The sequence below is a fragment of the Xanthobacter albus genome, from assembly GCF_043194895.2.
Lineage (GTDB): Bacteria > Pseudomonadota > Alphaproteobacteria > Rhizobiales > Xanthobacteraceae > Xanthobacter.
This window is the reverse complement of sequence record NZ_CM195532.1, coordinates 3,121,029-3,176,414: the sequence shown is the minus strand read 5'-3', so window position 1 is coordinate 3,176,414 and position 55,386 is coordinate 3,121,029. Positions and strand designations below refer to the sequence as shown.

The window sequence follows — 55,386 nt, the reverse complement described above, 5'->3', positions numbered from 1 at the left end:
GGAGCGTTCGGAGCGCAGTCGGACGCGGGTGGTGGAGAGCGCCCTCATCCATTTCGAGGCGAACCGCTCCGATCCCGAGCGGCTGTCGCTGATCCTGCCAGGCGCGGACGCGCCCGTGGCCCCGACCCACTGGAGCTTCGGCCAACTCGCCAGCCTGATCGGCGCGCCGGCGGCCTATCTGCGGCAGCTTCCGGCCGCGCTCGCCGGCATCAACCTGCAATACGGCCTTACGTCGCATCGCGCTGAGCAGGTCAAGACCCTCGAACTCGACGGCGGCCGTGTCGAGCTGCGCGCCGTCACCGGGCCCGACTATGGCCGTATCCACGATTACGAACTGGTCGAGGCCGTGCAGCGCATCGCTGGCAACGGCACCGGCGACACCCGCTGGAAGGTTCCCGGCGTGCTCGACTGGTCGACCGGGATCTACAATCCCCGCGTCGACATCAGCAAGGACACGACGACGCTCTATGCCTCGGATCGTGACGTCTTCCTCTTCCTGGTCGACGATCTCAATCCGATCGAGGCCGGTCGGCTGCCGGACGGATCGCCCGATCTCTACTTCCGGGGCTTCTACTGTTGGAACTCCGAGGTAGGCGCCAAGACGCTCGGCATGGCCAGCTTCTATCTCCGGGCGGTCTGTCAAAATCGAAACCTCTGGGGGGTGGAGGATTTCGAAGAGATCACCATCCGCCACTCCAAATATGCCGCCAATCGGTTCGCGCACGAGGCAGCACCAGCGCTGCTGAACTTTGCCAACTCCTCGCCCATGCCCTTCGTCAACGGCATCAAGGCGGCCCGTGAGCGGATCGTGGCGCGCAACGACGAGGACCGGGCTAGCTTCTTGCGCCGGCGCGGCTTCTCCAAGGCGGAAACCGGAAAGATCATCGACGCGGTGTTGGCAGAGGAAGGCCGCCCGCCCGAGTCCGTCTTCGATTTCGTGCAGGGCATCACCGCCGTCGCCCGCGACAAGCCGCATCAGGACGCCCGCCTCGACCTGGAGGCCAAGGCGAAGAAGCTGCTCGACCGAGCTGCCTGATATCCGCAAAGCCGGAAACACGGCTTTACGTGTCTCCGGCTTTGCGCTTCCGTGTCTTGCCTATCGCCGGAACGTGGCGCTGCCCCTTCAGAGGAAGAGGGCGGCGCTTCGCTTCGTGACGGGTTTCAGTCCGAGAGAGAGGCTCTCGGCGCCCGTCGCGGAGTATATCCCGATGGCTACTGCTGTTCAGAAGATCACCCTGTCGTCCTCGTGCGACATCCCTTTCAACAAGCTCTTGCTCTCCCAGTCGAACGTCCGGCGCGTGAAGGCCGGCGTCTCGGTTGAGGAGTTGGCCGACGATATCGCCCGCCGAGGCCTCTTACAGGGCCTCAGCGTGCGCGCTGTCGTCGACCAGGCCGGCGTTGAGACCGGCATGTTCGAGATCCCGGCCGGTGGCCGGCGCTACCGGGCGCTGGAGCTGCTGGTGAAGCAGAAGCGTCTCGCCAAGACCGCGCCGGTACCGTGCATCGTTCGCGACAGCGGTATCGCCGAGGAGGACTCGCTCGCCGAGAACGTCCAGCGCGCGCCATTGCACCCTCTCGACCAGTTCCGCGCCTTCCTGGCGCTGCGCGAGAAGGGCCAGTCCGAAGAAGAGATCGCCGCCGCCTTCTTCGTCTCGGTCAACGTGGTGAAGCAGCGCCTGAAGCTGGCGTCGGTCTCGCCGGCGTTGCTCGACGTCTATGCCGAGGACGGCATGACGCTCGACCAGCTCATGGCCTTCACCGTCTCCGGCGACCATGAGCGCCAGGAGCAGGTCTTCGAGCGCCTCAAGGTCTCCTACGACAAGCAGCCCTACGTCATCCGCCGCATGCTGACCGAGGGCGCGGTCCGTGCGTCGGACAAGCGGGCGCAGTTCATCGGCCTCGACGCCTATGTGGCGGCGGGGGGCACCGTGCTGCGCGACCTGTTCCAGGGCGACGATGGTGGCTGGCTGCAGGATGTCCCGCTCGTCGACCAGATGGTGGCCAACAAGCTGAAGGCGGACGCCGAGGCGATCGCCGCCGAAGGCTGGAAGTGGATCGAGGTCGCGCCTGACTTCGCTTACGGACACGCCTTCGGCCTGCGCCAGCTTCGCGGCGAGGCCGTGCCGCTGTCGGCCGAGGAGGAAGCGAGCCGCGACGCGCTCCAGACCGAGTTCGACCGACTGTCCGAGGAATACCAGGACGCCGACGAGCTTCCGGATGAGGTGGATGAGCGACTGTCGGAGCTGGAGACGCTGATCGAGGGTTTCGACAACCGTCCCGTGGTGTTCGACGCCGCCGAGATCGCGCGTGCCGGCGCCTTCGTCAGCATCGGCGCCGACGGCCAGCTTCGCGTCGAGCGCGGCTATATCCAGCCGGAAGATGAGTTGTCGGCCGAACCCGCGGCCGAGCCGGACGAGGACGGCGACGATGAACGCGCTATGGCCGCCGGCTACGAGGGCGACGAGGCCCTCGTAATGGCCGAGCCAAACGCAGAGCCAGATGAGGACGAGGGTCTCTCGCCCATCTCCGATCGCCTCATGACCGAGCTGACCTCGCACCGGACGCTCGGCCTGCGTAACGCGCTCGGCGAGCGACCGGACGTCGCCTTCGTCGCGGCGCTGCACGTCCTGACGCTGAAGACCTTCTACCACTACGGCTCGGATAGTTGCCTCGAACTCGATCTGAAGAGCGTCAGCTTCGGGACGCAGGCGCCGGGGCTCAACGACAGCGCATCGGCCGAGGCGATCCGCGTGCGGCACGAGAGCTGGTCGAAGGCGCTCCCCAAGGAATCCGCCGATCTCTGGGACGCCCTGCAGGAATGGGACCGCGAGAGCCAGGCGGCCCTGTTCGCCCACATCGTCGGCCTCTCGGTCAACGCGGTGTACGAGCCCTGGAACCGGCGGCCCCGTGCGGCAGCCCATGCCGACCGGCTGGCCCAGGCGGTCGACCTCGACATGGCGACAGCCGGGTGGAAGCCGACCGTGGACAACTTCCTCGGCCGGGTGACGAAGGCTCGCATCCTTCAGGCGGTTTCCCAGGCGAAGGGGCAGCGCGCCGCCGATCGGATCGAACACCTCAAGAAGGGTGACATGGCGGCCGAGGCGGAGACGCTCCTGGCCGACACCGGCTGGCTGCCCGAGCCGCTCCGCACACCGGCCAGCGCCGTTGAGGCTGAAGCAGCGCCGGAATCTGCGGGCGAGGAAACCGCAGAGCAGTCCAGCGAAAAACTGCCGGAGGACGACGATGAGCCGGTCCCGCAGAATGACGACGCGGGCGAGCCGATGATTGCCGCCGAATAGCTGCCGACTGCAACGAGGCCCGTCGCCCGGACCACTCCACGAAGCAGGCTTCGGGGACCTGGGCGGCGGGCCTTTTCTTTTCGAGGACCGTCATGAGCAACACAGCACATGATCTCGCGCAGCGACTAGGCGGTGTGGACGGATTTGGCGGGGTCGAAGCGGGGGGATTCCCTTCCGGCTGTTTCGGTGATTCATAGAGGGTCGGCTTTTGGCGAGGTCGACCATGCTGACGCGGATGACGGACGAGGATTGGGCGGTGGCGCTGGATGTGTTCCACGCCTGCCGCTCGCGGCGGGGCGACAAGGGGCGAGACGACCGCAAGTTCCTCGAAGCCATGCACTATTTCACCGTGCACAACATCTCCTGGCGGGCGCTGCCGGCGGAGTTCGGGTCCTGGAACAGCGTCTGGAAACGGTTCTGGCGGCTGCGCCAGGCCGGCGTGTTCGAGCTGTTCTTCGAAACGCTGGCTTCGCTCAGCCGCACCGCGCATCTGGTTCAGATGTTCGATTCCACCGTGGTGCGTGCCCACGTCTCCGCCGCCGGGGCAAAAGGGGGCAGCAAGGCCACGCCCTCGGGCGCTCACGCGGCGGCTTCTCCACTAAGATCCACCTCAAGAGTGACTTCGAGGGCCACCCGATCGCCTTCCACCTGACCGGCGGCGAGGCCGGCGACAGCCCGCTGTTCAAGCTGCTGCTGGATCTTGGTCCCGATGTGAAGCCCCGCGCGGCGCTCGCCGACAAGGGCTATGACGCCAAGGCCAACCGGGCGCTGGCCCGAGCGCGCGGCATCGCGCCCGCCATCCCGTTCAAATCCAACGCGAAGGATCGTCCCGCCTTCTTCCCGAAGGCGCTCTACAAGGGCCGGGCCCGCATCGAGCAGTGCTTCGGAAAGCTCAAGCGTTTCAAGCGCGTCGCCCTGCGCTGCGAGAAGACAGAGCGCGGCTTCGCCGCAATCGTCGCGCTCGCCTTCTCATTCATCCTCATCAAATCCGTCCACACCGCCTAGACCGCATCGACGGTAGTAGAAGTTGCGTCAGCCGCGCTGCGCCAAACAGATTCACCTCGAACTGATAGCGCGCCTCGTCAAGGGTGATGTCCTCGACGGGGCCATAGAGGCCGAAGCCCGCATTGTTCACCAGCACGTCCACGCCGCCGACCTCGGCGAGGATCGTATCGACGGCGGCCTTGATTTCGTCTTCGTTCGACACGTCGAGGCGCAGCGGCCGCGCACCGAGCGCGGCGAGATCGTTCATCTTCTCGACGCTGCGGGCCGCCGCATAGACCTGGAACCCGTCCTTGATAAGTCGTTTGGCGATATCCTTGCCCATCCCAGAGGAGGCTCCGGTAACCAATGCCGTTTTCTTTGATTTAGCGAACATCATGACCTCTCATTGCACCTGAATAGCAATAGACCTTTAGCGAGCTCAGGCACTAGCAAGAGACGCCAATAGATTTGCATATTGCGCCACATATAGCTACCGCACCGGTCCCGCATTACCGTCTTGGGTCCGGATTACCCATCGATGCGATGAAATTCCCTGGTCTGACCGAGGAGTGAGATGCCGAGATAGCCTCTGAGCAGCATTTTCCCGTCTTTGACCTCGACCTTGCATCTATAGGTTTTCCCGGACGAGCCGTCGTAGAGGGAGCCGCCGCTCCATTCGCCATCGTCCCAATGGAGTCCCCAGATGAAGACGATGTTCTTCAAGGACCGCGAACGCAGCGTGGGATCCGGATTCTTGGCATCCTGCTTGAACGTCGTATGGTCCGCTTCCACGACCTCGTTGCCATAGAGCAGATGGGCCTGGAATTCCGATCCAGACTTGTACAAGTCGAGCTTAACGGTACCGTCGTCCGCTTCCCATTTGCCGACAATCACGTCCTGAGGCGATTGGGACGCTGCCGTGCCCTGGGGCGTTTGCGCGAAGACTGCAGGAGCCATCGATACGCCCAATATAACGAGCGAGCCGAGCAGCGCCGTGCGGCGAGATGCCTTAGAAACTTGCATGATATTGACTCTCCTGCTGACTTCGGATGCCGCCGTTTTGTGCCCGAAGGTCCGGACATCGCTCACGCGACGGCGCTCATTGTCAGGATCAAGAATGGTGGCCGGGCCTCATTGAGGCATTAGCGCTTTCCGCCAAAGCACCTGCAAAACCCGCCAATCGGCTGGTCATCCGGAAAGGGGCGAGTCAGATGGGGGTGATGGCCAAGTGTCGCCGGTACTGGAGATTGCGCTTTTGGTCCCGCTCGTCGCGGCGCCATCGTCGGATATTTCCCGGAGAATCGTGAGGCAAAATTGGCGCATTGTATTGAGCAAGTATTTTTTCTCTGACCTACGCTGCTCCCCTACGCTGCCTGAATACTTGTTGAATCGTACCATTTATTGCATTTTCTAATCATCCCCGTCGCCAATCGCGTGTCGCGATTGGCCTTTCGACGGGGACGATCGTGGCGGTTGCTCCACTCCATTCCGAGGCCTTCTCACGCGGCGCGCGCATGTTGCGCACCGCGCTTGGCCCGGCAATCGCCGCCTTCCTCGAAGACCCCTCGATCGTCGAGGTGATGCTCAACCCCGACGGCCGGCTCTGGATCGACCGGCTGTCGGGTGGGCTCGAAGACACCGGCCGGACCCTGTCCGCCGCCGATGGCGAGCGGATCGTGCGCCTAGTCGCGCACCATGTCGGCGCCGAGGTCCATGCCGAGCGCCCGCGAGTCTCGGCCGAGCTGCCCGAGACGGGGGAGCGGTTCGAGGGGCTGCTGCCTCCGGTCGTCACAGCGCCGGCCTTCGCCATCCGCAAACCCGCCGTCGCCGTCTTCACCCTCGACGACTACGTCGCCGCCGGGACCATGACCGCCGGCCAGGCCGCGGCGCTGCGTGCTGCCGTGGCATCGCGCAAGAACATCCTGGTCGCTGGCGGCACCGGCACCGGCAAGACGACGCTCACCAACGCTCTGCTGGCCGAGATCGCCGGCACGAGCGACCGCGTGGTGCTGATCGAGGACACGCGTGAGCTGCAATGCCGCGCCCCCAATCTGGTCGCGATGCGGACGAAGGACGGCGTCGCTTCGCTCTCCGACCTGGTCCGCTCTTCGCTCCGGCTGCGGCCCGATCGCATCCCGATCGGCGAAGTCCGCGGCGCCGAAGCGCTCGATCTCTTGAAGGCGTGGGGGACCGGCCATCCCGGCGGGATCGGCACCATTCACGCCGGCACGGCACTCGGCGCGATCCGCCGCCTCGAGCAACTCATCCAGGAAGCCGTCGTCACCGTCCCCAAGGCGCTGATCGCCGAGACCATCGATCTCGTCGCGGTGCTGCGCGGCCGTGGCACCGAACGCCGTCTCTCCGAACTCGCCCTCATCGCCGGGCTCGATCCCGCCACCGGCGATTACCGTGTCCAGTCCGCCGGGGCGGGCGGCGACCCCTTGCCCCTCGGAGACCCATCATGATCCGTGTTCTCGCTAGCGCCCGCCGGATGCACCGGCGCGCCCTCGACTTGGCCACCTTCGCTGCGCTCTCGCTGGCGTTCGCACCGGCAGCCTACGCCTCCGGCTCCTCGATGCCGTGGGAAACCCCGCTGAACTCGATCCTGGAGTCCGTGCAGGGTCCCGTCGCCAAGATCATCTCGGTCATCATCATCACCGTGACCGGCCTGACGCTCGCCTTCGGCGACACCTCCGGCGGCTTCCGGCGGCTGATCCAGATCGTGTTCGGCCTCTCGATCGCCTTCGCCGCGTCGAGCTTCTTCCTGTCGTTCTTCAGCTTCTCCGGCGGGGCGCTGATCTGATGGCTGCGATCGTCGATCCCGACGTGCCTGGCTTCTTCGCGCCGGTCCATCGCGCGCTCACCGACCCGATCCTGATGGGAGGAGCGCTGCGGACCGTCGCAATTGCCAACGGCACCTTGGCGGCGGCGATCGCCCTCGGCCTTCGCCTCTGGATTCCCGGCGCGCTGATCTGGGCGGTGGGCCACGCCGCCGCCGTCTGGGCGGCCAAGCGCGATCCGCAATTCGTCGACGTCGTGCGCCGGCACCTCCGCTACCCGCCGCATCTTGGCGTCTGAGGCTGCTATGCTGAACCTTACCGAATACCGCCATCGCCCCGCCGGCCTCGCCGACTTCCTGCCCTGGGCCGCTCTCGTTGAAGAGGGTGTCGTCCTCAACAAGGACGGCTCCTTCCAGCGCACGGCCCGTTTCCGTGGGCCGGACCTGGACAGCGCGACACCGGCCGAACTTGTCGGCGTCACGGCGCGGTTGAACAACGCGTTGCGTCGCCTCGGCTCGGGTTGGGCAATCTTCGTCGAGGCACAGCGGATCGCCGCGCAGACCTATCCACACTCGGCCTTTCCCGATGCCGCGTCCGCCCTGGTCGATCTCGAACGCCAGGATGCCTTCGAGGAAGCCGGCGCGCATTTCGAGAGCCGCTACTTCCTCACTTTCGTCTGGCTGCCACCGGCCGAAGACGCATCGCGTGTCGAGGCGTGGCTCTACGAGGGCCGCGCCCAGACCGGCGTCGATCCGTGGGAGCTGCTGCGCGGCTTCGTCGATCGCACGAACCGCGTCCTGCAATTGGTCGAGGGCTTCATGCCCGAGGTCGATTGGCTCGATGACGGGGACACGTTGACCTACCTCCATTCAACCATCTCGACGCGTGCGCAGCGCGTGCGCGTGCCCGAGACGCCGATGCACCTCGATGCGCTGCTCGCCGACGAACCGCTCGCCGGCGGCCTCGAGCCGCGGCTCGGTTCGCATCATTTGCGCACGCTGACCATTGTCGGATTTCCGACCGCGACCCACCCCGGAATTTTAGACGAGCTCAACCGGCTCGCTTTCCCGTACCGCTGGTCGACGCGTGCGATCCTGCTCGACAAGACCGAGGCGGTGAAGCTGCTGACCAAGATTCGGCGGCAGTGGTTCGCCAAACGCAAATCGATCGCCGCCATCGTCAAGGAGGTGATGACCAACGAGGCGTCGACGCTCGTCGATAGCGACGCCGCCAACAAGGCGGCCGACGCGGACCTGGCGCTGCAGGAACTCGGTACGGACGATGTGGGTCAGGCCTACATCACTGCGACCGTCACGGTCTGGGACGAGGATCCCGGCCTCGCTTCCGAGAAGCTCCGCCTCGTCGAGAAGGTGATCCAGGGCCGCGACTTCACCTGCATGCCGGAAGGGGTCAACGCGCTGGAGGCCTGGCTCGGATCCATCCCCGGCCACGCCTACGCGAACGTCCGTCAACCGCCGGTGTCAACGCTGAACCTCGCCCACATGATCCCGCTCTCGGCGGTCTGGGCGGGGCCGGCGCGCGATGATCATTTCCAGGCCCCACCGCTGCTGTTCGGCAAGACGGAAGGCTCGACGCCGTTTCGGCTGAGCCTACATGTCGGCGACGTCGGCCACACCCTGATCGTCGGCCCGACCGGCGCCGGCAAGTCGGTGCTGCTGTCGCTGATGGCGATGCAGTTCCGCCGCTATCGCAACAACCAGATTTTCGCCTTCGACTTCGGCGGTTCGATCCGGACGGCCGCGCTCGCCATGGGCGGGGATTGGCACGATCTCGGTGGGTCTCTCTCGGCAGGCTCCGAAAATTCGGTTTCGCTGCAGCCGCTGGCGAGGATCGACGACCAGGCCGAGCGTGCCTGGGCGGCGGAGTGGGTGACGGCGATCCTCGCCAAGGAAGGCGTCACCATCGATCCGACCGCGAAGGAGCACGTCTGGTCGGCGCTGACCTCGCTGGCGTCCTCGCCCGTGAGCGAACGCTCCATCACCGGCCTCGCCGTTCTGCTGCAATCGACGGCACTGAAGCAGGCGCTCCAGCCCTATTGCGTTGGAGGCCCCTCCGGTCGGTTGCTCGACGCCGAGAGCGAGCAGCTCGGCACAGCCACTGTGCAGGCGTTTGAGACCGAGGGGTTGATCGGCGCCGGTGCGGCGCCCGCCGTGCTGACCTATCTGTTCCATCGCATCGAGGGCCGTCTCGACGGCCGGCCGACCTTGCTCATCATCGACGAGGGCTGGCTGGTCCTCGATGACCCCGCATTCGCGCAGCAACTGCGCGAATGGCTGAAGACCCTGCGCAAGAAGAACGCCTCCGTCATCTTCGCCACGCAGTCGCTCTCCGACATCGACGGCAGCAACATCGCGCCCGCCATCGTCGAGAGCTGCCCGACCCGCATCTTCCTGCCGAATGAACGCGCGATCGAGCCGCAGATCACCGCGATCTATCGGCGCTTCGGCCTCAACGATCGCCAGATCGAGATCCTCGCGCGGGCGACGCCCAAGCGCGACTACTACTGCCAGTCGCGACGCGGCAATCGCCTGTTCGAGCTGGGGCTCGGACCTGTCGCACTGGCCTTCTGCGCGGCCTCGTCGAAGGCCGACCACGCCGCGATCGAGCGCGTCACCGCCGAGAATGGCCGCGAGGCCTTCACGCCCACCTGGCTCGCCGACCGCGAGCTTCTGTGGGCGGCCGATCTCATTCCCGACCTGACCAACCTGGAGACGTCATCATGATCAAGCTGCGCCATCTGGCGGCGAGCGCCGTCGTTCTCTCCCTGGCCGTCGCCGTACCGCCGGCCTCGGCGCAATGGATCGTCTACGACCCCACCAACTTCAGCCAGAACGTCCTGACGGCAGCGCGCGAGCTACAGCAGATCACTAACCAGATCACGATGATCAACAATCAGGCGACGAGCCTGATCAATCAGGCCCGCAATCTGGCCAACCTGCCGATGTCGACGCTGACCCAGCTTCAGTCGTCGATCGCCCAGACCCAGTCGCTGCTCAGCCAGGCGCAGAACATTTCGTTCAATGTGCAGCGCATTCAGACCGCCTATTCGACCAGCTATGGCACGGCAGCGGGCACGGGCTCGACCACGACAATGGTCGCCAATGCCCAACAGCGCTGGCAGAATTCGGTCGGCGCCTTCGAGGATAGCCTCAAGGTTCAGGCCGGCGTTGTCGGCAATATCCCGACCAATTCCAGCGCCATGACCTCGCTGGTGACGGCCAGCCAGAGCGCGACCGGCGCCTTGCAGGCCGCGCAGGCTGGCAACCAGCTCCTGGCGCTGCAATCGCAGCAGCTCTCCGACGTGGTCGCGGTGCTGTCGGCGAAGAGCCGCGCCGACGCCCTGGAGCAGGCGCGCGTGGCCTCGGCCGAGGCGCAGGGCCAGCAGAACTACAAGACCTTCTCGACGCGCAGCGGCTACCAGCCCGGCAACGTCACCATGTTCAGCGGCAACTGAGGTGGCGTGATGCTGGGACGGTCGGAGATCTTCCGCGCAGCCGCGATCGTCGCCTTGATCGCGTGCTTCATTGCGGCGCTTGTCGCGATCAATCGGCGTCCCTCGGCGCCCGCTGCCGACGAGACCTCTCCGACCACCACCGCCCCGGCATCCGATGATCTCTCGGCCGAGCTGCGTCGTTGCGGCGCGCTTGGCCCACAGGACGCCGAAGACCCGCATTGCGTGGCGGTCTGGGAGGAGAACCGCCGGCGCTTCTTCGGCAGGTCGGCGCGGCCGTTGCCGCCATCGCCCCCGGGCGCCGCCGCGCCGGCCACCCCCTCTACGGGAGACGCGCGATGAACAATGTCGGCGTCATCGACACCTTCCTCAACACCTTCACCACCTACATCGACTCTGGCTTCGGCCTGATCAAGGGCGAGGTCGGATACCTCTCCTCGACGCTGATCGTCATCGACATCACACTGGCGGGGCTGTTCTGGGCGTGGGGCGTGGACGAGGACATCCTGCAGCGCCTGGTGAAGAAGACGCTCTACATCGGCTTCTTCGCCTTCATCATCACCAACTTCAACAACCTCTCGGCGATCGTCTTCAACAGCTTTGCCGGCCTCGGTTTGAAGGCCGGTGGCTCGTCGATTTCGACGGCCGACTTCCTGCGGCCGGGCAAGCTCGCCCAGGTCGGCCTGGACGCCGGTCAGCCGCTGCTCGATGCGGCGAGTCAGATGATGGGCTTCACCAGCTTCTTCGCGAACTTCGTCCAGATCGCGGTGCTGATGGTCTCCTGGCTGCTGGTCCTGATCGCCTTCTTCATCCTGCGGTGCAGCTCTTCGTCACGCTGATCGAGTTCAAGCTGACGACGCTCGCCGGCTTCATCCTCATTCCCTTCGCGCTCTTCAACAAGACGGCGTTCCTCGCGGAGAAGGTGCTGGGAAACATCGTCGCTTCCGGCGTGAAGGTGATGGTGCTGGCCGTCATCGTCGGCATCGGCACGGGCCTCTTCTCGCAGTTCACCCAGACCTACGCCGGCGGTCAGCCGACGATCGAGCAGGCGCTCTCCGTCGTGCTCGCCGCGCTCGCTATGCTCGGCCTGGGCATCTTTGGCCCGAGCATCGCCACGGGTCTTGTCCCCGGCGCTCCTCAACTCGGCGCGGGCGCTGCCGTTGGCGCCGGCCTGGCGGTCGCCGGCACGGCCATGGCCGGCGCCGGCGCGCTGGGCTTGGCCGGGAGGGGAGCGATGGCGGCAGCCTCCGGCACGGCCGCCGCCGCCCGTGGCGGCGCGGCAATGGCAGGCGGTGCATCCTCGGCCTACAGCCTCGCCTCAGCCGGCAGGTCTGGAGCAGGCGGCGTGGCGGCGGGACTCGGCGGCGTCGGCCGTGCGGCCGCCTCCGCCGCCGCAGCGCCCATCCGCCGTGCGGCCGCGAGCGCCGCCGGCTCCATGCGCGAGAGCTTCTCCGCCGGCGCGCGGTCCAGCTTCGCCGCGACCGGCGGATCGTCGACGGCGGGAACGGTGGGCGGCGCGGAGCCCACTGGCGGTGGCAGCACGGCCGATGCCGGCTCGGGTGCGTCCGGTCAGCCTGCCTGGGCCCGCCGCATGAAGCAGAACCAGTCGATGGTCCATGGCGCGCAAACCGCCGCTCAGGTCCTCAAATCCGGCGATAGCCATGGCGGCGGCCATTCCGTCGATCTCTCGGGAGGAGAATAAAAGATGGCGCTCTTCCGCCGTCCGTCGGTCCGCTACGGCCGCACACCTGAACCGGAAACCCCTTACCAGCGCGCGGCCCAGGCCTGGGACGAACGGATCGGCTCTGCCCGGGTGCAGGCCAAGAACTGGCGGCTGATGGCCTTCGGCTCGCTGGCGCTCTCCATGGGCCTGGCTGGCGGTCTCGTCTGGCAATCGACCCATGGCAGCATCGTCCCCTGGGTGGTGCAGGTCGACAAGCTCGGCCAGGCCCAGGCCGTCGCACCCGCGACCGCGGACTACGCGCCCAGCGATCCGGAAATCGCCTGGTATCTCGCCCACTTCATCCAGATCGTCCGTTCGCTTCCGGCCGATCCGATCATCGTGCGGCAGAACTGGCTCCAGGCCTACGACTTCACCACCACCTCGGGCTCGCAGGCGCTCAACGACTACGCCCGCGCCAATGATCCGTTCGCCAAGCTCGGCAAGCAGCAGATCGCCATCGACGTCTCGAGCGTGATCCGCGCCTCACCGTCGAGCTTCCGGGTCGAATGGGTCGAGCATCGCTACGAGGACGGCGCGCTCGCCGAAACCTCGCGCTGGACCGCCATTCTCACCGTGGCGATCCAGCCGCCGACCACCGCCGACGCGCTCCGTAAGAACCCGCTCGGCATCTACGTCACCGCCATCAACTGGTCGAAGGAGCTGGGACAATGACCCCGCCGATTTCCATGGAAGCCGGCGGTCCGGCTTCACGTCTTTCAGTCTCTCAGCAGAACCCGGAAGGCGGGATTACGCCTTTCCGTAAAATCGGCATTGCGGCCTTGTTGCTCTCCGTTTCCGCTCTCGGCGGTTGCGCCCACAAGTTCATTCCGCCGGACATCAACTACGACAGCGCCGTGCCGGCGAAGCTCGCTGTCGATCCGCCCGCGCCGGTCAAGATCGTCGAGCTGCCCAAGCCCTTACCCCTACCGGGTCAATTGAAGCCGCTCAATACGGGCAAGCCCGTCCCGGAAGCGCCCGATCCCACTGCGCGCGTCAACCAGGCGAATGCGGCCGCCCGCATCCAGCCGGTTCGCAACGGCTTCATCAACGCTGTGCAGGTCTATCCCTATTCGGCGGGCGCACTTTATCAGGCCTATACGGCGCCGGACGAAATCACCGACATCGCCTTGCAGGAAGGCGAGCAGCTCGTGGGCACCGGCCCGGTCGCCGCCGGCGACACGGTGCGCTGGATCATCGGGGACACCGAAAGCGGCGCGGGCGCGACCAAGAAGGTCCACATCCTCGTCAAGCCGACGCGGCCCGACCTGGTGACGAACCTCGTCATCAACACTGATCGGCGGACCTACCTGCTGGAGCTGCGCTCGACCGAGAAGACCTACATGGCGTCGGTCTCCTGGCAGTACCCCGAAGACCAGCTCATCGCGCTGCGTCAGCAGAACGCCTCGGCCGAGGCGGCGGCGCCGATCGCCTCGGGCATCGATCTCGCCTCGATCAACTTCCGCTATGCGATCGAGGGCGACAGCCCGGCCTGGCGGCCGCTGCGCGCCTTCGACGACGGGCAGAAGGTCTTCATCGAATTCCCGTCCGGGATCCGCCAAGGCGAGATGCCTCCCCTCTTCGTCATAGGTCCGGCCGGTGGCTCCGAGCTGGTGAATTACCGTGTCCGCGGCAACTACTACATCGTCGATCGCCTGTTCGCCGCGGCCGAGCTGCGTCTGGGCGATAAGGACAGCGAACGCCGCGTCCGCATCGTCCGCACCGACGGAAGGCCGCGGTCATGACAGACGAACCGGAGGATCAACCCGCACCGACACCCGTGGTCCCGCCCGACCTGCGGCTGCGGGGCGAGCGGCCGCGCGTGACCCGCCTTTCGCGCAAGGTGCTGATCACCCTTGGCGCGGTGTCAGCGCTCGCCGTCGCCGGCGCGCTAGGCTACGCGCTCCAAACCCACAACAAGGGTCAGTCCGGCCAGGAGCTGCTCAGCACGCAGAACCGGCCGTCGGCCGAGGGCCTGGCTGGGCTGCCGAAGGATTATACCGGCTTGCCGCGGCAGGCGCCGCCGCTTGGGCCGCCGCTGCCTGGCGATCTTGGCAAGCCCATCCTGAACGCCGGCGCGGCGCCCAACACCACCGTCCCAGCGACCACGCCCGATCCGGCGGCCCAGCGCCTTGCCCAAGAGACCGAGGCGGCGCGTGTCAGCCGCCTGTTTGCGCAGACCAACCAGCAGCCCCAGCCAGTCAGCCTCGTCACCCCCTCGGCGGCGGGGACGCAGAACGGGCCATCGCCCGCGCCGCCCGTCGACGCCGGATCCGCGCAGAACATGCAGGACCGCAAGACCGCGTTCCTCAACGCCACGCCCGACAAGCGGACCGTGAGCCCCGATCGGATCGAGGCCAAGGCGTCCCCCTATGTCGTGCAGGCTGGGACAGTCATTCCGGCGGCGCTGATCACCGGCATCCGCTCCGATCTGCCTGGGCAGATCACCGCCCAGGTGACGGAGGCGGTCTATGACAGCCCCACGGGCCAGTATTTGTTGATCCCGCAGGGTGCGAAGCTGATCGGTCAGTACGATAGCTCGGTCGCCTTCGGTCAGAGCCGCATTCTCCTCGTCTGGACGCGAATCATCATGCCGGATGGCACGTCGATCGTGCTCGAGCGCCAGCCCGGCGCCGACACCGAGGGCTATGCCGGGCTTGAGGACGAGGTCGACAATCATTGGGGCATGCTGTTCAAGGCGGCGGTGCTCTCAACCCTGCTCAGCGTCGGCGCCGAGGCGGGGACCAGCCAGGATGAAAACAACCTGGTGCAGGCGATTCGCAGCGGCGCGTCTAACAGCATCAGCCAGACCGGCTCCCAGATCGTTCAGCGCCAGCTCAACATCCAGCCGACCCTGACCATTCGCCCTGGTTTCCCCGTTCGGGTGATCGTGACGCGCGACTTGGTGCTGGTGCCCTATGCCCAGGGAGGAACGCCGTGACGAAGCTAAAACTGGGGCCCCTTGTAAACGATAAGCCGGTGAAGGTCAGCATTGAGCTACCAGCTTCGGTACATCGAGACCTAGTCGCTTATGCAGAGCTTCTCGGGCGGAGTTCGGGGCAATCAGCACCCGACCCCGCCAAACTGATCATGCCGATGATTGAGCGGTTCATGGCAACTGACCGTGCGTTTTCAAAATTAAGACGGGAAGGCCTTCAGTCTGAGGCCGGGCGGACCGAGAGGTCTGGATAGCGCTGGCGCAACATTGCGATGAACGGCGTCAGCGTGGGGTTTCCATTTGACTGGCGCCAGTAAGCGGCGAAATTCAGTCGGGTTGGCCCATCGGTGTCATGCACTTCACGATAGGTGACATTGTCAAATCGAACACCCGTAGCACCTTCCAGCATTGGCAAGACCCCAAACTCAGCGCTCACCAAACTAAGAAGGCGGTCGAGGCCAGATTCTTGATGCAGGAAGCGCCCGAGGCTGCAATCGCCCAGCTTGGCTCTTAGCAATCGCTCGAGTTCCGGGCCGGTTCCGGAATGCGGGATGATGACCGTCTCTCCCGTCAGTTCGGGCCAATAAATGACTTGCTTCGCCGCGAGGGGGTGTCCGTCGTGCAGAGCCACGATCACTCGTTCGCTCCACAGAGGTAGAGCTCGATCATCCCAGCCAGAGCGGGTGGCGGTCATGACCGCTACATCGACTGTATTGATGCTAAGAGCGTACATGAGCTGACAATGATCACCATCAACAGTATGAACCTCGACCTCCGGAAATCTTCGATGATGCTCAGCGAGCGTCGCGTACATATTGCCCGTCGATAGGGATGCATAGATTCCGATGGATAGGCGACCATTCTCGCCGCGGCTGCGGGTCTGCAGTTTGCGGAGTGCTGAATCGGTTTCAGCGAGAATGCGCACCGCAGACACCAGAAACTCGCGACCCGCAACGGTCGGCCGAGTGCCTCCGTTGGAGCGTTCGAATAGTTCGACTCCGAGACGGTTTTCCATGTCTTTCAGGCATCTGCTGAGTGTCGATTGTCGAATATTCAGACGTTCTGCAGCTTGCCGGAGACTGCGATGTTGAGAGACGACCACCGCCCATCTCAGGTCACGGATCTCTACGGTCATTTGGGGGCGTTATCATGCGGGGCCAGTACTGCCACGCAAGTCCCCGGCGTATTGCAGCCGACCACGGCAATGTGTGACGGCCCTGTCGATAATTCCGCCCTGGTGTGTGGATGTATTTCCGCGACCGAACGCCTCCTCGCTCCACCAATCACCGCAGGCAAAGGACGTTCTTACGACCGAAAGATTGGTGCCTGCCATACGATGCCCTCCAGATGCAAACCTATTCCGACTGGGTTTCTAGGCTCAGAACCCAATCACCGGATTGATACGGTTGGAGTTTGGTGATTCATTCCATTGCGGGGGCGACTGAGGTGATGATGGCGTCGCTGTTCTGGTTGACTGACGAGGCATGGGCCTCGATCGAGCCGCATCTACCGCATAACCAGCCCGGAGCCAGGCGGGTGGACGATCGCCGGGTGATCTCGGGGATTTTCCACGTGCTGAAGAGTGGCTGTCGGTGGGTTGATTGCCCGGCTGCCTATGGTCCCGCCACAACGATCTACAATCGCTTCAACCGGTGGTCGCGCCGAGGGTTCTGGCTCAGGTTGCTTGACGCACTGGTGGAGGCTGGTGCGGTGACCAAAAGCACCGCGATCGATAGTACTTACGTGAAGGCGCAGCGATCAGCCTTCGGAGGAAAAGGGGGGCGCAAGCGCAAGCGATCGGTCGGTCGCGCGGCGGCCAGACCACCAAGGTCCACGCGCTCACCGATGTCATCGGCCGCCCCTACGCGCTGATCCTCACGCCGGGTAACGTCGCCGATGTGACCGCAGCGCCTGAACTGCTCGCCCGTGCCCGAGGCGCTCGCTACCTGCTGGCTGACAAAGGGTACGACGCCGATGCATTGCGCCGCTCGCTGCGTCAGGTCGGCACCGTGCCCGTCATCCCCGGCCGGGCGAGCCGAAAGCCCCGTATCCGCTACGACCACGAGCGCTATCGGGAACGCCACCTGATCGAGAACGCCTTTGGCCGACTAAAGGACTTCCGTCGCGTCGCTACCCGCTACGACAAGCTCGCCATCAACTTCCTGTCCGGCGTTGCCCTCGCCACTGCTCTGGCCTTCTGGCTCTGAACGAGTCTGGACCCTACGATCTGGGTAGCATTGGCGGCTGGCCAATCCAGTCGCGAAAAGCGCCAATCAACTTGCATAGCCCGCCAAAATAACGCTTATCGGTCGAGCCTGACGTCGGCCAGCTTGCGAAAGCCGGATGCAAGACCACAGTATCGCGGCCGGCTCGAGCCGCAGTCCAGCTCCAGAAATCACGCTCAGCCACGGCAGCGCCCTCAGCGGAGGTCGGGTTTCGGGCTGTAGACCTACTTATTTTTTGCCTCCTCTACTCCACACAACTACGACCGCTAAATATTTATTGCGCAAGGACAAATCCTCGCTCTGTCTTGTCTCTGCAATGTCAGAAGCATCCAGCAGGAGGCAGCGCGACCATGCTCGTACCAGACCGTATCGTCCGTCTGAGAACCGTTCTCGCCCGCACCGGTCTCAGCCGCTCCACCATCTACCGCAAAATCGCCGAGGGCACGTTCCCAGCCCAGCTAAAAATCAGCATGAACGGCGCTGGTTGGCACGAGTCCGATATCGATTGTTGGATCGCCAATCCCGCCGGCTGGCGGCCACCAGAGGCGACAACGGAAAGAATGAGAGCGAGCCGCTCGTAGTTCATAGATCGTCGTCCAACTCGTCGTCGTGAATCTCGGCGGCGCGCTGCTTCGCGTCGGCGATCAGCTCCTTGGCAGATTCGCCCTTCACCCAGGCATCGAGCATGTCGGCCCAGCACTGAAGCATGATCTTCCGCTCGGCCAGATAACGGTTCACGTTGTAGACAGCCGCGATCCGGTTTCGAGGCGTGTGAGCCAAGCTCATCTCGATCCAGCGATCATCGAACTTGGCTCGGTTCAGGCCTGTCGAAAACGTGCGGCGCAGGTCGTGAACGCCGAGGCTTTGAAAGTCCGGGTCATCCTCGCGGATACGCTCCACAACAGTATCGATCACGCGGTTGAGAGTAGCGTTGCTTATGGGCGTATCGCCATCGTACCTGCCAGGATGCGGGTATCGGCTAACGCCGAACATGGTGCGGAACGCCGTCAGGATGTCGAGCGCCTGATCGTTCAGCGGGACGACATGCGCCTTGCCAGCCTTCATTCGCTCGGCCGGGATCGTCCAGCGCGCGGCGGCGAAGTCGATTTCCTTCCAAGTGGCGTCGATGAACTCCGATTTTCGGACGCCGGTCAGCAGGACAAACTTCACCGCTGAGCGCAGCGTAGGCGCCGCCGCCACATGATCCAACGCCGTGAGGACCGCGCGAACTTCGGACGGCGACAGGGCGCGCTCGCGCGGCTCGAACGTGGCGATGGCGCTGGTGCGTATCGACTCGGCTGGATTGCTCACATCCAGCCCGCATCCCTGGGCGTGGCGAAACACCAGCAATACGACCTCGCGGACATGCACGGCGACGGCGGGCCCGCGCTTCTCCTTGACCTCGTCGCAGAGACGCTTAAGCCGCTGCGGCGTCACCTCCTCCAGCTTTAGCTTCGACAAGCTTCCCGCGATGGCGCGATCATAGACGGACCGGCGCATCGCCAGGGTGCTGTCGGCGAGTCTTTCGGCCCCCGACTTGGGATCGGCCTTGTGCTTGAAATAAGCTTCCGCCCAACCGCCGAAGGTGAACGCCTCGGCTAACGCGGTGCGCTTCTCCACCTTGGCCTTCGACGGCGACTCCCCCCGCTCGACCTGACGCCTGGCACGCGCCAGCAGCGTCCTCGCCTCAGCAAGCGACACATCCATTCCGTATTCCAGCGCGTCAGGAGCTCGCGTCAACGTCCGCGCCGCCTCGGCGCTATAACGGCCGATGGTCAAGACCTCCTGCCGCCCGTTCACCCGGTACTGATACCGGAACGAAATGACCCCGGTCGGCGTGACCGCGGCGTGCATCCCGTCGCGATCCGTCACCTTGTAGAGCTTGGCCCTCGGCTTGAGATTTTTCAGTTCTTTATCAGTGAGATCGCCCATAAATCTGCATCCGGTCGGGGGCGAACGGATACCAACAAAGGGTCTGTTGGTAGCGAAAGCCCGTTTCTCGACCATCCTGCGCCATACCAACATCGCTACCAACAAAGTGGCCGGGCTGGGGTGACATGCAGTGATACGGGGTGGGAAAAATAATCCTTGTCAGTCAGAGTGTTCGTGCAATTTCTGGGACGGCACGGGATGGTCTGAAACCACCCTAGTTCACTCCCACTCGATCGTTCCCGGGGGCTTGGAGGTCACGTCGTAGACGACGCGGTTCACGCCCTTCACCTCGTTGATGATGCGTGTGGCCACGCGGCCGAGGAAAGACATGTCGTAGGGATAGAAGTCCGCCGTCATGCCGTCCACGGAAGTCACGGCGCGCAGGGCGAGGACGTGGTCGTAGGTTCGTCCGTCGCCCATCACGCCCACGGTGCGCACGGGCAGGATGACCGCGAATGCCTGCCAGATGACATCGTAAAGGCCCGCGTACCGGATCTCCTCCAGGTAGATGGCGTCCGCCTTGCGCAGGATGTCGAGCTTCTCGCGGGTGATGCCGCCGGGGCAGCGGATGGCGAGGCCGGGGCCGGGGAAGGGGTGGCGGCCCACGAAGCGATCCGGCAGGCCGAGCTCGCGGCCGAGCGCGCGCACCTCGTCCTTGAACAGGTCGCGCAGCGGCTCCACCAGCTTCATGTTCATGCGCGCGGGCAGGCCGCCCACATTGTGGTGGCTCTTGATGGTGACCGAGGGGCCGCCGGCGAAGGAGACGCTCTCGATCACGTCGGGATAGAGCGTGCCCTGGGCCAGGAAGTCGGCCCCGCCCACCTTCTTCGCCTCGGCCTCGAACACGTCGATGAAGAGCTTGCCGATGATCTTGCGCTTCTGCTCGGGATCATCGACGCCGTCGAGCGCCGTGAGGAACAGATCGGAGGCATCCACGTGCACCAGCGGGATGTTGTAGTGGCCGCGGAACAGGGAAACCACCTCGTCCGCCTCGCCCTGGCGCATCAGGCCATGATCCACGAACACGCAGGTGAGCTGGTCGCCGATGGCTTCATGGATGAGCACCGCCGCGACCGAGGAATCCACGCCGCCCGAAAGGCCGCAGATGACGCGGCCCTTGCCGACCTGCTCGCGGATGCGCGCGATGGCGCGCTCGCGGAAGGCGCCCATGGTCCAGGTGCCCTGCAGGCCGGCCACCTTGCGCACGAAGTTCGCGAGAAGGCGCGCACCGTCGGGCGTGTGCACCACCTCGGGATGGAACTGCACGCCGTAATACTTGCGCGCCACGTCGGCGATGGCGGCAAAGGGAGCGTTGGGCGAGGTCGCGATCACCTCGAAGCCTTCGGGCAGGGCGGTCACGCGGTCGCCGTGGCTCATCCACACGGTGTGGCGCTCCCCGCTGTGCCACACGCCCTCGAACAGCGGCACTTCCTTTTCCACCGTCAGCTCGGCGCGGCCGAACTCACGGTGGTGCCCCGCCTCCACGGTACCGCCGAGCTGGGCGGCCATGCACTGCTCGCCGTAGCAGATGCCGAGCACCGGAACGCCGGCGGTGAACGCCTCCTGCGGCGCCTTGGGGCTCTCGCCCTCGATCACGGAGGCGGGGCCGCCGGAGAGGATGATGGCCTTCGGCTTCAGCCGGGCCACGGCTTCCGCCCCCTTCTGGAACGGCACCACCTCCGAATAGACGCCTTCCTCGCGCACGCGGCGGGCGATGAGCTGGGTCACCTGGCTGCCGAAGTCGATGATGAGGACGCTATCCTGGTCGGTGTCCTGGGAAGGGGTGGCCATGAGGCGGGGACTTTCCGTTTGAGGCGTGTGGAGGCGCTTGACGCGTTTCCTTTAGCTGGAAAGTCGCATTTGAAAAAGCCACCGCACCGCGCCCACCCGCAAGCGCGGCGCACGGCCGCCATGCGTGATCGGAAGGGGATGCACGGCGCGAGGGGGATCAGCCCGCGCGCCGCAGCACGCTCACGAAGAAGCCGTCGGTGCCGGTGCGCCGGGGCGTGAGCAGCATTCCCTCGCGGCCGAGGAGCGCGGCATCCTTGAGCGCGAGCCCGCCCGCGCCCAGCGCCAGCACGGCTTCCGCCGGCGGAATGGGGGCAAAATCCGGGTGGTTTGCCATAAGGGCACGGATCTGCGCGCCGTTCTCTTCGTCCAGCAGCGAGCAGGTGACATAGGCGAGGCGGCCGCCGGGCTTCACGTACCGGGCGGCGTCCTCCAGGATTTTCGCCTGTTCCGCCGTGCGCTGGGCGAGGGCGCCGGGGCGCACGCGCCACTTGGCGTCGGGATTACGGCGCCAGGTGCCCGTTCCGGTGCAGGGGGCATCCACCAGCACGAGATCCATGTGCCCCTCGAGGTCCGCGAGCACGTTCTCGGCGCCGCGGGGGGCGCGCACCTGCACGTTGCGCACGCCGGCGCGGGCGAGGCGCTCGTGCATGGGCTTGAGGCGGCGGATGTCGGCGTCGTGGGCGTAGATCTGACCCTTGTTGTCCATCAGGGCGGCGAATTCCAGGGTCTTGCCGCCGGCCCCGGCGCACAGGTCCAGCACCTGGGTGCCCGGCAGTGGCTGCGCGACGATGGCCACGATCTGCGAGCCCTCGTCCTGCACCTCCACCTCACCCTTGATGAAGGCGGGCTCGGCGGAAACGGGCGGCGCCTTGCCCTCGGCATCGAGGATGATGCGCAGGGCCAGCGGCGACCAGCGGCCGGGTTCGGGCTTGAGGTGGGCGAGCGCGGCGCGGGCGTCCTCGGACGTTGCCTTGAGGGTGTTGACCCTGAGGTCCAGCGGCGCCCGCATGGCCAGGGCCTGTCCCTCCGCCACCACATCCTCGCCGAGCACGTGGCGAAGGGAGGCGTGGAGCCATTGGGGGTAATCCCCGCGCACGAAGGGCGCGGCCTCGGACAGGTCCGGATTGGCGAGGCGGCTGTGCTCGTCCGCGCTGAGGGCTGCCGGCGCATAGCGCGCGCCGTCTGCCAGCCGGGCGATGGCCTCCACGTCCAGGCCGCGCATGACGGCCAGCATGCCGAGCACCAGGGCGCGCGGCTCGTCCGAGCCCATCACCGCCGCGGCGGATGCGCGCCGGCGCAGGGTGTCGTAGACGAGGCCGGCGATGGCGGCGCGGTCACCGGAGCCGGCGAAGCGATGGCCGAGACCCCAGTCCTTCAACGCCTCGGGCGCCGGGCGGCGGCGGGTGGCGATATCCGCCAGAACCTCGATGGCGGCGGCGATGCGGGCGGCGGGCGTCATGCTCCGCGCTCCGGCATGGGCCTGAGACCGCCCGCGGCGGTCTGCGCCACGAACTGGTCGAGCGCGCTGGCGAGCTTCTCGTCGATGATGTGCAGGTACTCGCTCCAGTCCTCGTAGCGGGAAAGCTCGGACTTGCCGTCGGAGATGCCGCGCAGGCCCATGATGGGCAGGTGGAAGCGCCGCGCCGCGCGCAGCACCGCGAAGGTCTCCATGTCCACCATGTCCTCGGCGATGGCGTCGTAGGCCGCGCCGGAGATGATGGCGCCGCCGGTGGACAGGGAGGCGGAAGGCACGCCCGCGATGTGGTGGGGCAGGGGCACCACCACCGGCTCCTCCACGAACGGGGTGCGGCCCTTCTCGAAACCGAGGGCCGAGGCGTCCATGTCCCGGTAGGCGACGTGGGAAACCTGGTAGACCTCCGCGTGATCGAGCCGCCGAGAGCCCGCCGAGCCGAGGGTGAACACCAGATCCGGCCGCCGGCCCAGGTGGTCGAGCCGGGCGAGCAGCCGCGCGGTCTCCACCGCCGCCTCCACCGGCCCCACGCCCGTGATGAGCGGATCGATGCGCGCCTTGAGGTGAGGACCGAACTCCTCGTTGGTCGCCATCACGAAGAGCACGCTGAGGCCACCCACGGAGAGAAGGTGGCGGGCAGGATCGTCCATCGGTTCACCTGAAACGACGCAAAGCACTCTCCTCGGCCGCCGCGATCCGTCTGTCAATCGCAGCGCGGCGCAAGACGGCGGCGCGGCGGCGAAGATCGGCATGGGCTTTCGTATCCGGCTGCCGTATTGACCTACTGCAATGACAGGCATCCGACCTTCGTAGAGCATGGCGGTACGATGATGGGCCGCAGACGACGATCTGAGTTTAAAAACCCATTTCATCCATTGGGTTAGGAAGATTTATCCCGTTCCGGCATCGCGCGGGCGCTGGCGGAGGGCAGGCGGAAGGTCCGCATTTTTCATAAAGAGGGCAGGAATCAAGTCCGGTCGCTTCGGTCACGCAAGGGCCGGCCGTTGGGGGGATATCATGGGGTTCAGGAACTGGCCGTTGACTTGGAAGGTCGTCAGTCTTCTGCTCTGCCTGGGCGCGCTCAGCCTGGGCGGCGTCTATTATGCGACGTCGAACATGCTGTGGATCGACCGCGCCTATTCGCAGCTCCTCGGCCACGAGGCGGTCGCCTCCATGCGGCTCGCCCGCGTGGGACGCTTCATCGCCAGCTATTCCAGCGCGCTGCACCAGCAGGTCGGCGCCGAGAATGCCGAAGGTGCCCGCAGCGCCGTCGTCCTGCGGGAGCAGGCGCTGAAGGGCCTGCAGGAGAATATGGGCGAGGCCACGCGGCTTCTCCCCTTGGGCAATGCAGAGCTGCAGGCCGCGAGCCGCGACTTCCGGCAGGCCACGGACGGCCCCTGCAAGGCGGCGCTCGCCCTGGCCCAGGAAGGCCGGGAGGAGGACCGGCTGAAGGCCGAGCATGCTCTGAAGACCTCCTGCGATCCGGCTCTGGAGGAGGTGGTGGCGCGGCTGGTCGAGTTCAACCGCCAGCTCGCGGAATCCGTTGTCAGCAAGCAGGAGGCCTTGTCGGCCACCTCCCGCGGCACCGCCTACCTGACGCTCTTCGGCGTGGTGGGGGCGACGCTGCTGATCCTCGCGCTCGCCGTCCTCGTTCTGCGCCTGCTGGTGGTGCGCCCGCTCCAGGGCAGCATCGGGATCATGGCGGCGCTGGGCCGCGGCGAGCTTGGCGTCTCGGTGACCGGAACCGACCGCGCCGACGAGGTGGGCGCCATCGCCAAGGCGCTCGAGGCGCTCCGCGCGGAGCTGCGGGACGCCGAGCACCTGCGCAGCGAGACCGCCGTCCACGCGCGGCATGAACGCGAGGTGCTGGCACGGCGCGAAAAGATGGCGCACGACTTCATCGGCCGGATGCAAGCCCTGGCCGCGGGCTTTGTCGAATCGTCCACCGAGGTGGCCGGCGCCGCGAGGAGCCTCTCGGCCACCGCGGAGGAAACCTCCCGCCAGGCCCAGGCCGTGGCGGCCGCGGCAGAGCAGGCGGCCGCCAACGTGCAGACCGTGGCTTCCTCCTCGGAGGAAATGGCTGCCTCGGTGCATGAGATCAACGGCCAAGTCTCCCAGTCCGCGACCGTTGCGGATACCGCTTTCGTGGAAGCGGAGGCATCGAACCGCCACATCGGCGGGCTCGCGGCTGCGGCCGGTGCCATCGGCGAGGTGGTGGACATCATCAAGACCATCGCCGCCCAGACCAACCTTCTCGCCCTCAACGCCACCATCGAGGCGGCGCGGGCGGGGGAGGCGGGCCGTGGCTTCGCCGTGGTGGCCGCAGAGGTGAAGGACCTCGCCGCCCAGACCGCCAAGGCCACCGACGAGATTGCCGCGAAAATCGCGGAAATCCAGCATGCCACCGACGGGACGGTGGCTTCCATGGCGGAGATCGTCCGCGTCATCTCCACCATCAAGGAGAACTCCGCCGCCATCGCCGGCGCGGTGGAGGAGCAGGGCGCCGCCACCACCGAGATCGCGCAGAACTGCCAGCAGGCGGCCACCGGCACCCAGCAGGTGACGCAGAACATCTCCGGTGTCGGCCAGGCGGCGGAGATGACCGGCAGCGCCTCCACCCAGCTGATGGACCTGTCCACCGGCCTTTCCAGCCGCGCGAGCGATCTCAAGAGCGCGGTGGAGGACTTCGTGAAGGATTTCGCGGCGGCCGCCTGACCGCGCGAAACTCCCGACACCCTTGAACGCCCCAGGAGCTTTGCCCGGCTCCTGGGGCGTTTGATTTTCAGGGATGGGCGTCTTCAATCAGTAAGTATTTTTCCGGCAAAATACCCACGGTTTGTTTCCATGTGAAAGTATTCGTCCGCGCATTCATGAAACTGTTAATTGAAAAACTCCTTAATAGGAGGTAGTATCGTCTACATACTGAATTGGCGTGTATCCGTCCTTGGACCTCACAAACGTGGTCGGCGGGCGGGTCATGGCGTTTTGCATTGTCCGGCACAGGGCGAATGCAGTTCCAGCGAAGCCGCGGGCTGGCGGCTGTTGGGGGAAGCTCATGTCGTTCAAGAATTGGCCTCTCGCCTGGAAGGTGGTCAGCCTCCTTTTCGTTCTCGGCGCGGTGAGCCTCGGCGGCGGCTACTACGCCACCTCCAACATGCTGTGGATCGACAGCGTCTATTCCAAGCTGCTCGGCCACGAGGCCCTGGCGGGAATGAACATCGCCCACGCGGGGCGCTACATCGCGCGCTACAGCGGGGCCGTCCACCAGCGGGCCGCCGCAGATTCCACCGAGAGCATGATGCGCACCGCGGCCCTGGTGGATCTGGCGCAGGACGGCTTCAAGAACAACATGAAGGAAGCGGCCGAGCTTCTGCCGGACCGGACCGCCGACCTGGAGCGGCTGACCGGGGATTTCCAGCGCGCCGTGAAGGGGCCCTGTGGCGATGCCATCGGCATCGCCGAGGGCTTCGATGCCGACAAGAAGGAGAGGGTCGCGGAGGCGATGAAGACCGGCTGCGATCCGGCCCTCGACGCACTGACCGACCGGCTGACCCAGTTCAACCGCACCCTCGCCAAGGAGGTCGCCGACGAGCGGGAGCAGCTTGCCGCCGCGTCCCAGGGCACGGCCTGGGTCACGCTCATCGCCATGTCCGGCGGCACGATGGTCGTCCTCGTCATCGCGATCTTCGTCGTGCGCTTCGGGGTGGTGCGCCCCATCCAGGGCTGCATCACCGTCATGGCCGCCCTCGGCCGGGGCGAGCTCGACGTGCCCGTGAGCGGAACAGAGCGGACCGAGGAGATCGGCTCCATCGCCAAGGCGCTGGAGACATTGCGCGGCCACCTGCGCATCGCCGAGCAGCTGCGCCGGGAGGCGACTGAGCGCGAGATGAGCGAACGCGAGATCCTCGCGCGCCGGGAGCAGCTCGCGCACGATTTCGTCGGCCAGATGCAGACCCTCGCCTCCGGCTTCGTGCAGTCCTCGGGCGAGCTGGAGGACGCGGCCAAGAGCCTCTCGGCCACGGCGGAGGAAACCTCCCGCCAGGCCCAGGCGGTGGCGGCGGCGGCCGAGCAGGCCTCATCCAACGTACAGACGGTGGCCACGTCCTCGGAGCAGATGGCGGCCTCGGTGCACGAGATCAACGGGCAGGTGGCGCGCTCCGCCACCGTGGCCGACAGCGCCTTCGTGGAAGCCGAAACCTCCAACCGCAGCATCGCCGGCCTCGCCTCTGCGGCTGGCGCCATCGGCGATGTCATCGACATCATCAAGACCATCGCTGCCCAGACCAATCTTCTCGCCCTGAACGCCACCATCGAGGCGGCGCGGGCGGGGGAAGCCGGCCGGGGCTTCGCCGTGGTGGCCGCGGAGGTGAAGGACCTCGCCTCCCAGACCGCCAAGGCCACCGACGAGATCTCCTCCAAGATCGCCGAGATCCAGCAGGCCACCGACGGGACGGTGGCTTCCATGGCCGAGATCGTGCGCGTCATCTCCACCATCAAGGAGAACGCGTCCGCCATCGCCGGCGCGGTGGAGGAACAGGGCGCGGCCACGGTGCAGATCGCGCAGAACTGCCAGCAGGCAGCCACCGGCACCCAGCAGGTCACGCAGAATATCTCCGGCGTCGGCCAGGCGGCGGAGATGACCGGCAGCGCCTCCACCCAGCTCATGATGCTGTCGAACGGCATCTCCGGCCAGGCCGCCGACCTGCGCCGGCTGGTGGAGGGGTTCGTGTCCGAGTTTGCCGCTGCCGCGTGAGAATAGAGCGTCAGTGGGGGCGGGATACGTCTTCGTCCCGCCGCTTCGCCGCAGGGATGGGGTGCCTCTAGCCACGGCCCGGCATCGGCGTTAGGGGAGGGCAGGCTCCGCGCCCCACAGGAGGAACAGCCATGCCGCTCTATGCGCTCGACGGTGTCGCCCCAGAGCTGCCCGCGTCCGGCAATTATTGGATCGCGCCCACGGCGGTGCTCATCGGCCGGGTGATCGTCAAGGAGGGGGCGAGCATCTGGTTCGGCGCCGTGCTGCGTGGCGACAACGAGCCCATCGTCGTCGGCGAGGGCAGCAACATCCAGGAAAACTGCGTGCTCCACACGGACCCGGGCTGCCCGCTCACCCTCGGCGCCAACGTCACCATCGGGCACAATGTGATCCTGCACGGCTGCACCATCGGCGACAACAGCCTGGTGGGCATGGGCGCGACGGTGCTGAACCGGTCTGTCATCCCCGCCTTCAGCCTCGTGGGCGCCGGTGCGCTCGTGACCGAGGGCAAGACCTTCCCCGAGCGCTCCCTGATCGTGGGCTCGCCGGCCAAGGCCGTGCGCGCTCTGGACGATGCCGCTGTCGAGGGCCTCGCCAAGAGCGCACTCAACTACCAGCGGAACGGCAAGCGCTACGCCCAGGGGCTGGTGCGGGTCGATTGACGCGTTGGCCGTGAAGGGACGGGCGCCTCAGCGCCCGCCGCCCACCACCGGCGGGGAGGGCACCAGCGTGTCACCCAGGGAAACCCACTCGGCCGCGCGCGCCTGAGACTGGCGCTTCACATACCGATAGCCGGTGTCCTTCCAGGAGAGGATCTCGTCCTCCTGGTTGTCGAGGATCAGGTCGCCACGATCGGTGATGACGGTCAGCACCGCATGGCCATCGCCCTCACGGTCCCGCACCACGGTGATGAGAAGCACGGAGCTGGGCCAGCCCAGGTTGAGCAGGGTACGGCGCTTCTCCAGCACATAGTCCTCGCAATCGCCCTTCCCGTCGTCGGGATAGGCCCAGCGCTCGGTCTCGCCATAGTGTTCGAGGTCGGTTTCCGGCTGCACGCGGGCGTTGACGCCGCGGTTCACGCGGTCGAGCTCGGCTTCCTTCTCCTCGTCCAGGTGGACGGCCACGATCTTGGGGCCGGAGTTGCCGCAGTCACGCGGATGCTCCGCGCAGAAGCGCGTGTAGCCGGCGGGGGCGCTGGTGCCACGCCCTTCGGCGAGGTGCTGGGGCGCGAACGCGGGCGAAAGATTGGCGAAGCGCTGTTCCTGAGCGCCGGCCGCGCCAAGGCTGCCGCACAGCAGGGCCATGGGGAGCAGTATCTGCAGCAGGGTCCGGGGCAAGGACTTCGACATCGCGGTCATCCGCCGTGGGTTAACAAAATGATAATGCCCCATCGCGGCCGCAATTGCCTCGTCAACCTTCTATTAACCTTAACGGCTCCATGGCGGTGAAAGCCGCCTTCCGATGGCGGGCGGAAGCAGGGGATTTTCCTTGCCGAGCGGGGCGCGCCTGCCTATGTCGAGGGCGTGTCCAATCGCACCCTCCTTCCTCCCGCGCCGGCCCGCGAGCCGGTGTTCAATCTCCCCGCCAGCGTCGTCGGCGTGGCGCTCGGGCTGATCGCGATCCACGCCGTGCGCATGCTGGTGCTGAGCCCGGCGGCGGACCTGGAGGTGCTGACTTATTTCGCCTTCATCCCCGCCCGCTACACCCTGCCGGACACCATGTTCTACCTGCCGGGGGGGCTGGGGCCGAAGGTTTGGACGGTGGTGAGCTACGCGCTGCTCCACGCCAATTGGATGCATGTGGGCGTCAACCTCATATGGTTTCTCGCCTTCGGCACGCCGGTGGCGCGGCGCTTCGGCACGCTGCGGTTCCTGCTGTTCTGCGCGGTGACGGCGGCGGCGGGCGCGGGCGCGCACTACCTCAGCTACCCGGACGGCATCGCGCCCCTGATCGGCGCCTCGGCCACCGTTTCCGGCGCCATGGCCGCCGCCATGCGCTTTGCGGTATCGCCCGGCGGCGTCCTGGCCGGCGGCTTCGGCGGGGGAGACCGGCATCCGGCGGAATCGCTCCTCGACAGCCTGCGGAACACGCAGCTGCTGATCTTCATCGCCATCTGGTTCGGGCTGAACCTGCTGTTCGGCCTCGGCGTCTCCATGCCGGGCACGGAGGGCGCCGAAGTGGCGTGGCAGGCGCACGTGGGCGGATTCCTGGCGGGCCTGCTGCTGTTCGGGCTGTTCGACCCGGTGCCGCGCACCCGCGTCCGTTGAAGGGCCCCTGACGGAATTCGGTAGCCCTATACAGCCTTACGTTGCGCACAGGCGAAACGCGCTTGCCTCCTTGGGCGATGCGAGGGATGCTTTCATCCTCAACAGGCCGGCACGGGCAAAAAGCAACCGGGCCACACCGGATCCCGGCCGGCGTCCGAAGGGAGCGAACGCCAATGACCGTGAGCAGGATTCTGCAGCAGAAGGGCGGTGACATCGTCACCATCTCCCCGGGTGCCACCCTGGGCGACGCCGTTGCGCGCCTCGCGCGGCATCACATCGGCGCCATCGTGGTGGTGGACGAGCACATGGCCGTTGAAGGCATCATCTCCGAGCGCGACGTGGTGCGCCTGCTCGGTGAGCGCGGCACCGAGGCGTTGACCGCGCCGCTGGACGGCGTGATGACGCGCGCCGTGGTGACCTGCACGGGCGACGAGACGGTGCCTGTGATCATGGAACGCATGACGCGCGGGCGTTTCCGCCATGTGCCGGTGGTGGAGGGAAGCCGCCTCGTGGGCATCATCTCCATCGGCGACGTGGTGAAGCACCGCGTGGAGGAGATGGAACGCGAGCACGCGGCTCTGCGCGACTACATCATGTCCGCTTGAGGCAGGGCTCCGGTCGGCCGCCGGGCCGGCCGGAGAGGGGATGCCCCGCGCGGGGGCATCCGTGATGGTGCGTCGGGGCTCACGCGCCGGGCTGGCGCACCACGCGCAGATAGGGCTTCACGGTCTTCCACCCTTCCGGGAACTTGGCCTTCGCCGCATCGTCCGACAGGGACGGCACGATGATGACGTCCTCGCCGGGCTTCCAGTCCACCGGCGTCGCGACCGAATGGTTGGCGGTGAGCTGGAGCGAGTCGAGGACGCGCAGGATCTCCTGGAAATTGCGCCCGGTGGACGCCGGATAGGTGATGGACAGCTTCAGCTTCTTATCCGGGCCGATGATGAACACCGAACGCACGGTGGCGCTGTCGTTCGCATTGGGGTGGATCAGGTCATAGAGCGTGGACACCTTCCGGTCCGCATCGGCGATGAGGGGGAAGTTCAGGCTCGCGCCGGTAGCGTCCTTGATGTCCTGCACCCAGGCCGGATGATTCTCGACCTTGTCCACGGAGAGGCCGATCACCTTCACGCCGCGCTTGTCGAACTCGCTCTTGAGATGGGCGACCTGCCCGAGCTCGGTGGTGCAGACGGGGGTGAAGTTCTTCGGGTGGGAGAAGAGGATGCCCCAGCTGTCGCCCAGCCAGGCGTGAAAGCTCACCGGCCCTTCCGTGGTCTCGGCGGTGAAGTCCGGAACGGTGTCTCCAAGGCGCAGACTCATGTCACACTCCAATTCACAACTGAAACAAGTTGATAATTCGATTATATAACTTATTTTATCGAATTAAATCATTTTATGCGCGTGGTTCCCTGCCGGCCGCGCGCATGGGAAAAGGAAAGGTGTTGGGCGAAGCGCGCTCACTGCCGTCGGTAGCGCATCCCGCATGGCGGCGTGTGCTGCGGCGATCCATGATCGGGCGGATCGCTCCTGTTGACCGACACCGGAGAGATGAAGGTGATGCACGGCAGCGGGGCGGAGACGGCTGCAGTGGGGCAGGGCGCGCTTTGCCGGATTGCCTGCGCGACGCTCGGTGTCGCCTCGGCGGTCATTGTACGCAAGGCCGAGCCGCTGCCGCCCGCCGTCGCCACGCTTTGGCGCCGGGCCGAGGCGGCTCAGGGCGCGCTGATCGTGGAGGATGTCCTCAAGGACGAAATGCTCGCCGGCCTTTCGTTCGGCCCCGAGGACGGAGCGCCGCGCTTCTGCGCGGCCGTTCCGCTTCATGCTGGCGCCGATACGCAAGCAGCCGCCCTTCTGCTTCTGCTCGATCCCGCGCCCCGCGTGCTCTCGGCGCAGCAGCGCCGATGGCTCGCGGACCTCGTGATGCTCGCGCAGGCGCAATTTGCGCTGGAGACCGCCGCCCGCGAGGCGACAACCGAGGCGGAGAGCTACCGCCTGCTGGCAGAAAACTCCGCGGATACCCTCGTGCGCGGAAGCCTCGACGGCATACGGCTCTATATCTCCCCCGCGGTGAGGACACTGCTGGGGTACGAGCCGGAGGAACTGGTGGGAAAGCGCGCGATGGAGCTCGTGCATCCCGATGACCGGCCCGCCTTCCAGGCCCTGATGCGGCAGATCCGCGAGGGCACCGTGGAAAACGCCAGCAGTGAGCAGCGCCAGCGGCACAAGAACGGTGCCTGGGTCTGGATCGAAGCCTTCATCCGGCTGACCCATGACAAGATCACCGGCGCGCCGGACGGCTATGTGGTGTCGGTTCGCGACATTTCCCAGCGCAAGGCGGCGGAGGCGCGCCTCGCCCACCTCGCCGCCCATGACGCGCTGACCGGGCTCGCCAATCGCAGCCTGCTCCAGCAGCGGCTGGAGGAGGAGCTGGCCCGCGCCCGGCGGGCGGAGGCGGGCTTTGCCGTGCTGTGCCTCGACCTCGATCGCTTCAAGCAGGTGAATGACACCTACGGGCACGCCGCCGGTGATGCCGTGCTGTGCGCCGCGGCAGTCCGCATCCGGCGGGAAACACGGCGTGAGGATCTGGTGGCGCGGCTCGGTGGCGATGAATTCGTCGTGGTCCTCGGGGCCTGCGCCGCGCCACTCGACGGCGCCGAACGGCTTGCCCGGCGGCTGATCGAGGCGATGGCCGAGCCCGTTTCCTTTGGCACGGGCACGGCGAGCGTCGGCGTCAGCATCGGCATCGCGGTCGCGAGCCCGGCGATGGTGGAGCGGGGGGCGGGCGCGGGAGAGCTTTTGCGTGCCGGCGACCGCGCGCTCTATGCCGCGAAGAGGCGGGGGCGCAATCGCGTGGTGGTGGCTCCGAGCGGCGGGCATGACGCCAATGCCGGGCCGCTTCCGGCACACCAGGGCGACGCCTCTGCACGGTGAACCGCCGCCGGAGGCCCGGCGGCGGGGGAGGGAGCTAAGGCCGAGGCGGCCCCCCTCAGGCGGCGCCGGCGAGCTCCCCCGCAAGGGCCTTGGCGATCAGGGCGCGGGTCTCGGGAACGCCGTAGATCTCCACGAAGGAGCCGAAGCGCGGCCCGCGCTCCAGGCCGAGCAGCACTTGGTAGAGCGTGTTGAACCACTCCACCGAGACGCCGGGCCGCTCGGGCGTGGCGCCCTTCGCCTTCAGATCCTGGTAGCGGGCGATGGGACGGGCGACATCATAGAGCGCGCTCTGGATGTCTTCCGCATTGGCGCCGGCGGGCAGGGCGGCAAGCGCCGCGTCGAGCCTCACCAGGGCCTCGCGCTCGATCTCGTCGGGCACTCGGAACACCTTGTTGGGCTTCACGAAGTCATGGAAATACTTCACCGCATAGCCCACCAGCTCCGCGAGCTTGGGATGGCTCTGCGCGGAGACGCCCGGCACATGGCGGTTCAGGAAGCCCCAGAGCACGGCCTCGTCCTCGGTATTGGAGGCCGAGGCGAGGTTGAGGAGCATGGTGAAGGAAACGGGCATGTCCAGCTGGGGCGGATTGCCGGCATGGATGTGCCACACCGGATTGCCGAACCGCAGCTTCCAGTCCTGCTGGGGGTAGCGGGCGAGGAAGTTGAAATACTCGTCCACCGCCTTCGGAATCACGTCGAAATGCAGCTTCTTGGCCGAGCGGGGCGACTGGAACATGTAGAGCGCGAGGCTCTCCGGGCTCGCATAGGTCAGCCACTCGTCGATGGTGAGGCCATTGCCCTTCGACTTGGAGATCTTCTGGCCCTTCTCGTCCAGGAAGAGCTCGTAGACGAAATGCTCCGGCGGAGTGCCACCCAGAATCGCGCAGATCCGGTCATAGATCGGCGCATTGGTCTGGTGGTCCTTGCCGAACATCTCGAAATCCACGCCGAGCGCGGCCCAGCGGGCACCGAAATCCGGCTTCCACTGCAGCTTCACATGCCCGCCGGTGACCGGAACCGTCTTGTCCTGCCCGTCCTCGTCGGTGAAGGTGAGGGTGCCGGCCTTGGCGTCCACCGCCTTCAGCGGCACGTAGAGCACGCGGCCCGAGACGGGAGAGATGGGCAGGAACGGCGAGTAGGTGGCCTGGCGCTCCTCGCCGAGGGTCGGCAGCATCACCTCCATGATGGCGTCATACTTCTCGGCGGCGTGCAGCAGGACGGGGTCGAGCTTGCCCGAGAGATAGTAGTCGGTGGCGCTGGCGAACTCGTAGTCGAAGCCGAAGGTGTCGAGGAAGCGGCGCAGCATCGCGTTGTTGTGCGCCCCGAAGCTCGGATAGTCGCCGCCGAACGGGTTCGGCACCCGAGTCAGCGGCATCTGGAGATAGGGCCTCAGCGCGGCCGGGTCCGGCACGTTGTCCGGAATTTTCCGCATGCCATCCATGTCGTCGGAAAAGCACAGGAGGCGGGTCTTCACCTTGTCCTCGGTGAGGATTCGGAAGGCGTGGCGCACCATGGTGGTGCGCGCCACCTCGCCGAAGGTGCCGATGTGGGGCAGGCCCGAGGGGCCGTAGCCGGTCTCGAACAGCACCTCATCCTTGGGTTTGCGCTTCAGCCGCTCCACCAGCTTGCGTGCCTCCTCGAACGGCCAGGCGGTGGCCGTCTCGGCGACGCGCTTCAGCTCACCGGCAAGTTCTGCCGGGACAGCAAAGGCGGACGAGGCTTCAGTCATGACAAACTCCAGAAAAGGAGCGCGATACTTAGGAAGGCGCGAAGGTTGCGTCAACGCGCACGAGGCGCGGTGCGGGCCCGCGCCAGGGGCAGCACCACATGCACCATGCCCACCACCATCGGCGGCACCGCGCACAGGGTGGTCGCCCAGACCGGCCAGCCGGCCGTGAGCGGTGAGAGGGCTGCGAGGATGAGGTTGATGAGCACATACGCCCCGGCCATCATCAGGCCGAGGAAGCGCAGATGCGACAAGGCGGGCGGGCGGATCATGGCAGGCTCCACAATACATAACGAAACGGTCCGTTTCGTTTGAGTCATGATATATACGGGCCGTTCCGTTTATCAAGGCCTGACTGTTTCGAAGGAGCAGGAATTGACGCGCCAGGCATCTCCCGAGCCCGTCCCGCATGAGGGCCACCGCCGCGCCTCCATCGGCGCGCGCCGCAATCCGGAGGCGGAGGCCGCCATTCTGGAGGCGGCGCGCGGGCTGCTGGCGGAGCGCGGCTACGCCGGCTTTTCCATAGAAGAAGTGGCGCGCCGCGCCGGTTCGGGCAAGCCCACCATCTACCGGTGGTGGCCCACGAAGGCGGATCTCTTCATCGACGTCTACAGCGCCGAAAAGAGCGCCGCGCTGGTGCCGCCGGAGACGGGAGCCCTCTGGAGCGACCTTGTGGCCTACACCCGCGCCCTGTGGGCATTCTGGCGCGACACGCCTTCGGGGAGCACCTTCCGCGCCCTCATCGCCGAGGCGCAGGGGAGCGAATCGGCGCTGATCGCGCTGCGGGACAAATTCCTGCCCGAGCGGCTCAGGGACGTGCGGCGCATGTTCGAGGCGGCCGCCGGCCGCGGCGAGATCCGCGCCGAGGCGGTGCCTCACCTCCTCACGCTCTACATCGGCTTCAACTGGGCGCACCTGCTGACGAACCGCATCGCCGACGATCCGGTGGGGATCGAGACCGTTGCCCGCATCCTAGCCGGCGCGCCTCAGTAGAAGCCGATGGGGAACCAGCGCAGGTAGAGGTCCGTGTAGACGCCCTTCTCCCAGATGCGCTGCAGGGCGTAGTCGATGGCGTGACGCAGCTTGTCGTTGCCCGCCTTAACGGCCACAGCGAAGCCCTCGCCGAAGAAGCGGCTTTCCGTGAAGGGGCCGCCGGCAAACGCGCAGCAGCCGGCCGAATCCGTGCCATTGAGCCAGAGCGAGAGGGCGATGCCGTCTCCGAACAGCAGGTCCACATCCCCGCTGCGCAGTGCCGCCTGGGCGCTCTTGAGGTCGGGATAGGGGCGGATCGCCGCCTCGTTGAAGAAGGAGCGCAGGTACGCCTCATGGGCGCTGCGCGAGACCACCGCGATTCGCTTGCTGGCGATGGTTTCGGGGAGGGTCGTGGCCGGCTCCTGCCCCTTGCGGGCGACGAACCGCGCCGGCGTGCCCAGGTAGCGTTCCGAGAAATCGAGCGCCGCCCGGTTGGCCGGGGTCGCGGCGAGCCCGGCGATGGCGGCATCCGCGCGGCCCTGCTCGAGGGTTGCAGGCAGGCTGTCGAAGGCCGCGGCCTGGATGGCGCAGACGACCTGGAGCTCCGCGCAGATGGCGCGCGCGAGGTCCACGTTGAAGCCGGAAAGCACCCCTTCCGCGCTCAGGAAGTTGAAGGGCGGGTAATCGTCGGACGTGACGATCTTCAGCTCCTTCGGCAAATCGGCGGCGTCGGGGCGTTCCAGCCGGCGCTCGGAGTTCCAGAAGTTCGGCACCACCACCGGCGACGCGATGCCCCGCGTGGGGGCATCCGGACGCGGGGATTCGGCGTGGGCCAACTCAATCTGAAGCCCCGCGCCCGCCAGGGCGAGAACCAAGGCGCACCACCGGGTGAACAACCAAAAGCTGAAGTGACTTCGTTGTGCCATGATGCACATAGTACCTTTAGGCTGTATTCCGGTCGGGCCAGGATAGCATGGTGATGGAGGCGTTGCGTGCCGGCAAGGGGGGCTCCCGCCGGCTCTCGGGTGGAGACCGCGCGAACCGCGCCTCCGGCGCCGAGGACCCCGCGGACCGGCCCCTGCCCCCCGAGCTGGCCGCTTTTACACCGATCCTGCCAGAGCCCGTGCTGCGTCGCGCCCTTTCCCGCGCGCGGGCACTGGGAGTGGGGGGCGATGAAGTGTTGCGCTGCGCCGGCCGGGTGGATGACCACGAGGCGGCCGCAGCGGTCGCGCGTCATCTCGGTCTGCCGCTGGTAGAGACCGTCGACGGCCTCGCTCCCCCCGCAGATGGGGCGCCGGGGGAGGCGGCGGGCTGGGCGCGGGCGCTGCTGCGCACCGGCGTCCACGCGGGACTCGATCATCAGGGCCGCGTGGTGTTCACCCTTGCCCCGCGCGGGCGCGCCATCACGCGGCTGGCGCGGGCCCTGCGGGTGGATCCTCGCCTGGGCGGGCGCACGCGCCTGATCGCGCCGGGCGCCTTGCGCCGGCAGGTGGCGGAGGAGGCAGGGCTGGCCATCGCCAACGATGCCGCTTTTGCTTTCCGCGATGCTTCGCCGGCGCAGTCCGCCGGAGCGCTCGACGCCGCGCGGGCGCTGTTCAGGATGGCGGCAGTCGTCGCGGGAGCTGGCGCGCTCGGCTGGCTCCTCGCACCCGGGGTCGCGTTCCTCGTGGCGCAGGCGTTTCTTTCCGTGATCTTCCTCGCCTGGATCGCGCTGCGGCTCGCCGGCTGCGGCTTCAATGCGCTGGAGGATGAGCCCGCGCCGCGGATCGAGGAGCGCCACCTGCCGGTCTACACCCTGCTGATTCCGCTCTACAAGGAAGCCGCGAGCGTGCCGCGCCTGGTGGCGGCCATGCGCGCGCTGGATTATCCGCCCGAGAAGCTCGACATCAAGCTGGTGGTGGAGGCGGACGACGCCGAGACGCGCGGCGCCATCGCCGCCCTGGGGCTGCCCGTCCACATGGAAGAGGTGGCGGTGCCCAACGTGGGGCCGCGCACCAAGCCCAAGGCGCTCAACATGGCGCTGGCCTTCGCGCGCGGCACCTATGTGGCGGTGTTCGACGCCGAGGACCAGCCGGAGCCGGACCAACTGCGGCGCGCCCTCGCGGCGTTCTGGCGCGGTGGGCCGAAGGTGGCCTGCGTCCAGGCCCGCCTGTGCGCCGACAATGGCGATGAAAGCTGGATCAGCGGACATTTCGCCGCCGAGTACGCCGGGCAGTTCGATGTGCTGCTGCCGGTCCTGAGCGCCTTGAAGCTGCCGATCCTGCTCGGCGGCACCTCGAACCATTTCCGGCGTGACATTCTGGAGCAGGCCGGCGGCTGGGACCCCTTCAACGTGACGGAAGATGCGGACCTCGGCATCCGCCTCGCACGCGTGGGCTGGCGCACGGAAGTGATCGCCGCCACCACGTTCGAGGAAGCGCCGGTGACGCTCAAGGCCTGGCTCGGCCAGCGCACGCGATGGATGAAGGGCTGGGCCCAGACCCTGCTCGTCCACGGCCGCGAGCCGCGCCGGCTATGGCGGGACCTGGGCTGGCGCAACGCCCTCGCGGTCACGGTGCTCACAGCCGGGCCGTTCGCCTCCGCCCTGCTTCATCCCTTCTGCCTGGGGCTGCTCTCGTGGCACCTCGTGCAAGGCGAGCTGGGGCAACCCAGCGCGAGCTGGGCGGAGGTGCTCACCTCCGCGCTCACCTATGTCACGCTGGCCGTGGGATACGGCGGCACGGCGCTGACCCTGCGCGTGGGCCTTGCGCGGCGGGGCGAGCGGCTAAGGGCAGGGCTGCTCTGGAGCATTCCCCTCTATTGGCTGCTGATGTCGTTCTGCGCGTGGCGCGCGCTGACGGACCTCGTGAAGCGCCCCTATCATTGGGAGAAGACGGCGCACGGCATATCCACCCGCCGCGTCCCCCTCAAGGCGCAGCCGCTCAGAGGTAGCGCCTGAGGGCCTCGGCCGCTGCCTCCGGAGCCTGCTTGGAGTTGAAGGGCGCGACGAACGCGCCGCTCTTGTCCATGAGGTACACCACCGCCGTGTGGTCCATGGTGTAGTCGCCATCGGAGAGCGGCACCTTGCGGGAATAGACGCGATATTCCTTCTTGATGGTCTCGATCTCATCCGGGCGGCCCGTGAGGCCGCGCAACTGCGGGGCGAAGCTGCCGAGGTAGGATTTCATCACCTCCGGAGTGTCGCGTTCCGGGTCCACGGTCACGAAGAAGGCCTGCACCTTGTCCGCGTCCGGGCCGAGGGCGCGGAAGATCTCGGACATCTCGTAGAGCGCGGTGGGGCACACGTCCGGGCAGTGGGTGAAGCCGAAGAAGATGAGGCTGGGCTTGCCCTTCAGCGCCGCCTCGGTCACCCGCGCGCCATTCTGGTCCACCAGGGTGAAAGGGCCGCCCACGGCCGCGGCGCTTGTCGGTGCCGGCTGGCCCGGCAGCAGGGCCGTGACCCCGGCGACAAGGATCAATGCACCGGCGACGAACGCGCCGAAGAAGGTCATCAGCTTGAGGCGGGGCGACATGGCTATACCGATGGAAAGTGCAGGACGGGGAATGAAAGCGCGCGCTCCGGCGTCACAGGCACGAACCGATCCCGGCCGAAAGGGTGTCAAAGAAGACGGTGGCGCCGTAACGCGACCACAGCAGCAGCGCGGCCGCCATCAGCGCCCCGGCCAGCGCTGCCGCCAGCCACAGCCCTGCGCGGGCGGCGCGGGCGGCGAGAGCGGCCTTCGCCCGCGATGCGGGGTGGGGAAGAGCGGTAAAGCCGAGTTCGTTCTGGCGCATGGCCGTTTCCGCGCGCGAGCGCATAAGGTCACGAGATGCTTCTAGAGTAGTCGTCCTGCGCGGGCCCGCCAAGGGGCGGTGGTGGAGCTGCGGCAGCGGGGGCGTGCAAGTATGGTTGACGCCCCTGGACACGGCCCCTAACAATAGGGGTATGCGCGTTTCCGGACCCATCCTGTCGGATTTCGCCCCTGCTGCGCGGCGAATTCCCCACCCGGTCGACAATGTCGGCCGGGTGAAATGACGCGTCGGCCGTAAGCTTGCCTGAGGCGCTGCGCGCTGGCGCGACCGTTCATGGTCCGCGACGCCACGGCGTCCCTTCAGTCCGGAAATCCCATCATGTCGTCCCCCTTTGCCGCACCTGCTGGCGCTTCGCTTCATTGCCTCCTGGTGGAAGCCGACGCCGCCCCGAACGCGCTGCTGCGCCTGCTCGAGCCCTTCGTCATCCATGATGTCCTGCCCCTGCGCCTGGAGAGCCGTGCGGACGGCGACGCGCTGCGCCTCGTCATCGCCTTTTCGGCCGAGAGCGACCTTGCCGAGCGCCTGCAGATGCGCCTGTGCGCCATGCCCGTGGTGCGCGGAGCGGCGCTCGACATTCCCGCCCCGGAGGCGATGAGCGCCGCCGCCGCCTGATCTTCTCCCGCAACCCGCCGAGCCCGCCCCATGCTCTCCGCCATCACCGACATCGCGGTCATCATCCTGCCGGTCTTCGGCATGGTGGCCATCGGCTATGGCGCGGCACGGGCGGGGCTGGTGAGCGAGAAGGCCTCCGACGGGCTGGCCGAATATGTCTTCAACCTCGCCCTTCCGGTCCTCATCTTCCGAACCCTGTCTGAGGCGAAGCTGCCGGAGGCCCAGCCCTGGGGCTACTGGTTTGCCTATTTCGCGGGGGCGTTCCTGGTGTTCGGCCTCGCCATGCTGGCCGCGCGCCGGCTGTTCGGGCGCGGCCACCAGGAGGCGGTCATCCACGGCTTCGCGGCGGGGCAGGCCAACACCGTGTTCGTGGGCGTGCCGCTCATCCTGAAGGCTTATGGGGAGGAGGGGGCGGTGCCCCTCTTCCTGCTCATCGCCATTCACCTGCCCATCATGATGGTGGCCGCCACCTTGCTGCTGGAGGGCGGCGCCGGCTTCTCGCCGGCCACCCTGAAGCGCCTGGGGCGGCAGCTCGCGCTCAATCCCATCCTGGTCGGCATCTACGCGGGCGGGATCGCCCAGCTTCTCGGCGTGCACGCCACCGGCATTCCCCGCCAGCTCGTGGACCTGCTCAGCGCCTCGGCGACGCCCTGCGCCCTGGTTTCGCTCGGCCTCTCGCTGCGCCACTATGGCATGAGCGGCGACGTGCGCCCGCCCATCCTCATCGCCTTCCTGAAGCTGGTGGTGCATCCGGGCGCGGTGTTCCTGCTCACGCTCGTGCTGCCCATGCCGCGGGTGTGGGCGGGCGTGGCGGTGCTGTTCGCTGCCATGCCCTCGGGCATCAACGGCTACCTCCTGGCACAGCGCTACGGCGTAGCGGTGACTACCACCACCAGCGCCGTCTCCCTCTCCACCGCCTGCGCGGTGGTCACCGTCGCCTTCTGGCTGCTGGTGTTGGGCGTCGGTTGAAGCCGCCATTCTCCGTCAGACCGGCAGCTCCAGGCGCCGCCGGATGTCCTCAGGGGTCGCGCCCGCGGCCCTGAGGGCGGCGAGGCTGGTGGCGTTGTTGCTCTTGGAGAGCTTGCGGCCGTTCTCATCCAGGATCAGCCGGTGATGGTGGTATACCGGCGGCGCCAGGCGCAGCAGGTGCTGCAGGAGCCGATGCACGGCCGTCGCGTGGAACAGGTCCATGCCACGGATGACATGGCTGACCTCCTGGGCCGCGTCGTCCACCACCACCGAGAGGTGGTAGGAGGTCGGCACGTCCCGCCGCGCCAGGATCACATCGCCCCAGGAGGCCGGATCCGCCGGAACGCATGTGAGCGGGCCATCCGGTACGCCCTGCGCCTCCAGCCACGACAGGGGCGCATCGAGCCCCGCAAGCGCGCGCGCCATGTCGAGCCGCAGCACGAATGGCTCGCCCGCCGCCCGCCGCGCCGCGCGTTCCCCATCGGAAATCTCGGCGCGCGGAAAGGGAAAGAGGGGGGCGCCATCGGGGTCTCGCGGGTGGGGCCGGCCGGTTTCCGCCTCCCGCGCGCGCACGGCGCGGACGATGTCGCCACGGCTCTCGAAGGCGGCATAGACAAGCCCCAGCTCCTCCAGCCGGGCGAGCGCCGCCGCATAGTCCGCGAAATGCTCCGACTGGTGGCGCGGCGGCGCATCCAGCGTGATGGACAGCCAGGACAGGTCCTCCACAATGCCGGCCTCGTATTCCGGGCGGCATCGGGTGGCGTCGATATCCTCGATGCGCAACAGAAAAGCGCCGCGCGCGCGGCGGGCGGCGGCCTCGTTCAGCAAGGCGGAATAGGCGTGTCCGAGGTGGAGGCGGCCGTTCGGGCTCGGCGCGAAGCGGCAGACGAAAGGACCGGGAAGAAGACTCATGATGTCCTGGCTTATTACCACACCCCACCGTTCGGAGCCCGCGCGGTGAGCGACCTTCTGCTGGCGGACCAGCCCGCCTTCGATCTGGCCTTTGCGCGCCTGCTGGCGTGCGATGCGCGTCTTGCGCCCCTCGCGGCGCTGACCGGCATTCCGCGCCTGCGGCGGCGACCCTCAGGCTTTTCGGGCCTTCTCGGCATGGTGGTGGCGCAGCAGCTCTCCGTGGCCGCCGCCCGCGCCATCTCGACCCGGCTGGAGGAAACGCTCGGCGGCGCCACTGCCACAGCCTTCCTTGCAGCCGCGCCGGAACGACTGCGTCAGGCGGGGCTTTCGGCGCCCAAGATCCGCATGCTCACGGCTCTCGCCCAGGCGGTGGAGGCGGGCGAGGTCGATTTCGCGACGATCGCCGGCCTGCCGGCGGAAGCGGCGGTGGCGGAACTCGTCCGGCTGCCGGGCATCGGGCGCTGGACCGCCGACCTCTATCTTCTGTTCTGCCTTGGCCGGGCGGACGCCTTCCCCAGCGGCGATCTCGCCTTGCAGGTGGCCCTGGGAGAGGGGTTCGATCTGGGCGGGCGATGCACGGAGCGGGGACTGCTCGCCATCGCGGAAGACTGGAGGCCGCTTCGGGGCGTAGCCGCGCACCTGCTGTGGGCCTATTATGGCGTCCGACGGGCCCGGGCCGGGGTGCCGGCCTGAAGCATCTGCAGAAGCAGGGGGTTCATCGCCATGTCCTTTCCCCTCGACGGCGTTTCCCTGGATGCGCCCATCCTCGACGGCCCGCGGCTCCGCCCGAAGGCGGGCGGACAGCCGGATTCGCTGGTGGTGCTGCTGCATGGCTACGGTGCCGACGGGCGCGACCTGATCGACCTCGGCAACGCCTGGGCCGGGCTGATGCCCCGCACCGCCTTCGTCTCGCCCCACGCGCCGGATCCGTGCGAGCAGGCTCCGGTGGGGCGGCAGTGGTTCCCGCTCACCTTCAACGACCCGCACGAGCTGCCGCGGGGCGCGGCCGCTGCGGCGCCGGTGCTGCACGCCTTCCTGGAGGCGGAAATGGCGAAGCTCGCCCTGCCGCCGGAGCGTGTCGCCCTCGTGGGCTTCAGCCAAGGCGCCATGATGGCCCTGAAGGTGGGTCTCTCGCCGGACATACGGCCGGCGGCGGTGGTGGCCATCTCCGGGATGTGGGTGGATGCGGGCGCGCAGCGGCACACGCCCGTCGCCAACCCGCCACCGGTGATCCTGATGCATGGCGAGGACGACGAGGTGATTCCCGCGCAGGCGCTATTCGGCTCCGCCAAGGCGCTGGTCGCCGCGGGAGTGCCGGTGGAATGGCATCTGAGCCCGGGGCTCGGCCACGGCATCGACGAGGCCGAAGTTGCGATCGCGGGCGCGTTCCTCGCGCGCAGCCTGTCGCGCGCCCCCGTCTGAGCCGCCCTGCGCGGCGGGGCGACACTGCCCCGCCTTCACAACACTGACATGGTGAATATACAGTATCGCGGCGCATCGAGGTCGACCGGCTCGATTCGATGCGGAAGGACGAGGAGTTCGGTCCTTGACCACTGCTTTGTCACCAGGTGCCTGGCCAGCGCTTGTGCTCAACGCGGATTACCGCCCGTTGAGCTACTACCCGCTTTCTGTCTGGTCATGGCAAGACGCCATAAAGGCGGTATTCCTCGATCGCGTCAACATTGTCGAATATTACGACAAGGCGGTGCGAAGTCCCGGTTTCGAAATCAGGTTGCCGAGTGTCGTTTCCTTAAGAACATTCGTTAAGCCTACACGACAACCGGCCTTCACACGCTTCAACGTTTTCCTGCGCGACCGCTTCTCCTGCCAATACTGCGGCACGCGTGACGACCTGACCTTCGATCACCTCATTCCGCGCTCCCGGGGCGGACAGACCACCTGGGAAAATGTCGTAACCGCCTGCTCCCCCTGCAACCTGCGCAAGGGCGGTTACATGCCGGGGGACTTGGACATGTGGCCGGCACAGATGCCGTATCAGCCTTCCGTCCAGGATCTGCACCAGAACGGCCGCCACTTCCCCCCGAACTATCTGCACGAGAGCTGGCTCGATTATCTCTATTGGGATACCGAGCTCGACCCCTGATCGCTTCGAGCCTGCGGGCGGCGTCTGGACCTACACCGCCCGCCTGTCGCCTTCACCATGTGCGACCTGTCGCCGCTGCTCTCCCCGCGATAATCGCGAGCACGGCTGCGATGATGGCATTCCAGCCCGCCATGGAGAGGCCGAGCAAGCGCCACGTAGCCTCGTCGCAGCGCGGCACGCTTGCCGTCTTCAGCGCGGCGAGCAGATCTCCCGTCACCATGGTGGGGGCGCCGGTGCAGGAGGTGGGACCGGGCCAGAAGCGCCACTCCACGCCCGCATGGAACACGGCAAGCCCCATGTTGCCGAGCATCAGCAAGGCGATGAGGGCAAGCAGGAGCCGCCCGCTGCGGGGATGGCCCTTGGCGAGCGCCGCGAGCGCGGCAACGCCTACGGGCACGGCGATATAATAAGGAATTCGCTGGTCGAGGCAGAGCGGGCAGGGGGCGAGGCCCACCACCAACTGGAAGAACCATGCCGCCGCGAGCGCGAAGGCTGCGCCTGCCGTCGCCAGCAGCGCCGCCGGCGCGGGAGAGCGGAGGGAGTGGAGGGGGAGGGGTGCCACGCGGGGCCTCGTCGCTGTCTGCTCGGTGGTCGTGCCGCGCGACACGCGCGCGCCTGAGCCGATAGACCCGCCGCACGCTCCTGTCCACGGTCCCGCACCGCTATGCCGCAGCCGTGAACGGCAGGCCCCTACCTTAGATTTATTCCTACTCACCCGAGCGCTCTGGCTCCGTAGCGCGACATGCGGTATAAGTCGGCAATCGTCTTCGGAGGAATTCGCATTCGCAATTGCGTTTCGCCTCCGCCGGCATATTTTGGTGATAGCTACGAAGATTGCAGACCGAAATGAACGAGATGCCCCGATCCCGATCCGCCTTCGGTACTCCCGTTGCCCAGAGCAGCGAAGGCATTGACGAGCCCATGCTTCCGGTTGCCCAGCTGCGGGACATCACCGTGGCGCGCCGCACCGGCTGCCCCTTCCACGACGTGCGCGAGATGCTCCGGGAAGTAGGGTTGCGCCCCACGCGCCAGCGTCTGGCCCTCGGCTGGCTGCTGTTCGCCAAGGGCGACCGGCATGTGACGGCCGAGATCCTGCACGAGGAAGCCATCAAGGCGCGCTTCCCGGTTTCCCTCGCCACCGTCTACAACACGCTCCACCAGTTCACCGAAGCCAGCCTGCTCCGGGAAGTGGCGGTGGACGGCTCGAAGACCTATTTCGACACCAACGCCTCCGACCACCATCATTTCTATCTGGAAGGCCAGAACGATCTGGTGGACATTCCCGCCAGCGACGTGATGGTCAACCTCCTGCCCGAGCCGCCGGAAGGCTACGAGGTGGCGCGGGTCGATGTGGTGGTTCGCCTGCGCCGCAAGAGCAGGTCCTGATCGAACTCGACTTTCGCGGGTGTTTCGGCGCGCTGCGCGCGCCGGTTCTTCTGCTGACCCGCTCGGCAAATGCGTGCCGCTCGACGCCTTCGGGGAATGAGGCGTCGCGGCGCGCATTTTCGTCTTCAGGAGCCGCCCGGCGCTGTCAGACTGCGTGCAGCGGCCTTTCCAGCACGGCCAGCACACGCGGCAGCTCATGTCCCCTCTTGAGAATGAGCCCGGTCTGAGACACCACCGCGTAGGCGCCCTGTCGACGCGCGAGCCGCGGGTCCTTCTCGATTCGGTATAACGGCACATCCATGGCGCGGCGGAAGATCGAGAAGACCGCCTTGTCCTTCATGAAATCAAGGGCGTAGTCCCGCCACTCGCCCAGGGCGACCATCCGCCCGTAGAGGTCGAGGATGCGGTCGAGCTCGCGGCGATCGAAGGTTACCCGCGCCGCGACCGCCGGGGCCGGCACGCGGGACAGGCCTATGGGCTCGATGTCTCCCATCGCCTCTCCTTTTCAGGGCATTCGCGCCGCAGCGCATCTTTCCCCATGATCGCCGCGTGAACACACGCTTTCAAGGGCATCCGTAGCCGGCACCGCGATATGTGCAGCGCACGTGATCACGTCAACGTTAGGCAAATCACAGTGTCGCCGGATTTCGGCCCATCGCCTGCCGTGGGCGGGAGGGATAGTCCTTCCCGTAGCAGGGCCGGTTCGTGAGGCGCTCCGGTCTATCCCAGCCCCCCCAGCCCCCCGGGGCGTATCCGAACCGGCCACTGCTACGCATCGACTTAGACCCCAAGTTGAGCCGCCCTCCGGGCGGCTTCTTTTTTGCGCGCGGCGTTGGCGATGACGCACCGTTTCAGGCGGAAACCTGCCCGGAGCGGAATTGGGGAAGTAGGAGGATGCGCGACCGATCTATGCCCAAAGGGCGCCGCAGCTACTCCAGGGCGAGAATGGTCGCGCCGAGTATGGGGCCGGGCGCGCCCGAGCTGCCGGCCTGCAGCAGCACCGCGACCTGATCGACCTCGTCGCTCTTGAGATCGCTGATCTTCATCTCGTGGCGAAGCTTCTTGCCGTCCCATACGCCGAGTCGCACCCACCCCCGCACCACGTTGGAATAGGTGACGTTTCGACCGCTGTTCTCGCCCCGGCCGATGGTGACGGACTTCTCGCGCGCCACCGGGCAGGCCCACAGCTCCGCGCCCTCGGGCGGCGGCGCCGATTCCGGCACCTCGATCTCCATCACCTCGCCGTTCCGCCGGGCCGTGATGGGCACGCTCAGCGCCCGCCCGGCGCTGGGATCTCCGAGAATGGCGCGCTGCACGGCCGCCCGGTCATTGCCCTTGACGGCATGCACCCCGTCGACGACCGCCTGGGGGGTGAACACCTTGTGGTCCGCCCGTTTCTCGGCATAGGCCTTCTGCCGCACGGAATGGCCGTGCAGGGCGAGCGTATCCTTCCAGCCGATATAGTCCCAATAATCCACCGGCATGGTCAGCACGATCAGCTGGGGGTCCTTCGCCAGCTCCGCCGCCAGCGCGTCAGCCGGGGGACAGGACGCGCACCCCTGGCTCGTGAACAGCTCCACCACCGCCTTCGGCTGGCTCTGGGCCGCTGCCGGCAGCGCGAAAAGGGCGAGGGCGAAGGCGAGAGCTGATCGGGAGAATATCATCTTCGCAATGATCGATGCTGAAAGGGAGCGTGGCTTCGGGATAGCGGACGCACCGCGCCGCGACCAGTCACAAAGGGGTGTCACGGGGCCATTGTGCCGTGCTCGTGCGGCGTCGGCACCGGAGCTGGCATGAAAAAGCCGGCCCGGATCGCTCCGGGCCGGCCCTTTTTCGTTCGATCCTGCCGGGATCAGGCCGCGAGCGAGCGCAGCACGTAGGGCAGGATGCCGCCGTTGCGGAAGTAGTCGAGCTCATCCAGCGTATCGATACGGCAGATGAGGTCGACGTTCTTCACCGAGCCGTCGGCAAACTTGATCTCGGCGGTCAGGGTCTGGCGGGGCTTCAGGTCACCCTCGATGCCCTGGAGGGTGACGATCTCATCGCCCTTGATGCCGAGGGTCTGCCAGCTCTCGCCGTCCTTGAACACCAGCGGGACGATGCCCATGCCGACCAGGTTCGAGCGGTGGATGCGCTCGAAGGACTGGGCGATCACGGCGCGCACGCCGAGCAGCTTGGTGCCCTTGGCGGCCCAGTCACGCGACGAGCCGGTGCCGTATTCCTTGCCGGCGAACACCACCAGCGGCACGCCTTCGGTCTTGTACTTCATGGCCGCGTCGTAGATGGCGAGCTGCTCGCCATCCGGATAGTGGACGGTCACGCCGCCTTCCACGCCGGGCACCATCTGGTTCTTGATGCGGATGTTGGCGAAGGTGCCGCGCATCATGACTTCGTGGTTGCCGCGGCGGGTGCCGTACTGGTTGAAGTCCACCGGGCGCACCTGATGGTCGATCAGGTACTTGCCCGCCGGCGAGGCCTGCTTGATGGAGCCGGCCGGCGAGATGTGGTCGGTGGTGATGGAGTCAAGGAACAGGCCCAGGACGCGGGCGTCGATGATGTCCTTCACCGGCTCGGGGGTCTTCTGCAGGCCCACGAAGTAGGGCGGGTTCTGCACATAGGTCGAGGCATCCTGCCAGGAGTAGGTCTGGCCGGTGGGCGCCTCGATCTTCTGCCAGTGCGCGTCACCCTTGAACACGTCGGAGTACTTTTCCTTGAACATCTTCTTGGAGATGTTCTCGCGGATGTACTCGGCGATCTCCTTGTTGGAGGGCCAGATGTCCTTCAGGTAGACGGGCTTGCCGTCCTTGTCGGTGCCGAGCGGCTCGGTGGTGAGGTCCACCTGGAGCGAGCCGGCGAGCGCGTAGGCCACCACCAGGGGCGGCGAGGCGAGGTAGTTCGCCTTCACGTCGGGGTTCACGCGGCCTTCGAAGTTACGGTTGCCGGAGATGACGGCGCCCGCGATGAGGTCGTTCTTGTTGATCGCCTCGGAAATGGCCTCCGGCAGCGGGCCGGAATTGCCGATGCAGGTGGTGCAGCCGAAGCCCACAAGGTTGAAGCCCAGCTTGTCCAGGTCATCCTGCAGGCCGGAGGCCTTCAGGTAGCCTTCCACCACCTGCGATCCGGGCGCGAGTGAGGTCTTGACCCACGGCTTGGAGGTCAGGCCCTTCTTCACCGCCGCCTTGGCGAGCAGGCCCGCCGCGATCAGCACCGAGGGGTTGGAGGTGTTGGTGCAGGAGGTGATGGCGGCGATCACCACGTCGCCATGGCCCACCGTGTAGTCGGCGCCGGCCACGGGCACGCGCTTGTCCGCTTCGCCGGGCTTCTTGAACTCGCCTTCCAGGGCGGAGAGGAAGCCGGTCTTGGCGTCGGAGAGCAGCACGCGGTCCTGCGGGCGCTTCGGGCCGGCAAGGGAGGGCAGCACGGTATCGAGGTCGAGCTCGAGCGAGTCGGTGAACACCGGATCGGGGGTGTCCTTCCTGCGCCACATGCCCTGGGCCTTGGAGTACTTTTCGACGAGCTTCACGCGGCTGTCCTTGCGGCCGGTCTCATCGAGATAGTCGATGGTCTCCTTGTCCACCGGGAAGAAGCCGCAGGTCGCGCCGTACTCGGGGGCCATGTTGGCGATGGTGGCGCGATCGGCGAGGGAGAGGTGCTCCAGGCCGGGGCCGTAGAACTCCACGAACTTGCCCACGACGCCCTTCTTGCGGAGCATCTGGGTGACGGTGAGCACGAGGTCGGTGGCGGTGATGCCTTCCTTCAGCTTGCCGTCGAGCTTGAAGCCGATCACCTCGGGAATGAGCATGGAGATGGGCTGGCCGAGCATGGCCGCCTCGGCCTCGATGCCGCCCACGCCCCAGCCGAGCACGCCCAGGCCGTTCACCATGGTGGTGTGGGAGTCGGTGCCCACCAGTGTGTCCGGGTATGCAACCTCCACCTTCTTGCCGTCGATCTTCTCATCGCGGGTCCAGACGGTCTGGGCGAGATACTCGACGTTCACCTGGTGGCAGATGCCAGTGCCGGGGGGGACGACGCGGAAGTTGTCGAACGCGCTCTGGCCCCACTTCAGGAAGCGGTAGCGCTCCTGGTTCTGCTTGTACTCTTCCTCGACGTTCTTGCCGAGCGCGCTGTTGGAGCCGAAGAAGTTCACGATCACGGAGTGATCGATGACGAGGTCGACCGGCACCAGCGGGTTGATCTTGGCCGGATCGCCGCCGAGGGCCACCATGGCGTCGCGCATGGCGGCGAGGTCCACCACCGCCGGCACGCCCGTGAAGTCCTGCATCAGCACGCGGGCGGGACGATAGGCGATTTCCTTCTCCGCCTTGCCCCTGTTGTTCAGCCAGTCGGCGACCGAGATGATGTCGTCCTTGGTGACCGAGCGGCCGTCTTCGAAGCGCAGCAGGTTCTCAAGGAGCACCTTCATGGAGAAGGGCAGGCGGGAAATCCCCTCGAGCCCGTTCTTCTCCGCGGCTTCAAGGCTGTAATAGACGTATTCGTGGTCGTCCACCTTGAGGGTGGTGCGGCACTTGAAGCTGTCGAGGGATGTCACGGCGCGTTCTCTCCGTTGTAATGACGATCAACGCCAATAATCAAAGGTGGTCGGAGCGGCACCCCACCACCTCGAAAGGTGCGGTTCGGCCGCTTTATAGAGCCATTTCAAAGCGCGGTCATGCGCTAAGAAGAGGGAATGCGCAATGCATCCAAAGCAGGGGTCATGACGGGCTTTTCCATCGCCGCCCTCTCGGGCGAGAAATTGAGCTGCCAACGTGGATTCAAGCTGCTTTTCCAAGACCTTGACCTGAGCGCCACCGCCGGGCGCGCGCTGGTGGTCACGGGGCCGAACGGCGCCGGCAAGTCCTCGCTGCTGCGTATCCTGGCAGGGCTGCTCACGCCGAGCGCCGGGAAGGTGCGCCTGTCCGGCGACGGCCTGGACGGGCAGGGGGGATTGCGCGAACACCTCCATTATCTCGGTCACGACGATGCCGTGAAGGGCGCGCTCACGGTCGCCGCGAACCTCGATTTCTGGCGCCAGGTTCTTGGTCCTACAGGATTTTCCGTGGAGGAGGCGCTGGACGAGGTGGGGCTCGGCGGGCTCGGGCGGCTGCGGGCCTCGGTGCTTTCGGCCGGGCAGAAGCGGCGGCTCGCCATCGCCCGCCTGCTGGTTTCGCAGCGGCCCATCTGGATCCTCGACGAGCCCACCACCGCGCTCGACGTGAAGGCCCAGGCCCAGTTTGCGGCATTCGGTCGCGCACATCTGTATGCCGGGGGAATCCTGGTCGCCGCCACCCATGCGCCGCTCGATCTTGGCGACATCGACGGCTTGAACCTCTCCGGGCGCGCCCTCGCTCCGGCAAGCGGGGAGTTCGACGCATGATGAGCGCCTTCCTGGCCGTGGTGCGGCGCGATCTCGCCTTGTCCCTGGGCTCCGGCGGCGGGGCGGGGCTCGGCGTGGTGTTCTTCCTCTCGGTCATCACCGTGGTGCCATTCGCCGTGGGGCCGGACCTGGTGCTGCTGGCGCGCATCGGTCCCGCCATTCTCTGGATCGGCGCCCTGCTGGCGAGCCTGATCGGCCTGGAGCGGCTGTTCGCGGCCGACGCCGAGGACGGTTCCCTCGATGCCCTCACCCTTTCCGCCATGCCGCTGGAGCTGACCGCCGCCGCCAAGGGCCTCGCCCACTGGATCGCCACCGGCCTGCCGCTGGTGGTCTCGGCGCCGGCGCTGGCGCTGATGCTGAACCTGGAGCCGCCGGCCATCGGCGCCGCGGTGCTCACCCTTCTGGTGGGAACGCCGGCGGTCACCTTCCTCGGGCTCGTGGGCGCGGCGTTCGCCGGGGCGTTCCGGCGGGGTGGGCTGCTGATCGCGGTGCTGGTGATTCCCCTCACCATCCCCGTGCTCATCTTCGCGGTCGCGGCCACCTCCGCGGCGGTGACCGGCCCGGTGCCGTTCGGCACGCCGTTCCGGGTGCTGGTGGGGCTGGCGCTGTTCGCCGTGGTGCTGGGGCCGGTGGCCGCCGCCGCCGCGCTGCGGGCCGCGCGCGGCTAGCGCCAGCTCAGGCGCGTCGCTCGGTGTCCTCGGCGGGCTGGGCGTGCGCCAGTTCCTCTTGAAGGGCGGAGAGGTGCTGGCGCGCCGCCTCCGTCGCCGCCTGCTCGATGGCGCGGTACCGCGTGACCACGGCAAGGCCGAGCGGGGTCAGCGCGGTGCCGCCGCCGTGCTTGCCGCCGGTGCGGGCGGAAACGAGCGGGGAGGGGAACAATTTGTTCATCTCCTCCACCAGCTCCCAGGCCCGGCGGTAGGACATGTTCATGGCGCGGCCGGCGGCGGAGATGGAGCCGAAGGCGGCGATCTTCTCCAGCAGCTCGATCTTCCCCGGCCCGATGCGACTGCCGGGTTTCAGGTCAATTCTCACGCTCAGAGACGCCATTGTGCCTTCCCGCCGGCGGGGCCCGCCACGCGCGGCGGCCCTGCCGGGCCACTCTAACAAATGCCGGCACGCCTTGTCGCTATTCCTATTCGCATATAACGTTGTCGCGACACGGCACGGGAATGGAGCACATGTTCGTCCGGCAACTGCAGTATCTCGTGGCGGTGGCTCGCGAGGGACACTTCGGGCGGGCGGCCGGGGCCTGCAGGGTTTCCCAGCCCACCCTTTCAGCCGGAATCCGGCGCCTGGAAGAGGAACTGGGCTTGCCCCTGGTCATCCGCTCCCATCGCTTCCTCGGCCTCACCGACGATGGAGAGCGCGTGCTGGCCTGGGCGCGGCGCATGGTGGCTGATTACGACGGCCTCATGCAGGAGCTTTCCGGCGCCTCGGCGGGCCTGTGTGGCGTGCTGCGCATCGGTGCGGTGGCGTCCGCCATGCCCGCGCTCTCGGCGCTGGTGAACAGCTTCTGCGCGCGCTACCCCGAGGTGCGGGTGCAGCTCCTTCCGCTCGCAGCGGCCACGGTCCAGCGCAGCCTCGATCAGCGTGAGGTGGATGCCGCCGTGACATTGAGCACGCTCGATCCGCTCGGCCGCGTGCGGGGTACCGCGCTTTATGACGAACGCTATGTCTTCGTTTCCACACGCGGCATGCTGCAGCGCGGCGCCTCGGGCGGCATGCCCTGGGCCGAGGCGCTGAAACACCCGCTGTGCCTGCTGACGCCCGACACCGAAACCCGCAGGGTGATCGACATCGTATTGGCGCGCGTGGGCCAGACCGCGCAGCCACGCCTCGAGGTGGCGGATTTTCCGGCGGCATGGTCTCAGGTGCAGGCAGGCGGCTGGGCCTCCATCGTGCCCCACACCTATCTCGACGCCATGGACCTGCCGGCGGGCACGGCCGTGCTGGAGCTCGTGGAGCCGGAGTGGCGATCCACCATGGTTCTCGTGATCTCGGACCGTGATCCGCCTCCACCTCTTGCGGCCGCGCTGCTGCGCCATGCCCGGCAGCGTTCCGAGGCTCCGCCTGCGCGGGTGGAGGCCGCGGACTGGGCCCATGCCTGAGCGCGAGCGGCCGATGCGACGACGCCGGGCACGGCATCCCGCGCCCGGCGTCCTGCTGGTCGTGTAACTCCCACCACGGAGTTCGAGGAGATAAGCCCTCAAACGTTATATTCTTATAGATATAGCGAACGTCAAGCGCTGCGCCCGGTTTCCGCCGCGATCCGCGAGCCCTGCGACCGCGCGGCCACCGGCATGCACCTTCCCTCCGCCGCAAGGGCGCTCTAGAAGGTTTCTCATGCCGCTTCTCGACCTCGCCAATCCGGTTCGCTTCCTGAGCCTTTCGGCCCGCGTGCTGCCTTTCCTGGCTGCGGCCGCGATGCTGGTGCTCGCCGTGGGCTTCTGGCTCGCCTTCCGCGCGCCGGCCGACTACCAGCAGGGCGAGACGGTGAAGATCATGTACATCCATGTGCCGTTCGCGTGGCTGGGCATGTTCGGCTACAGCATGATGGCGGCATCCTCCATCGGCATTCTGGTATGGCGGCATCCGCTGGCGGACGTGGCGCACAAGGCCGCCGCGCCCATCGGCGCCACCTTCACCGCCCTTTGCCTCATCACCGGATCGCTCTGGGGAAGGCCCATGTGGGGCACCTATTGGGTGTGGGATGCGCGGCTCACCTCCATGCTGGTGCTGCTGCTGCTCTATCTCGGCCTGATGGCGCTGCGCGCGGCCATCGAGGACCCCAATCGCGCCGGCCGCGCGGCCGCGGTGCTCACCCTGGTGGGCTTCATCAACGTGCCCATCGTGAAGTTCTCCGTGGACTGGTGGAACACGCTGCACCAGCCGGCCTCGGTGTTCCGCATGGGCGGCTCGACCATCGATTCGAGCCTGCTGTGGCCGCTGCTCACCTGCGCGTTCGGCTTCACCCTGCTGTTCCTCACGCTCCACATGCTGGGCATGCGCACGGAGATCCTGCGCCGCCGCGTGCAGGCGCTGGAGGCGCGCGCCGCCTCCGAGGCGCTGGCCTAGGACTGCCCATGAGCCACACCTTCTTCATCGCCGCCGCCTACGGCGTCTCGCTTCTCGGGCTTGGACTGCTCGCGGCGTGGATGCTCCTCTCCTATCGCCATGAGCGGCGCACCCTGGCCGAGCTGGAGGCGCGCGGCCTGCGCCGCCGCTCCCGCGCGAGCGCAGCCACCGCCGCCGGCAGCGGCGAGCCGCTGGTGGGCACGAAATGAGCGATCCGATGTCCACACCACCCGAATCGCCCGTGATGCCGCCGCGCCGACGCCTCTGGCTGGTGGCGCTGCCGCTGGTGCTGTTCCTGGCCCTGGCCGCTCTCTTCTTCTCGCGCCTGGAGACAGGGGGCGATCCCTCGCGGGTGCCGTCGGCGCTCGTCGGCCGCCCCGCCCCGGCGGTGGTGCTGGAGCCCCTGGCCGGTCTCAACCGCGCAGGCGCGCCCGTGCCCGGCTTCGACGTGGCCGAGCTGAAAGGCAAGCCGACCCTCGTCAACGTGTGGGCCTCCTGGTGCGCCCCCTGCCGGGAGGAGCATCCGCTGCTGATGAAGATCGCGGAGGACCCGCGTCTGCGCCTCGTCGGGCTCAACTATAAGGATGCGCCCGACAACGCGCGCCGATTCCTCGGCCAATACGGCCTGCCTTACGCGGCCGTGGGCGTGGACCCGAAGGGCCGCGCGGCCATAGACTGGGGCGTCTATGGGGTGCCCGAGACCTTCGTGCTCGACCGCAACGGCGTGATCGTCCACAAATTCGTCGGCCCGCTCACCGCGGAGGCGGTGAACAACACGCTGATGCCCCTCATCGCCAAGCTTTCCGCGCCGGCCTCCTGAGGCCGGGCGCGCGGGGTCGTGCCATGGCCTTCTCGACCGAGGAAATCGAACGCTACGCCCGCCACATCGTCCTGCGCGACGTGGGCGGGCCCGGACAGCAGAAGCTGAAGGCGGCGAGCGTGCTGGTGGTGGGCGCCGGCGGCCTCGGCGCCCCGGTGCTGCTCTATCTCGCGGCGGCGGGGATCGGCCGCCTGATCCTGGTGGACGACGACACCGTCTCGCTCTCCAATCTCCAGCGTCAGGTCATTCACCGCACTGCCGACATCGGCCGGGCGAAGACCGACAGCGCGCGCGATGCCATAGCGGCGCTGAACCCGCATGTGGCGGTGGAAACGTTCCCCGCACGCCTCGACGCGGAAAACGCATCCGCCCTCATCGCCGCGGCGGACCTGGTGGTGGATGGCTCGGACAATTTCGCGACCCGGTATCTCGTGTCCGATGCCTGCGTGTTGGCGGGCAAGCCGTTGGTCACGGCGGCGCTCGGCGCCTTCGATGCCACCGTCACCACCATCCGCGCCCACGAGCGGCGGCCGGATGGGGCTCCGAACCCCACCTACCGCTGCCTGTTCCCGGAGCCGCCGCCGCCCGGCCTCGTCCCCGCCTGCGCGGAAGCCGGCGTGTTGGGGGCCCTGGCGGGCATCGCCGGCTCCATCGTGGCGCTGGAGGTCATCCGCGCCATCGTCGGATTCGGGGAGGGGCTGGTCGGCCGCCTGCTGATGATAGACGCCACCGACATGCGCTTCGAGACGCTGACCTACGCCTGGGACCCGGACAACCCGCTGACCGGCGAGAGGCCGAGCATCACTGATCTGTCCGCCCATTCGGGGCGCGGCTGAGGGTCGGTCGCGGTGCCCGGCGCTACGAATACGGGCTCATGAATTCATCGCCACCCGTTCGTGTGCGATGTTAGCTCTGCACTTTAAGTGCTTGTTTTTAAAAAATTTTTGCGAAATTGCAAGCGGGTGCCCGAGCCCCGTCCTCGTATCTCATGCAATCGACGCCGGCCCTGACCGGTGCCGATTGCATTTCGCTCAGCGCCGCGTTGCCTCGAGCATAACCCGCGAGGCGAGCTCGCGGGCGC

Annotated in this window: 56 protein-coding genes and 2 pseudogenes (1 of these 58 cut by a window edge); 38 read left to right on the top strand and 20 right to left on the bottom strand. The window is 67.1% G+C overall.

Going from position 1 to position 55,386, the window contains the following annotated elements:
- The 4 genes and pseudogenes from V5F75_RS14210 to V5F75_RS14195 all read left to right on the top strand — a co-directional run.
- On the top strand, positions 1–1,036 hold the 3' portion of the coding sequence (locus V5F75_RS14210; protein WP_394038051.1) for a DUF932 domain-containing protein. The gene continues 158 nt to the left of window position 1, outside the view; only the last 1,036 of its 1,194 coding nucleotides appear in the window; its start codon lies off the left edge, out of view; it ends in the stop codon at positions 1,034–1,036.
- A gap of 172 nt (positions 1,037–1,208) precedes the next feature.
- A complete protein-coding gene (locus V5F75_RS14205; RefSeq protein WP_394038053.1) occupies positions 1,209–3,299 on the top strand; it encodes a ParB/RepB/Spo0J family partition protein in 2,091 nt (696 codons plus the stop codon).
- A gap of 223 nt (positions 3,300–3,522) precedes the next feature.
- A pseudogene (locus tag V5F75_RS14200) lies at positions 3,523–3,690 on the top strand (transposase); the annotation flags it as partial.
- Entirely contained in the window at positions 3,663–4,304 is a 642-nt protein-coding gene (locus tag V5F75_RS14195) for an IS5 family transposase (protein ID WP_509212177.1), read from the top strand. The pseudogene V5F75_RS14200 and the gene V5F75_RS14195, both read left to right, overlap by 28 nt.
- On the opposite strand, the gene V5F75_RS14190 is transcribed toward V5F75_RS14195, so the two are convergent.
- Together V5F75_RS14190 and V5F75_RS14185 are read right to left on the bottom strand one after the other, a co-directional pair.
- Positions 4,282–4,626: an SDR family NAD(P)-dependent oxidoreductase gene (locus V5F75_RS14190; protein WP_509212081.1), complete on the bottom strand. Its 345-nt coding sequence runs from the start codon at positions 4,624–4,626 to the stop codon at positions 4,282–4,284. The two genes, V5F75_RS14195 and V5F75_RS14190, sit on opposite strands and share 23 nt — an antisense overlap.
- A gap of 185 nt (positions 4,627–4,811) precedes the next feature.
- Positions 4,812–5,372 (bottom strand): DUF2147 domain-containing protein, encoded by a 561-nt coding sequence (locus V5F75_RS14185; protein WP_394038055.1) that lies wholly within the window; start codon positions 5,370–5,372, stop codon positions 4,812–4,814.
- Between the two features lie 377 nt (positions 5,373–5,749).
- Here V5F75_RS14185 and trbB point away from each other — a divergent pair, with 377 nt between their 5' ends.
- The 11 genes and pseudogenes from trbB to V5F75_RS14130 all read left to right on the top strand — a co-directional run bounded on the left by trbB (position 5,750) and on the right by V5F75_RS14130 (position 15,447).
- Positions 5,750–6,748, top strand: a complete 999-nt coding sequence (gene trbB, locus V5F75_RS14180; protein ID WP_029005357.1) for a P-type conjugative transfer ATPase TrbB — start codon at positions 5,750–5,752, stop codon at positions 6,746–6,748.
- Positions 6,749–6,774: 26 nt separating this feature from the next.
- Entirely contained in the window at positions 6,775–7,086 is a 312-nt protein-coding gene (locus tag V5F75_RS14175) for a TrbC/VirB2 family type IV secretion system protein (RefSeq protein ID WP_445329417.1), read from the top strand.
- Positions 7,086–7,361 (top strand): VirB3 family type IV secretion system protein, encoded by a 276-nt coding sequence (locus V5F75_RS14170; RefSeq protein ID WP_394038059.1) that lies wholly within the window; start codon positions 7,086–7,088, stop codon positions 7,359–7,361. The genes V5F75_RS14175 and V5F75_RS14170 overlap by 1 nt, the downstream gene beginning before the upstream one ends.
- Before the next feature lie 7 nt (positions 7,362–7,368).
- Positions 7,369–9,807 (top strand): conjugal transfer protein TrbE, encoded by a 2,439-nt coding sequence (trbE, locus tag V5F75_RS14165; protein ID WP_394038061.1) that lies wholly within the window; start codon positions 7,369–7,371, stop codon positions 9,805–9,807.
- Entirely contained in the window at positions 9,804–10,538 is a 735-nt protein-coding gene (gene trbJ / locus V5F75_RS14160) for a P-type conjugative transfer protein TrbJ (protein ID WP_394038063.1), read from the top strand. The genes trbE and trbJ overlap by 4 nt, the downstream gene beginning before the upstream one ends.
- Before the next feature lie 9 nt (positions 10,539–10,547).
- Complete coding sequence (gene trbK-alt, locus V5F75_RS14155; protein WP_394038065.1) at positions 10,548–10,877, top strand: putative entry exclusion protein TrbK-alt; 330 nt, start codon at positions 10,548–10,550, stop codon at positions 10,875–10,877.
- Positions 10,874–12,237 (top strand): annotated as a pseudogene (trbL, locus tag V5F75_RS14150) (P-type conjugative transfer protein TrbL). Before trbK-alt ends, trbL begins: the two are co-directional and overlap by 4 nt.
- 3 nt (positions 12,238–12,240) lie before the next feature.
- Entirely contained in the window at positions 12,241–12,930 is a 690-nt protein-coding gene (trbF, locus tag V5F75_RS14145) for a conjugal transfer protein TrbF (RefSeq protein ID WP_004272241.1), read from the top strand.
- Positions 12,927–14,000, top strand: a complete 1,074-nt coding sequence (gene trbG / locus V5F75_RS14140) for a P-type conjugative transfer protein TrbG (RefSeq protein ID WP_394038067.1) — start codon at positions 12,927–12,929, stop codon at positions 13,998–14,000. Before trbF ends, trbG begins: the two co-directional genes overlap by 4 nt.
- On the top strand, positions 13,997–15,196 hold the full coding sequence (locus V5F75_RS14135; RefSeq protein WP_394038069.1) for a TraB/TrbI/VirB10 family type IV secretion system protein: 1,200 nt from the start codon (positions 13,997–13,999) through the stop codon (positions 15,194–15,196). Before trbG ends, V5F75_RS14135 begins: the two co-directional genes overlap by 4 nt.
- The gene (locus tag V5F75_RS14130) at positions 15,193–15,447 is read left to right on the top strand and encodes a DUF2274 domain-containing protein (RefSeq protein WP_394038071.1); all 255 of its coding nucleotides are present in this window, start codon (positions 15,193–15,195) and stop codon (positions 15,445–15,447) included. Before V5F75_RS14135 ends, V5F75_RS14130 begins: the two co-directional genes overlap by 4 nt.
- On the opposite strand, the gene V5F75_RS14125 is transcribed toward V5F75_RS14130, so the two are convergent.
- On the bottom strand, positions 15,411–16,328 hold the full coding sequence (locus V5F75_RS14125; RefSeq protein WP_394038073.1) for a LysR family transcriptional regulator: 918 nt from the start codon (positions 16,326–16,328) through the stop codon (positions 15,411–15,413). The genes V5F75_RS14130 and V5F75_RS14125 overlap by 37 nt on opposite strands.
- 317 nt (positions 16,329–16,645) lie before the next feature.
- Between V5F75_RS14125 and V5F75_RS14120 the strand changes: the two genes are divergently transcribed.
- Together V5F75_RS14120 and V5F75_RS14115 are read left to right on the top strand one after the other, a co-directional pair.
- A protein-coding gene (locus tag V5F75_RS14120) for an IS5 family transposase (RefSeq protein WP_509212080.1) occupies positions 16,646–17,400 on the top strand; the annotation gives its coding sequence in 2 pieces (ribosomal slippage) (positions 16,646–16,976 and positions 16,976–17,400; 756 coding nt in all).
- A 368-nt stretch (positions 17,401–17,768) separates the two neighbouring features.
- On the top strand, positions 17,769–17,999 hold the full coding sequence (locus tag V5F75_RS14115; RefSeq protein WP_394037360.1) for a helix-turn-helix transcriptional regulator: 231 nt from the start codon (positions 17,769–17,771) through the stop codon (positions 17,997–17,999).
- Between the two features lies 1 nt (position 18,000).
- On the opposite strand, the gene V5F75_RS14110 is transcribed toward V5F75_RS14115, so the two are convergent.
- The 4 genes from V5F75_RS14110 to V5F75_RS14095 form a co-directional block, all read right to left on the bottom strand.
- A complete protein-coding gene (locus V5F75_RS14110; RefSeq protein WP_394037362.1) occupies positions 18,001–19,350 on the bottom strand; it encodes a tyrosine-type recombinase/integrase in 1,350 nt (449 codons plus the stop codon).
- Between the two features lie 219 nt (positions 19,351–19,569).
- Positions 19,570–21,141 (bottom strand): glutamine-hydrolyzing GMP synthase, encoded by a 1,572-nt coding sequence (gene guaA / locus V5F75_RS14105; RefSeq protein WP_394037364.1) that lies wholly within the window; start codon positions 21,139–21,141, stop codon positions 19,570–19,572.
- Between the two features lie 157 nt (positions 21,142–21,298).
- On the bottom strand, positions 21,299–22,600 hold the full coding sequence (locus tag V5F75_RS14100) for an RsmB/NOP family class I SAM-dependent RNA methyltransferase (RefSeq protein ID WP_394037366.1): 1,302 nt from the start codon (positions 22,598–22,600) through the stop codon (positions 21,299–21,301).
- Positions 22,597–23,262: a 5'-methylthioadenosine/S-adenosylhomocysteine nucleosidase gene (locus V5F75_RS14095; protein ID WP_394037368.1), complete on the bottom strand. Its 666-nt coding sequence runs from the start codon at positions 23,260–23,262 to the stop codon at positions 22,597–22,599. Before V5F75_RS14095 ends, V5F75_RS14100 begins: the two co-directional genes overlap by 4 nt.
- 367 nt (positions 23,263–23,629) lie before the next feature.
- Between V5F75_RS14095 and V5F75_RS14090 the strand changes: the two genes are divergently transcribed.
- The 3 genes from V5F75_RS14090 to V5F75_RS14080 all read left to right on the top strand — a co-directional run bounded on the left by V5F75_RS14090 (position 23,630) and on the right by V5F75_RS14080 (position 28,027).
- Complete coding sequence (locus V5F75_RS14090) at positions 23,630–25,327, top strand: methyl-accepting chemotaxis protein (protein WP_509212079.1); 1,698 nt, start codon at positions 23,630–23,632, stop codon at positions 25,325–25,327.
- Positions 25,328–25,667: 340 nt separating this feature from the next.
- Complete coding sequence (locus V5F75_RS14085) at positions 25,668–27,365, top strand: methyl-accepting chemotaxis protein (protein ID WP_394037372.1); 1,698 nt, start codon at positions 25,668–25,670, stop codon at positions 27,363–27,365.
- A 131-nt stretch (positions 27,366–27,496) separates the two neighbouring features.
- Positions 27,497–28,027, top strand: a complete 531-nt coding sequence (locus V5F75_RS14080; RefSeq protein WP_394037374.1) for a gamma carbonic anhydrase family protein — start codon at positions 27,497–27,499, stop codon at positions 28,025–28,027.
- Positions 28,028–28,054: 27 nt separating this feature from the next.
- On the opposite strand, the gene V5F75_RS14075 is transcribed toward V5F75_RS14080, so the two are convergent.
- Positions 28,055–28,714: a transglutaminase-like cysteine peptidase gene (locus tag V5F75_RS14075; RefSeq protein ID WP_394037376.1), complete on the bottom strand. Its 660-nt coding sequence runs from the start codon at positions 28,712–28,714 to the stop codon at positions 28,055–28,057.
- Between the two features lie 174 nt (positions 28,715–28,888).
- Between V5F75_RS14075 and V5F75_RS14070 the strand changes: the two genes are divergently transcribed.
- Both V5F75_RS14070 and V5F75_RS14065 read left to right on the top strand, forming a co-directional pair.
- On the top strand, positions 28,889–29,632 hold the full coding sequence (locus tag V5F75_RS14070; RefSeq protein ID WP_394037378.1) for a rhomboid family intramembrane serine protease: 744 nt from the start codon (positions 28,889–28,891) through the stop codon (positions 29,630–29,632).
- 173 nt (positions 29,633–29,805) lie between these two features.
- Complete coding sequence (locus V5F75_RS14065; RefSeq protein ID WP_394037380.1) at positions 29,806–30,237, top strand: CBS domain-containing protein; 432 nt, start codon at positions 29,806–29,808, stop codon at positions 30,235–30,237.
- A 79-nt stretch (positions 30,238–30,316) separates the two neighbouring features.
- Here the strand turns inward: V5F75_RS14065 and V5F75_RS14060 are convergent, their stop codons facing one another.
- The gene (locus V5F75_RS14060; protein WP_393988212.1) at positions 30,317–30,952 is read right to left on the bottom strand and encodes a peroxiredoxin; all 636 of its coding nucleotides are present in this window, start codon (positions 30,950–30,952) and stop codon (positions 30,317–30,319) included.
- A gap of 210 nt (positions 30,953–31,162) precedes the next feature.
- Between V5F75_RS14060 and V5F75_RS14055 the strand changes: the two genes are divergently transcribed.
- Positions 31,163–32,563, top strand: a complete 1,401-nt coding sequence (locus tag V5F75_RS14055) for a diguanylate cyclase domain-containing protein (RefSeq protein ID WP_394037382.1) — start codon at positions 31,163–31,165, stop codon at positions 32,561–32,563.
- 55 nt (positions 32,564–32,618) lie between these two features.
- On the opposite strand, the gene V5F75_RS14050 is transcribed toward V5F75_RS14055, so the two are convergent.
- The gene (locus tag V5F75_RS14050; RefSeq protein ID WP_394037384.1) at positions 32,619–34,292 is read right to left on the bottom strand and encodes a lysine--tRNA ligase; all 1,674 of its coding nucleotides are present in this window, start codon (positions 34,290–34,292) and stop codon (positions 32,619–32,621) included.
- Positions 34,293–34,342: 50 nt separating this feature from the next.
- Positions 34,343–34,561, bottom strand: a complete 219-nt coding sequence (locus V5F75_RS14045) for a putative antibiotic biosynthesis monooxygenase (protein WP_394037386.1) — start codon at positions 34,559–34,561, stop codon at positions 34,343–34,345.
- Between the two features lie 103 nt (positions 34,562–34,664).
- Here V5F75_RS14045 and V5F75_RS14040 point away from each other — a divergent pair, with 103 nt between their 5' ends.
- Positions 34,665–35,282, top strand: a complete 618-nt coding sequence (locus V5F75_RS14040) for a TetR/AcrR family transcriptional regulator (RefSeq protein ID WP_394037388.1) — start codon at positions 34,665–34,667, stop codon at positions 35,280–35,282.
- Here the strand turns inward: V5F75_RS14040 and V5F75_RS14035 are convergent.
- Positions 35,276–36,136, bottom strand: a complete 861-nt coding sequence (locus V5F75_RS14035) for a transporter substrate-binding domain-containing protein (protein WP_394037390.1) — start codon at positions 36,134–36,136, stop codon at positions 35,276–35,278. The genes V5F75_RS14040 and V5F75_RS14035 overlap by 7 nt on opposite strands.
- A gap of 104 nt (positions 36,137–36,240) precedes the next feature.
- On the opposite strand from V5F75_RS14035, the gene V5F75_RS14030 reads away from it, so the two are divergent.
- Positions 36,241–38,199: a glycosyltransferase family 2 protein gene (locus V5F75_RS14030; protein ID WP_394037392.1), complete on the top strand. Its 1,959-nt coding sequence runs from the start codon at positions 36,241–36,243 to the stop codon at positions 38,197–38,199.
- Here the strand turns inward: V5F75_RS14030 and V5F75_RS14025 are convergent.
- Entirely contained in the window at positions 38,183–38,773 is a 591-nt protein-coding gene (locus V5F75_RS14025) for an SCO family protein (RefSeq protein WP_394037394.1), read from the bottom strand. The genes V5F75_RS14030 and V5F75_RS14025 overlap by 17 nt on opposite strands.
- Positions 38,774–38,825: 52 nt before the next feature.
- On the bottom strand, positions 38,826–39,035 hold the full coding sequence (locus tag V5F75_RS14020; RefSeq protein WP_394037396.1) for a hypothetical protein: 210 nt from the start codon (positions 39,033–39,035) through the stop codon (positions 38,826–38,828).
- Positions 39,036–39,371: 336 nt separating this feature from the next.
- On the opposite strand from V5F75_RS14020, the gene V5F75_RS14015 reads away from it, so the two are divergent.
- Together V5F75_RS14015 and V5F75_RS14010 are read left to right on the top strand one after the other, a co-directional pair.
- Positions 39,372–39,665, top strand: coding sequence for a hypothetical protein (locus V5F75_RS14015; protein WP_394037397.1), 294 nt, complete (start codon positions 39,372–39,374; stop codon positions 39,663–39,665).
- A gap of 30 nt (positions 39,666–39,695) precedes the next feature.
- Positions 39,696–40,634: an AEC family transporter gene (locus tag V5F75_RS14010; RefSeq protein ID WP_394037398.1), complete on the top strand. Its 939-nt coding sequence runs from the start codon at positions 39,696–39,698 to the stop codon at positions 40,632–40,634.
- A 15-nt stretch (positions 40,635–40,649) separates the two neighbouring features.
- Here the strand turns inward: V5F75_RS14010 and gluQRS are convergent, their stop codons facing one another.
- Entirely contained in the window at positions 40,650–41,546 is an 897-nt protein-coding gene (gene gluQRS / locus V5F75_RS14005) for a tRNA glutamyl-Q(34) synthetase GluQRS (RefSeq protein ID WP_394037400.1), read from the bottom strand.
- 45 nt (positions 41,547–41,591) lie between these two features.
- Between gluQRS and V5F75_RS14000 the strand changes: the two genes are divergently transcribed.
- The 3 genes from V5F75_RS14000 (at position 41,592) to V5F75_RS13990 (ending at position 43,650) form a co-directional block, all read left to right on the top strand.
- Positions 41,592–42,239, top strand: a complete 648-nt coding sequence (locus V5F75_RS14000) for a DNA-3-methyladenine glycosylase family protein (RefSeq protein WP_394037402.1) — start codon at positions 41,592–41,594, stop codon at positions 42,237–42,239.
- Positions 42,240–42,269: 30 nt separating this feature from the next.
- The gene (locus V5F75_RS13995; RefSeq protein ID WP_394037404.1) at positions 42,270–42,968 is read left to right on the top strand and encodes an alpha/beta hydrolase; all 699 of its coding nucleotides are present in this window, start codon (positions 42,270–42,272) and stop codon (positions 42,966–42,968) included.
- Between the two features lie 124 nt (positions 42,969–43,092).
- Positions 43,093–43,650: an HNH endonuclease gene (locus tag V5F75_RS13990; protein ID WP_394037406.1), complete on the top strand. Its 558-nt coding sequence runs from the start codon at positions 43,093–43,095 to the stop codon at positions 43,648–43,650.
- A 52-nt stretch (positions 43,651–43,702) separates the two neighbouring features.
- Here the strand turns inward: V5F75_RS13990 and V5F75_RS13985 are convergent, their stop codons facing one another.
- Positions 43,703–44,212, bottom strand: a complete 510-nt coding sequence (locus V5F75_RS13985) for a disulfide bond formation protein B (protein ID WP_394037408.1) — start codon at positions 44,210–44,212, stop codon at positions 43,703–43,705.
- A 359-nt stretch (positions 44,213–44,571) separates the two neighbouring features.
- Between V5F75_RS13985 and irrA the strand changes: the two genes are divergently transcribed.
- Positions 44,572–45,036, top strand: a complete 465-nt coding sequence (irrA, locus tag V5F75_RS13980) for an iron response transcriptional regulator IrrA (RefSeq protein WP_394037410.1) — start codon at positions 44,572–44,574, stop codon at positions 45,034–45,036.
- Between the two features lie 145 nt (positions 45,037–45,181).
- On the opposite strand, the gene V5F75_RS13975 is transcribed toward irrA, so the two are convergent.
- The 3 genes from V5F75_RS13975 to acnA form a co-directional block, all read right to left on the bottom strand.
- Positions 45,182–45,529, bottom strand: coding sequence for a DUF2794 domain-containing protein (locus V5F75_RS13975; protein ID WP_394037412.1), 348 nt, complete (start codon positions 45,527–45,529; stop codon positions 45,182–45,184).
- 436 nt (positions 45,530–45,965) lie between these two features.
- Complete coding sequence (locus V5F75_RS13970; RefSeq protein ID WP_394037414.1) at positions 45,966–46,700, bottom strand: DUF1223 domain-containing protein; 735 nt, start codon at positions 46,698–46,700, stop codon at positions 45,966–45,968.
- A 188-nt stretch (positions 46,701–46,888) separates the two neighbouring features.
- A complete protein-coding gene (acnA, locus tag V5F75_RS13965; RefSeq protein ID WP_394037416.1) occupies positions 46,889–49,585 on the bottom strand; it encodes an aconitate hydratase AcnA in 2,697 nt (898 codons plus the stop codon).
- A gap of 138 nt (positions 49,586–49,723) precedes the next feature.
- Between acnA and ccmA the strand changes: the two genes are divergently transcribed.
- Together ccmA and ccmB are read left to right on the top strand one after the other, a co-directional pair.
- The gene (gene ccmA / locus V5F75_RS13960) at positions 49,724–50,410 is read left to right on the top strand and encodes a heme ABC exporter ATP-binding protein CcmA (RefSeq protein ID WP_509212078.1); all 687 of its coding nucleotides are present in this window, start codon (positions 49,724–49,726) and stop codon (positions 50,408–50,410) included.
- Positions 50,410–51,078 carry a heme exporter protein CcmB gene (gene ccmB, locus V5F75_RS13955; protein WP_394037449.1) on the top strand — a complete coding sequence of 223 codons (669 nt, stop codon included), beginning with the start codon at positions 50,410–50,412 and terminating at the stop codon, positions 51,076–51,078. Before ccmA ends, ccmB begins: the two co-directional genes overlap by 1 nt.
- Before the next feature lie 7 nt (positions 51,079–51,085).
- On the opposite strand, the gene V5F75_RS13950 is transcribed toward ccmB, so the two are convergent.
- Positions 51,086–51,457: a winged helix-turn-helix domain-containing protein gene (locus tag V5F75_RS13950; RefSeq protein ID WP_394037420.1), complete on the bottom strand. Its 372-nt coding sequence runs from the start codon at positions 51,455–51,457 to the stop codon at positions 51,086–51,088.
- Between the two features lie 131 nt (positions 51,458–51,588).
- Here V5F75_RS13950 and V5F75_RS13945 point away from each other — a divergent pair, with 131 nt between their 5' ends.
- The 5 genes from V5F75_RS13945 (at position 51,589) to V5F75_RS13925 (ending at position 55,141) form a co-directional block, all read left to right on the top strand.
- Positions 51,589–52,518 (top strand): LysR family transcriptional regulator, encoded by a 930-nt coding sequence (locus V5F75_RS13945; protein ID WP_394037422.1) that lies wholly within the window; start codon positions 51,589–51,591, stop codon positions 52,516–52,518.
- Between the two features lie 235 nt (positions 52,519–52,753).
- Positions 52,754–53,485, top strand: a complete 732-nt coding sequence (locus V5F75_RS13940; RefSeq protein ID WP_394037424.1) for a heme ABC transporter permease — start codon at positions 52,754–52,756, stop codon at positions 53,483–53,485.
- 8 nt (positions 53,486–53,493) lie between these two features.
- Positions 53,494–53,694, top strand: a complete 201-nt coding sequence (gene ccmD / locus V5F75_RS13935) for a heme exporter protein CcmD (RefSeq protein WP_394037426.1) — start codon at positions 53,494–53,496, stop codon at positions 53,692–53,694.
- Positions 53,695–53,702: 8 nt separating this feature from the next.
- Positions 53,703–54,305: a DsbE family thiol:disulfide interchange protein gene (locus V5F75_RS13930; protein ID WP_394037428.1), complete on the top strand. Its 603-nt coding sequence runs from the start codon at positions 53,703–53,705 to the stop codon at positions 54,303–54,305.
- A 23-nt stretch (positions 54,306–54,328) separates the two neighbouring features.
- A complete protein-coding gene (locus tag V5F75_RS13925) occupies positions 54,329–55,141 on the top strand; it encodes a HesA/MoeB/ThiF family protein (RefSeq protein ID WP_394037429.1) in 813 nt (270 codons plus the stop codon).
- Positions 55,142–55,386: the final 245 nt, after the last annotated feature.

Coding starts and splice junctions, on each gene's coding strand:
- V5F75_RS14205 (WP_394038053.1), top strand. CDS start 1,209: ATGGCTACTGCTGTTCAGAAGATCACCCTGTCGTCCTCGTGCGACATC.
- V5F75_RS14190 (WP_509212081.1), bottom strand. CDS start 4,626: ATGGGCAAGGATATCGCCAAACGACTTATCAAGGACGGGTTCCAGGTC.
- V5F75_RS14175 (WP_445329417.1), top strand. CDS start 6,775: ATGCACCGGCGCGCCCTCGACTTGGCCACCTTCGCTGCGCTCTCGCTG.
- V5F75_RS14170 (WP_394038059.1), top strand. CDS start 7,086: ATGGCTGCGATCGTCGATCCCGACGTGCCTGGCTTCTTCGCGCCGGTC.
- trbE (WP_394038061.1), top strand. CDS start 7,369: ATGCTGAACCTTACCGAATACCGCCATCGCCCCGCCGGCCTCGCCGAC.
- trbJ (WP_394038063.1), top strand. CDS start 9,804: ATGATCAAGCTGCGCCATCTGGCGGCGAGCGCCGTCGTTCTCTCCCTG.
- trbK-alt (WP_394038065.1), top strand. CDS start 10,548: ATGCTGGGACGGTCGGAGATCTTCCGCGCAGCCGCGATCGTCGCCTTG.
- trbF (WP_004272241.1), top strand. CDS start 12,241: ATGGCGCTCTTCCGCCGTCCGTCGGTCCGCTACGGCCGCACACCTGAA.
- trbG (WP_394038067.1), top strand. CDS start 12,927: ATGACCCCGCCGATTTCCATGGAAGCCGGCGGTCCGGCTTCACGTCTT.
- V5F75_RS14135 (WP_394038069.1), top strand. CDS start 13,997: ATGACAGACGAACCGGAGGATCAACCCGCACCGACACCCGTGGTCCCG.
- V5F75_RS14125 (WP_394038073.1), bottom strand. CDS start 16,328: ATGACCGTAGAGATCCGTGACCTGAGATGGGCGGTGGTCGTCTCTCAA.
- V5F75_RS14115 (WP_394037360.1), top strand. CDS start 17,769: ATGCTCGTACCAGACCGTATCGTCCGTCTGAGAACCGTTCTCGCCCGC.
- V5F75_RS14110 (WP_394037362.1), bottom strand. CDS start 19,350: ATGGGCGATCTCACTGATAAAGAACTGAAAAATCTCAAGCCGAGGGCC.
- guaA (WP_394037364.1), bottom strand. CDS start 21,141: ATGGCCACCCCTTCCCAGGACACCGACCAGGATAGCGTCCTCATCATC.
- V5F75_RS14100 (WP_394037366.1), bottom strand. CDS start 22,600: ATGACGCCCGCCGCCCGCATCGCCGCCGCCATCGAGGTTCTGGCGGAT.
- V5F75_RS14095 (WP_394037368.1), bottom strand. CDS start 23,262: ATGGACGATCCTGCCCGCCACCTTCTCTCCGTGGGTGGCCTCAGCGTG.
- V5F75_RS14090 (WP_509212079.1), top strand. CDS start 23,630: ATGGGGTTCAGGAACTGGCCGTTGACTTGGAAGGTCGTCAGTCTTCTG.
- V5F75_RS14085 (WP_394037372.1), top strand. CDS start 25,668: ATGTCGTTCAAGAATTGGCCTCTCGCCTGGAAGGTGGTCAGCCTCCTT.
- V5F75_RS14080 (WP_394037374.1), top strand. CDS start 27,497: ATGCCGCTCTATGCGCTCGACGGTGTCGCCCCAGAGCTGCCCGCGTCC.
- V5F75_RS14075 (WP_394037376.1), bottom strand. CDS start 28,714: ATGTCGAAGTCCTTGCCCCGGACCCTGCTGCAGATACTGCTCCCCATG.
- V5F75_RS14065 (WP_394037380.1), top strand. CDS start 29,806: ATGACCGTGAGCAGGATTCTGCAGCAGAAGGGCGGTGACATCGTCACC.
- V5F75_RS14060 (WP_393988212.1), bottom strand. CDS start 30,952: ATGAGTCTGCGCCTTGGAGACACCGTTCCGGACTTCACCGCCGAGACC.
- V5F75_RS14050 (WP_394037384.1), bottom strand. CDS start 34,292: ATGACTGAAGCCTCGTCCGCCTTTGCTGTCCCGGCAGAACTTGCCGGT.
- V5F75_RS14045 (WP_394037386.1), bottom strand. CDS start 34,561: ATGATCCGCCCGCCCGCCTTGTCGCATCTGCGCTTCCTCGGCCTGATG.
- V5F75_RS14030 (WP_394037392.1), top strand. CDS start 36,241: ATGGAGGCGTTGCGTGCCGGCAAGGGGGGCTCCCGCCGGCTCTCGGGT.
- V5F75_RS14025 (WP_394037394.1), bottom strand. CDS start 38,773: ATGTCGCCCCGCCTCAAGCTGATGACCTTCTTCGGCGCGTTCGTCGCC.
- V5F75_RS14020 (WP_394037396.1), bottom strand. CDS start 39,035: ATGCGCCAGAACGAACTCGGCTTTACCGCTCTTCCCCACCCCGCATCG.
- V5F75_RS14015 (WP_394037397.1), top strand. CDS start 39,372: ATGTCGTCCCCCTTTGCCGCACCTGCTGGCGCTTCGCTTCATTGCCTC.
- V5F75_RS14010 (WP_394037398.1), top strand. CDS start 39,696: ATGCTCTCCGCCATCACCGACATCGCGGTCATCATCCTGCCGGTCTTC.
- gluQRS (WP_394037400.1), bottom strand. CDS start 41,546: ATGAGTCTTCTTCCCGGTCCTTTCGTCTGCCGCTTCGCGCCGAGCCCG.
- V5F75_RS13995 (WP_394037404.1), top strand. CDS start 42,270: ATGTCCTTTCCCCTCGACGGCGTTTCCCTGGATGCGCCCATCCTCGAC.
- irrA (WP_394037410.1), top strand. CDS start 44,572: ATGCTTCCGGTTGCCCAGCTGCGGGACATCACCGTGGCGCGCCGCACC.
- V5F75_RS13975 (WP_394037412.1), bottom strand. CDS start 45,529: ATGGGAGACATCGAGCCCATAGGCCTGTCCCGCGTGCCGGCCCCGGCG.
- V5F75_RS13970 (WP_394037414.1), bottom strand. CDS start 46,700: ATGATATTCTCCCGATCAGCTCTCGCCTTCGCCCTCGCCCTTTTCGCG.
- ccmA (WP_509212078.1), top strand. CDS start 49,724: ATGCGCAATGCATCCAAAGCAGGGGTCATGACGGGCTTTTCCATCGCC.
- ccmB (WP_394037449.1), top strand. CDS start 50,410: ATGAGCGCCTTCCTGGCCGTGGTGCGGCGCGATCTCGCCTTGTCCCTG.
- V5F75_RS13950 (WP_394037420.1), bottom strand. CDS start 51,457: ATGGCGTCTCTGAGCGTGAGAATTGACCTGAAACCCGGCAGTCGCATC.
- V5F75_RS13945 (WP_394037422.1), top strand. CDS start 51,589: ATGTTCGTCCGGCAACTGCAGTATCTCGTGGCGGTGGCTCGCGAGGGA.
- V5F75_RS13940 (WP_394037424.1), top strand. CDS start 52,754: ATGCCGCTTCTCGACCTCGCCAATCCGGTTCGCTTCCTGAGCCTTTCG.
- ccmD (WP_394037426.1), top strand. CDS start 53,494: ATGAGCCACACCTTCTTCATCGCCGCCGCCTACGGCGTCTCGCTTCTC.
- V5F75_RS13930 (WP_394037428.1), top strand. CDS start 53,703: ATGTCCACACCACCCGAATCGCCCGTGATGCCGCCGCGCCGACGCCTC.
- V5F75_RS13925 (WP_394037429.1), top strand. CDS start 54,329: ATGGCCTTCTCGACCGAGGAAATCGAACGCTACGCCCGCCACATCGTC.